The sequence below is a fragment of the Streptosporangium sp. NPDC000509 genome (genome assembly GCF_042898365.1).
Lineage (GTDB): Bacteria > Actinomycetota > Actinomycetes > Streptosporangiales > Streptosporangiaceae > Streptosporangium.
Genome location: NZ_JBIAYX010000012.1, coordinates 226553 through 284223, shown reverse-complemented (window position 1 = coordinate 284223; position 57671 = coordinate 226553). Strand labels below are relative to the sequence as shown.

The 57671-nt window shown below is 67.8% G+C and carries 46 protein-coding genes (2 of these 46 running past the window's edge); 6 read left to right on the top strand and 40 right to left on the bottom strand.

The annotated features are described in order from the left end of the window. The 17 genes from ACFY3D_RS23465 to ACFY3D_RS23385 all read right to left on the bottom strand — a co-directional run. On the bottom strand, nt 1-2218 hold the 5' portion of the coding sequence (locus tag ACFY3D_RS23465; protein WP_389982437.1) for a putative baseplate assembly protein. It extends 1340 nt beyond the left edge of the window; 2218 of the gene's 3558 nt are visible here — the first part of the coding sequence; it begins with the start codon at nt 2216-2218; the stop codon falls past the left edge of the window. 2 nt (nt 2219-2220) lie between these two features. Beyond that, a complete protein-coding gene (locus ACFY3D_RS23460) occupies nt 2221-2613 on the bottom strand; it encodes a GPW/gp25 family protein (protein ID WP_389982434.1) in 393 nt (130 codons plus the stop codon). Nucleotides 2614-2617: 4 nt separating this feature from the next. Continuing rightward, nucleotides 2618-3007, bottom strand: coding sequence for a PAAR domain-containing protein (locus ACFY3D_RS23455; RefSeq protein WP_389982431.1), 390 nt, complete (start codon nt 3005-3007; stop codon nt 2618-2620). Nucleotides 3008-3023: 16 nt separating this feature from the next. Next, nucleotides 3024-3662, bottom strand: coding sequence for a phage baseplate assembly protein V (locus ACFY3D_RS23450; RefSeq protein ID WP_389982427.1), 639 nt, complete (start codon nt 3660-3662; stop codon nt 3024-3026). After that, nucleotides 3662-4717, bottom strand: coding sequence for a phage late control D family protein (locus ACFY3D_RS23445; RefSeq protein WP_389982424.1), 1056 nt, complete (start codon nt 4715-4717; stop codon nt 3662-3664). The genes ACFY3D_RS23450 and ACFY3D_RS23445 overlap by 1 nt, the downstream gene beginning before the upstream one ends. Then, nucleotides 4714-5478 (bottom strand): hypothetical protein, encoded by a 765-nt coding sequence (locus tag ACFY3D_RS23440; protein ID WP_389982421.1) that lies wholly within the window; start codon nt 5476-5478, stop codon nt 4714-4716. The genes ACFY3D_RS23445 and ACFY3D_RS23440 overlap by 4 nt, the downstream gene beginning before the upstream one ends. Beyond that, complete coding sequence (locus ACFY3D_RS23435; RefSeq protein WP_389982418.1) at nt 5475-6566, bottom strand: hypothetical protein; 1092 nt, start codon at nt 6564-6566, stop codon at nt 5475-5477. Before ACFY3D_RS23435 ends, ACFY3D_RS23440 begins: the two co-directional genes overlap by 4 nt. A 15-nt stretch (nt 6567-6581) precedes the next feature. Next, complete coding sequence (locus ACFY3D_RS23430; RefSeq protein ID WP_389982415.1) at nt 6582-7130, bottom strand: phage tail protein; 549 nt, start codon at nt 7128-7130, stop codon at nt 6582-6584. Beyond that, nucleotides 7127-7276 (bottom strand): DUF6760 family protein, encoded by a 150-nt coding sequence (locus ACFY3D_RS23425; RefSeq protein WP_389982528.1) that lies wholly within the window; start codon nt 7274-7276, stop codon nt 7127-7129. The genes ACFY3D_RS23430 and ACFY3D_RS23425 overlap by 4 nt, the downstream gene beginning before the upstream one ends. A 20-nt stretch (nt 7277-7296) precedes the next feature. Then, the gene (locus ACFY3D_RS23420; protein WP_389982412.1) at nt 7297-7683 is read right to left on the bottom strand and encodes a hypothetical protein; all 387 of its coding nucleotides are present in this window, start codon (nt 7681-7683) and stop codon (nt 7297-7299) included. Next, the gene (locus ACFY3D_RS23415) at nt 7674-8114 is read right to left on the bottom strand and encodes a phage tail protein (RefSeq protein WP_389982409.1); all 441 of its coding nucleotides are present in this window, start codon (nt 8112-8114) and stop codon (nt 7674-7676) included. The genes ACFY3D_RS23420 and ACFY3D_RS23415 overlap by 10 nt, the downstream gene beginning before the upstream one ends. Nucleotides 8115-8135: 21 nt before the next feature. Continuing rightward, a complete protein-coding gene (locus tag ACFY3D_RS23410; RefSeq protein ID WP_389982406.1) occupies nt 8136-9305 on the bottom strand; it encodes a phage tail sheath family protein in 1170 nt (389 codons plus the stop codon). 6 nt (nt 9306-9311) lie between these two features. Further along, the gene (locus tag ACFY3D_RS23405) at nt 9312-10532 is read right to left on the bottom strand and encodes a phage tail sheath family protein (RefSeq protein ID WP_389982403.1); all 1221 of its coding nucleotides are present in this window, start codon (nt 10530-10532) and stop codon (nt 9312-9314) included. 4 nt (nt 10533-10536) lie between these two features. After that, a complete protein-coding gene (locus ACFY3D_RS23400; RefSeq protein WP_389982400.1) occupies nt 10537-11142 on the bottom strand; it encodes a DUF4255 domain-containing protein in 606 nt (201 codons plus the stop codon). Nucleotides 11143-11472: 330 nt separating this feature from the next. After that, the gene (locus ACFY3D_RS23395) at nt 11473-13590 is read right to left on the bottom strand and encodes an ATP-binding protein (RefSeq protein ID WP_389982397.1); all 2118 of its coding nucleotides are present in this window, start codon (nt 13588-13590) and stop codon (nt 11473-11475) included. A gap of 9 nt (nt 13591-13599) precedes the next feature. Beyond that, nucleotides 13600-14553: a BTAD domain-containing putative transcriptional regulator gene (locus tag ACFY3D_RS23390; RefSeq protein WP_389982393.1), complete on the bottom strand. Its 954-nt coding sequence runs from the start codon at nt 14551-14553 to the stop codon at nt 13600-13602. A gap of 547 nt (nt 14554-15100) precedes the next feature. Beyond that, nucleotides 15101-15892, bottom strand: coding sequence for a TetR/AcrR family transcriptional regulator (locus ACFY3D_RS23385; RefSeq protein ID WP_389982389.1), 792 nt, complete (start codon nt 15890-15892; stop codon nt 15101-15103). Nucleotides 15893-15968: 76 nt separating this feature from the next. On the opposite strand from ACFY3D_RS23385, the gene ACFY3D_RS23380 reads away from it, so the two are divergent. Further along, nucleotides 15969-18323, top strand: coding sequence for an ATP-binding cassette domain-containing protein (locus tag ACFY3D_RS23380; RefSeq protein WP_389982525.1), 2355 nt, complete (start codon nt 15969-15971; stop codon nt 18321-18323). A gap of 19 nt (nt 18324-18342) precedes the next feature. Here the strand turns inward: ACFY3D_RS23380 and ACFY3D_RS23375 are convergent, their stop codons facing one another. The 5 genes from ACFY3D_RS23375 to ACFY3D_RS23355 form a co-directional block, all read right to left on the bottom strand. Further along, a complete protein-coding gene (locus tag ACFY3D_RS23375) occupies nt 18343-19755 on the bottom strand; it encodes a carboxymuconolactone decarboxylase family protein (protein ID WP_389982386.1) in 1413 nt (470 codons plus the stop codon). A gap of 168 nt (nt 19756-19923) precedes the next feature. Next, complete coding sequence (locus ACFY3D_RS23370) at nt 19924-31245, bottom strand: SDR family NAD(P)-dependent oxidoreductase (protein WP_389982383.1); 11322 nt, start codon at nt 31243-31245, stop codon at nt 19924-19926. 433 nt (nt 31246-31678) lie between these two features. Beyond that, nucleotides 31679-32110, bottom strand: coding sequence for a DUF397 domain-containing protein (locus ACFY3D_RS23365; protein WP_389982379.1), 432 nt, complete (start codon nt 32108-32110; stop codon nt 31679-31681). Between the two features lie 158 nt (nt 32111-32268). Then, a complete protein-coding gene (locus ACFY3D_RS23360) occupies nt 32269-32493 on the bottom strand; it encodes a DUF397 domain-containing protein (protein WP_389982376.1) in 225 nt (74 codons plus the stop codon). Further along, on the bottom strand, nt 32475-33311 hold the full coding sequence (locus ACFY3D_RS23355; protein ID WP_389982373.1) for a Scr1 family TA system antitoxin-like transcriptional regulator: 837 nt from the start codon (nt 33309-33311) through the stop codon (nt 32475-32477). The genes ACFY3D_RS23360 and ACFY3D_RS23355 overlap by 19 nt, the downstream gene beginning before the upstream one ends. Before the next feature lie 444 nt (nt 33312-33755). Between ACFY3D_RS23355 and ACFY3D_RS23350 the strand changes: the two genes are divergently transcribed. After that, on the top strand, nt 33756-34241 hold the full coding sequence (locus ACFY3D_RS23350) for an ATP-binding protein (protein WP_389982370.1): 486 nt from the start codon (nt 33756-33758) through the stop codon (nt 34239-34241). A 170-nt stretch (nt 34242-34411) separates the two neighbouring features. On the opposite strand, the gene ACFY3D_RS23345 is transcribed toward ACFY3D_RS23350, so the two are convergent. Next, entirely contained in the window at nt 34412-35782 is a 1371-nt protein-coding gene (locus ACFY3D_RS23345) for a PHB depolymerase family esterase (protein WP_389982522.1), read from the bottom strand. A gap of 953 nt (nt 35783-36735) precedes the next feature. Here ACFY3D_RS23345 and ACFY3D_RS23340 point away from each other — a divergent pair. Then, a complete protein-coding gene (locus ACFY3D_RS23340; RefSeq protein WP_389982367.1) occupies nt 36736-38622 on the top strand; it encodes a ricin-type beta-trefoil lectin domain protein in 1887 nt (628 codons plus the stop codon). A gap of 793 nt (nt 38623-39415) precedes the next feature. Here the strand turns inward: ACFY3D_RS23340 and ACFY3D_RS23335 are convergent. From ACFY3D_RS23335 to ACFY3D_RS23315, 5 genes are all read right to left on the bottom strand, one after another. Beyond that, entirely contained in the window at nt 39416-39634 is a 219-nt protein-coding gene (locus ACFY3D_RS23335; RefSeq protein WP_389982364.1) for a DUF397 domain-containing protein, read from the bottom strand. Between the two features lie 336 nt (nt 39635-39970). Beyond that, nucleotides 39971-40354, bottom strand: coding sequence for a Scr1 family TA system antitoxin-like transcriptional regulator (locus ACFY3D_RS23330; RefSeq protein WP_389982361.1), 384 nt, complete (start codon nt 40352-40354; stop codon nt 39971-39973). A gap of 33 nt (nt 40355-40387) precedes the next feature. Next, complete coding sequence (locus tag ACFY3D_RS23325) at nt 40388-40834, bottom strand: helix-turn-helix domain-containing protein (RefSeq protein WP_389982358.1); 447 nt, start codon at nt 40832-40834, stop codon at nt 40388-40390. A gap of 9 nt (nt 40835-40843) precedes the next feature. Further along, on the bottom strand, nt 40844-41308 hold the full coding sequence (locus tag ACFY3D_RS23320) for a DUF6879 family protein (RefSeq protein ID WP_389982355.1): 465 nt from the start codon (nt 41306-41308) through the stop codon (nt 40844-40846). 28 nt (nt 41309-41336) lie between these two features. Continuing rightward, complete coding sequence (locus ACFY3D_RS23315) at nt 41337-41732, bottom strand: hypothetical protein (RefSeq protein WP_389982352.1); 396 nt, start codon at nt 41730-41732, stop codon at nt 41337-41339. A 344-nt stretch (nt 41733-42076) separates the two neighbouring features. On the opposite strand from ACFY3D_RS23315, the gene ACFY3D_RS23310 reads away from it, so the two are divergent. Continuing rightward, a complete protein-coding gene (locus tag ACFY3D_RS23310; protein ID WP_389982349.1) occupies nt 42077-42838 on the top strand; it encodes a Mut7-C RNAse domain-containing protein in 762 nt (253 codons plus the stop codon). Nucleotides 42839-43110: 272 nt separating this feature from the next. On the opposite strand, the gene ACFY3D_RS23305 is transcribed toward ACFY3D_RS23310, so the two are convergent. The 4 genes from ACFY3D_RS23305 to ACFY3D_RS23290 form a co-directional block, all read right to left on the bottom strand. Further along, the gene (locus tag ACFY3D_RS23305; RefSeq protein ID WP_389982346.1) at nt 43111-44472 is read right to left on the bottom strand and encodes a family 16 glycosylhydrolase; all 1362 of its coding nucleotides are present in this window, start codon (nt 44470-44472) and stop codon (nt 43111-43113) included. Between the two features lie 380 nt (nt 44473-44852). Then, the gene (aspS, locus tag ACFY3D_RS23300; protein ID WP_389982343.1) at nt 44853-46157 is read right to left on the bottom strand and encodes an aspartate--tRNA(Asn) ligase; all 1305 of its coding nucleotides are present in this window, start codon (nt 46155-46157) and stop codon (nt 44853-44855) included. A 333-nt stretch (nt 46158-46490) separates the two neighbouring features. Continuing rightward, a complete protein-coding gene (locus ACFY3D_RS23295) occupies nt 46491-47648 on the bottom strand; it encodes an acyltransferase (protein WP_389982340.1) in 1158 nt (385 codons plus the stop codon). Beyond that, a complete protein-coding gene (locus tag ACFY3D_RS23290) occupies nt 47645-48292 on the bottom strand; it encodes a TetR/AcrR family transcriptional regulator (RefSeq protein WP_389982337.1) in 648 nt (215 codons plus the stop codon). Before ACFY3D_RS23290 ends, ACFY3D_RS23295 begins: the two co-directional genes overlap by 4 nt. Nucleotides 48293-48562: 270 nt before the next feature. On the opposite strand from ACFY3D_RS23290, the gene ACFY3D_RS23285 reads away from it, so the two are divergent. Both ACFY3D_RS23285 and ACFY3D_RS23280 read left to right on the top strand, forming a co-directional pair. Next, on the top strand, nt 48563-48742 hold the full coding sequence (locus tag ACFY3D_RS23285; RefSeq protein WP_389982334.1) for a hypothetical protein: 180 nt from the start codon (nt 48563-48565) through the stop codon (nt 48740-48742). Beyond that, nucleotides 48743-49354 (top strand): TetR/AcrR family transcriptional regulator, encoded by a 612-nt coding sequence (locus ACFY3D_RS23280; RefSeq protein ID WP_389982331.1) that lies wholly within the window; start codon nt 48743-48745, stop codon nt 49352-49354. 42 nt (nt 49355-49396) lie between these two features. On the opposite strand, the gene efeB is transcribed toward ACFY3D_RS23280, so the two are convergent. From efeB to ACFY3D_RS23240, 8 genes are all read right to left on the bottom strand, one after another. After that, nucleotides 49397-50650, bottom strand: coding sequence for an iron uptake transporter deferrochelatase/peroxidase subunit (gene efeB / locus ACFY3D_RS23275; protein WP_389982328.1), 1254 nt, complete (start codon nt 50648-50650; stop codon nt 49397-49399). A 29-nt stretch (nt 50651-50679) separates the two neighbouring features. Further along, the gene (efeO, locus tag ACFY3D_RS23270; protein ID WP_389982325.1) at nt 50680-51825 is read right to left on the bottom strand and encodes an iron uptake system protein EfeO; all 1146 of its coding nucleotides are present in this window, start codon (nt 51823-51825) and stop codon (nt 50680-50682) included. 21 nt (nt 51826-51846) lie between these two features. Next, nucleotides 51847-52698, bottom strand: a complete 852-nt coding sequence (gene efeU, locus ACFY3D_RS23265; RefSeq protein WP_389982322.1) for an iron uptake transporter permease EfeU — start codon at nt 52696-52698, stop codon at nt 51847-51849. Between the two features lie 182 nt (nt 52699-52880). After that, a complete protein-coding gene (locus tag ACFY3D_RS23260) occupies nt 52881-53525 on the bottom strand; it encodes a TetR/AcrR family transcriptional regulator (RefSeq protein ID WP_389982319.1) in 645 nt (214 codons plus the stop codon). Beyond that, nucleotides 53515-54300, bottom strand: coding sequence for an SDR family NAD(P)-dependent oxidoreductase (locus ACFY3D_RS23255; RefSeq protein WP_389982316.1), 786 nt, complete (start codon nt 54298-54300; stop codon nt 53515-53517). Before ACFY3D_RS23255 ends, ACFY3D_RS23260 begins: the two co-directional genes overlap by 11 nt. A 218-nt stretch (nt 54301-54518) precedes the next feature. Continuing rightward, nucleotides 54519-55385 (bottom strand): sulfotransferase family protein, encoded by an 867-nt coding sequence (locus tag ACFY3D_RS23250; protein WP_389982313.1) that lies wholly within the window; start codon nt 55383-55385, stop codon nt 54519-54521. Nucleotides 55386-55485: 100 nt separating this feature from the next. Next, nucleotides 55486-56640 carry an alkaline phosphatase PhoX gene (locus ACFY3D_RS23245; protein ID WP_389982309.1) on the bottom strand — a complete coding sequence of 385 codons (1155 nt, stop codon included), beginning with the start codon at nt 56638-56640 and terminating at the stop codon, nt 55486-55488. A gap of 209 nt (nt 56641-56849) precedes the next feature. Beyond that, a protein-coding gene (locus ACFY3D_RS23240) for an AraC family transcriptional regulator (RefSeq protein ID WP_389982306.1) crosses the window boundary here: on the bottom strand, nt 56850-57671 show its 3' portion. 21 nt of this gene lie beyond the right edge of the window; the window shows 822 of its 843 coding nt (coding positions 22-843); the start codon falls outside the window, past its right edge; its stop codon occupies nt 56850-56852.

Genomic DNA, 57671 nt, shown 5'->3' with positions numbered 1-57671 from the left:
AGGAACGCGGGGCGAGGTCCGCCGGGCCGACGAAGGTCACCAGGTCGCGGCGGCTGAGTCCCTGGGTCTTGTCCACCACGTCCAGTGGCCGCCAGCCGGCCGGGCCGGCGTACTCCCAGGTGAGTTGTACGGCCGAGGAAGGGGCGGCCCTGGCCAGTTGGTCGGCCCCCACCTGTTCGGGAAGCGGCGGTTCCACTTCGAGGAACAGTGTCACGGGTCGCTGACTGAACGGCTGGTCGAACCCCAGGTAGAGGGCGGGCTCGGTGTCCGCCGTACGTGCGAAAGGAGTCGACAGTGGGCCCGCTCCGGCAGACCCGGCCCCGGCGGAAGCGGTGAGGTCGGCGTACCTGAAGTCGTTATAGCTCATACCGGCCGTGACAGGGGCGGGCTGCTGCGACGCGGCCGCCGCGGTGATCGTCAGGGTCTTGACGACCGGAGGCGCGAAGGTCTCGGGCTGGTATGTGTACGTGTTGCCGGTCTGCTGGTAACCGGCGGGCCTGCCGTATCCGCCGCTGACCAGCCTGGCGCGCAGCCAGTATCCCCGTCGGCCGTTGACCGTGGTGGGCTCGGCGGGATCTGGCAGGGTAAGGCTCACCTTGCCGTTGCTCGTGAACGTGTGGTTCGCGGCCGCCACGTGGTGCCACCGGCTGCCGTCCGAGACCTCCCAGACGATCTTGGGATTGCCGTCGGTCCGAACCGGCGGCGGCACCTGGGTGCTCGCACCACCCGGCGGGTTGGTCAGCGTCACGTCGAGGGTGATGACCGCGCCTGGCTTGGCCAGCGCGTCCGGGCACGCGACGTAGAACGTGTCGTTGAACTGCGGCTGCCGGCCGAACGGGTGGAAGTCCTTGCTGAGGTCGATGCCGGTGGCGTTGCCGAACGCGGCCTCGGGCGGCACCGAGGGCGCGGGCGCGCCCGGCTGGACGGTGGCGGTGATGCCGCCGAGCCGGGGCGGCGGCCAGTCGTATCCGACCGTCAGCGCCTCGATCTGAGGTGGGGTCGTGTACTGCCCGCTGGTGACCTCGACGCGCAGCCAGCGCCCGGTGCGGTTGTAGTAGAGGCCGCGTGGCCACGACATGGGCACGTGGAAGCTGATCTCGCCGTTCTGGGTGAGGGCCCGGGTGCCGTCGCGGAGGTCGAAGTCGATGCTGCCCGTCTGCTCCGCAGCGGTACTGGACGTCCCCAGCTCCCGCCACTTGCCGTTCTCCTGATAGGACCAGGTGAGTTTCAGGTCCTTCCCTCCTCGCCCCGGCTGTGACAGGCGGACCCGTACGCTCACCTGGCCGCCTTTGGCGGCAAATGCCTCGTTCGCGCTCAGGTAGAACCGCTGGGGCGTGTCTGCGGGAAACGGGGACAGCGGGAGCGCGAGGTCCTGCGGCTTCTTGGCGCCGACCGCGGCCGATTCGGGAACCAGACCGCTCCGGCGCGGGGGGAGCGGCAGATCGAGCTGCGCCCGCAGCCAGCCCGCAGTGATCCCGTTGACCGTGGAGGGAGTCACCGCGGGCAGGGCGGGCAGCGTCACCCGCCAGGCGCCGTTCGCGACCTCGGCGCTGCTGGTGACCGGGTGCCAGGCCGTACCGTCCCAGTACGCCCAGCTGATGGGCCACTTCAGCCATTGCCAGGTATCCGGCGAAGTGAGAGCGAGCACGACCTTCTTGGGGCCTGGCTGGGCGAGCAGCGGATCACATGCCAGGTAGAGCTGGTGGGGCGAGGCCTGCTCGCCGGCGAAGACGGCGAACGGCTGGTCGGCCGCGCCCGTCGCCTGGGCGGACCGGTCGCTGTATTTGTCGTGCTCGGTGTCGCTCACGTAGGCGGCCTGTAGCTGTGTCCGAGTGACGACCAGCAGTTGCTCGGTTTCGAAGACCACGTCGTCCTGTTCCCCGGGCAGCGGAGGCGCCGCGGCCAGCACGCCGGCCGGGACCACCGCGTCCACTGGGCTGCCTGTCGCCAGGCGGAACGTCAGCGGCACCCGGGCGGCCCGCGGCGGCTGCGGTGCGGCACCGATGAGGTTCAGGAATGCGAGGTAGTTCTTGTCCGGCGCGCGGTTGAGCCGCTCTATCACCAACTCGGCGAAGCGGCCGAAGACGCCGATCAGCGCCTTGCCCGGGTCCGGCGCCCCGTCGGGCGGGGGCTTCCAGCCGCTGAGCTGCCCGGCCAGCTTCTGGGTCTGGTCGACGATGTCGGCGTAGGTCCGCTTGTCGATGTCAGGCGCCTGCACAGCTACTCCAGGAAGAACGGGTAGACCAGGTTGAAGCGGCTGTTGGTCGCGCTCACCTGGTAGTTGATCTCAATGACGAGAACGTTGGGTCGAGTCGGGTCGCGGGCGGCGTAAACGTCGAGGACGTCGATGCGCGGCTCCCAGGTGGCCAGCGCCTCGCGGACCGCGCGGGTCACCGCGGTGGCCATGGCCGCGTTGTTGACGCCGAAGACCAGGTCCCGCAGGCCGCAGCCGAAGTCGGGCCGCATCACGCGCTCGCCCGGCGAGGTCGACAGGATCATCCAGATGGACTGGCGGATGGAGGCATCGCCGTCCGGCGTCGGCTCGATCCGGCCGCTTTTGTCGACGCCGATGGGGAAGTCCCAGCCCAGGCCAAGGAAATCGGTGCCCGCCATCGCATCAGCCGATCAGCACGGTGCCGGTGGCGATCACGGTGCCGGTCGGCAGGTCGGCGGGATCGTTGCAGGTGAGTACCTTGTCGCCGTTACGTGCCGCGGGCTTGCCGTTGATCATCACCGTCGGGCTGCCCACCTGGACCATGCCCTTGTTCGACGGCGGCCGTTGGAAGCCGGTGCCGGGAGCGGTCGGTACGTGCGGCGGGGTGTTGTCCGCGGTGCTGCCCACCGTCGCGGCCGGCCGACCCGAGATCTTGACATCAGAGCTCAGCCCGCCGCTGAGCACCCCGGTGAAGGGATGCGGCAACAACAGAACGGGCCCCGGGGGCGTCTGAACGAAGTGGTTGTCCACGGCCGTCACCTGGTCGCCCTGCTTGGCTGCTGGCTGTCCCATCGAAAGCGTCCCCGTCCTAGTTGATGTTCACTTGGCTGCCCTTGAGGTTCAGCTGGCCTGACGCGGTGACGTCGGCCTTCTGGCCGGCCTCGATCTTGACCGTGGAGGTGGAGGTGATCTCCACGCCATTGCCGCTCAGCTTCAGCTTCCCGCCGCTGGACTGGATGGTCACGTCGCCTGCGGCGGTGATCGTGATGCTGTTGTCCTTGGTGCAGATGACGATCTTGTTCTTGGTGCTGCCGTCGATGATCTCGATCTTCGCGTCGCCGTCGGCGTCGGAAAGGCGGATCACGTTCCCGCTGCGTGACCTGATCGTGCGCAGGTCGTTCTTGCCGTCGCTGTTGGACTCCGGCGGCTTGTCCTGGCCGTTCCACAGCCCGCCCAGCACGTAGGGAGTGTCCGGGTTGCCGTGCTCGAAGGCGACCAGCACCTCGTCGTCGACTTCTGGCAGAAAATAGACGCCCCGGCCGGAGCCCGCCATCGGGGCCACCACCCGGGCCCAGTCGGTCTCGACCTGATCGCCCATCCAGGGCAGGCTCGCCTTGACCCGCCCGAGGCCGTCGGGGTCCTTGTTGTTCGTCACAATGCCGATGACCACGCCGAAGAAGCGCTCGTCGGTGCCGGGCGGCATGGTCAGTGCCGAATACGCGTCCATCAGGCGGCGTTCCTTTTCACGGTGAAGGAAGTCTGGTAGCCCTGCGCGAGGGTCATCGTGTGGGTGACCGAGGTGACGTAGTAGTGGCCGCTGAACGTCCGGCCGGCCCCGGTGATGTCCACCACCGTGCCGGCCCGCAGTCGAGGCTGCCCGAAGGCGACCACGTCGCCCTCCACGTACGTCAGGGACATGGCGTTGAACTGGCCCTGGGCAATGGGGCCTGCTTCGGCGAGGTCCCGGGTGGGCTGGCCGAGAATAGCCAGGCTGGAGGCTCCGAACGCCCGGCGCGCGGTCGCGGAGCCTGATGGCGAGGCCGACTGCTCGGTGGCGACGACCGCCTTCTTCTCCTTGACGTTCCAGCTGCGGACGGCCACCTCGCCGGCCTGGGCCAGCGAGCTCAGGCGTGGGCTGAACTCCGTGATGCCCTGGCCGAGTGACAGCGTGGTCGCGGGCTGGGCCCCGGACTGCGGCGGCCGGAAGTACAGGACCTTGTCCCTGACGTACATCTCGTACCCGATCAGGCTCGCCCGCCGAAGCAGGAATTCCCAGTCGGACTGATTGCTCTGGATGACATAGCTGTGCGTGACCTTCGTGTCCTCGACCTGGGCGCGCAGCCCGGCCTCACGGGCGACCTGGCCGGCGATGGCGCTGTCCTTCATCTGGGCGAAAGTGCGGGTCTTGCGGCCCCGCGCCAGCCGGTGGCGGTGGTCGTAGCCGCGGACCATCAGCACGGGCGGTGACTCGGTGGTGAAGACGGGTTCGAGGCTGGTGATCTCGGCCAGCATCACCTTGTGCAGGTCGCCGACGTATCCGAGCCAGATCTCAACCTGGTTGCCCACGGCGAAGAGCGGGGAGTCCGACCAGGAGACCCGCAACAGCTTGTCGTCCCAGTTGTACAGTTCCAGCGTGAACATGCTGAGGGCCTCCAGGTCCTCCTGGACCGTGACCGAGCGCAGGTCCGACTGAGCCGCCGCGGGCAAGGCCGAGCCGTTGACGCGGACGCTGAGGTCGGGCAGGCCGCCGCGCTGCGCGGCGGCTCTCCTTTCGGCCCTCATGGCTGCAGCTTGGGGATGGTCAGCCTCATCCCCGGCCGCAGGTTGCGCGGGTTGACGATGCCGTTGGCGGTCGCGATGGGCCGCCACAGGGCCGGATCGCCGTACTCGTCGGCGGCCAGGCTCTGCAGCGTGTCGTGGCGCCGCACCCGGCGCGTCTTGACGACGTCGGCGGAATGCAGTTCCGTGGCGTGGGCCCGCGTGCCGACTTCGGCGAATTCGCAGGTCAGAGTGGCCCGCACCGGCGTCCCGTCGTCCAGGAACATCGTGAACCGCTGCTGCAGGGTGGTCAGCACGCCGGTGAAGATGTCGAAGACGCCCCAGCGCAGTTCGCATATCGGCGGGCGGTGCAGTTCGGCGTCGACCTTGGCCAGCCGGGCGATCTGATCGGTGTGCTGCCGCACGTCGGTCGCCTCGCGCCCGGAGATCAGGCTGGCCGGAAGGAACGTGGCCGCGGCACGCGCTGCGGCCAACCCGCTCGACCGGGATTCGTAGGTGTCGAAGAACAACTCGATGGAGAACCGCTCCGCTTCCACCGAGCGGAATTCCTGCTCCACAGATGCCGTGCTCTGGCCGACCGTCTCCTGTTGCTCCCACTTCGCGGACCTGGTCAGGCTGATCTCGCTGGGATTGAACAGGGCCTCGATGGAGCCCTGCCGCGGCGCACCGCCCTGCTCGTAGTAGATGGTGAGCTTGTGCAACTCGCCCCCGCCGCCGCCCAGGCCGAGGATCTCCGACACCACCTTGGCCTTGTTAACGCTCATCGCCTCATCCCTCTGCGCTCCCTTTCGATGGCCATCTGGTGCGTGAGCCTGCGCTGCACGGTGCTGACGATGCGGTTCAGGTCGATCGGGGGCGGTGCCGGGCGCACCGGCTCCCGCTGTCCGGCACGGTGACCGGAGGGCTCCACCGGCTTCACCGGCTCCGCTGGCTTATCCGGCGACGTCCGGGGCGGGACGCGCGCCGCACCGGCCGGGTCCACGGTCCGGCCCGGGGCCGGCACGGTGGGGTCGGCCGCGGGTGGCGCGGGACGCTGGGGCATGGCGGGCCGCTGCGGTACGGCCGGGCCGGGCCGCCAGGCGCCCTGCGGGGAGACCCGTTCCCGCACCACTGGCACGGGCGGACGTGCGGGTCCACTGGTACCGCCGGCCTGCTCCGGGGAGGGCCGGGGCCAGGCGAGCGTCGGGGGGGCCTTGCCGTCGGCTCCGGCGCGGACGACTGGGCGGCGGGTCTCGCCGGCCGTCGGGGCCGATGGGGCCCTCGGGTCCGGCCCGGTGCCCCGCGGCATCGCAGCCGGTCCGGGGACCGGCCGGGCCGGGATCAGGACCGGGCGCGGTGCGCCTGGACGGGCGGCGCCGGCGGCCGGCCGGGCTTCGGCCCGGGGCGTCAGGGTCCCGGTGGCCGTGGTTGAGGCCGTGGTTGGGGCCGGGGTGCTTCCGGCGGACGGGAGCGGGGAGACCAGCCCGGCGGGGTCGGCTGGTGCCTGGGCTGCACGCCGCGCCGGGGACGGCAGGCTGGACGGCTGGTCGTTGGGCCGCACGGGCCTGGTGCGGACCGATGGCCGGGGGGCCGCCGGTGGCGTGGCGACCCCCGGAACGGCACCGGGGGCGGCGGTTGCCGGCCTCGCGATCACGATGGGCGGTCCGCTCGGCTCAATGTCCGTGCCGTGGCCGCGGCGCAGCAGCAGTTCGGCCAGCGGCGGTTCGCCCGCCATGCGCCGGTGTCGGGCGAGCAGGGCCCGGACCTGGCCGTGCCGGACGCAGCCGGGTTGTTCCACCCGCCGCCAGAGCCGGGTGAGCAGGGCACCGTCCGGGGACGGGGCCTGATCCTCCGTCGGCGTCGGTTGTGCCATCGGCTTCTCCACTCCTTACCGCCCGGTCATCCCCGCGATGCCGGTCGCCTGAGCGCCCGCCTGGCCCAGCAGGGGCTTGGTCAGCCCTTGATGGGCGAGTTCCAGCGACTCGACCCCCACCGCGTCGCTGGAAGCGTTGAAGGTGGGACCGGACCAGTGCACGGGCAGGGCGTTGCGGAAGTTCCACCACATCACCGGGACCTGCCTGGGGTCGAGCAGCATGATCGTGCCGTTCTTACGCTGGATCGAGCCCTGGGTCGTGTCGTAGTACCAGTTCCACAGAGTGCTCATCGACGTCAGGCCGTGGCTGAGCACCAGGTTGGAGTGGCTGGTGCGGCCGGGGAGCTTATGGACGAAGCCGTTGACCCCGCCTTCGCGGTACTCCTCGACCTCGACCTGGCTTTCCAGGCCGCTTACCTCGGTGAACCCGCCGACGAGCAGTCCCTCGATCTCCACGGCGAAGTTGAAGGTCTGATACGGCTGCAGCGGTTGCGCGCCCGGCACCCAGTTTCCGACCACCGACGGCAGCCAGCTCAGTCCCAGCGGGACACCCGTCGACGTCATCGCCACATACCTCCCGTTTCGCTGAGTCGTTCGTTGATCCGGGCCGCCTCCGCCACCCACCGCCGGCGCTCCTGGTGGTCAAGCCGCATGACCTCCTGGTAGGACCAGTGGAAGTGAAAAGCCAAGTACGCTACCTCCTCGTGCAGCCGGTCGGAGGGGTAGCGCGCTATTCCCCCGAACCGGCCACCTCCACGTCGAACTCGCCGTCGCAGTGCGGGCAGGCCACCTGGAGCCTGGTGTGCCCGTTCTGGTTGACGCGCAGGTAGAAGTCCTGAAGGTAGGCGAGGTCGGCGGCGTACAGGTTCTCGATCGCCCTGGTGTTGATGTGATCGACGGTGCCGAGCCTGGTGATCACGCGGGCCAGCAAGATGATCACCAGGTAGCCTGGGTTGGCGCGTACCCGCGGATCCTTGAGCGGCTCGACCTCGTCGAACGCCGTGGCCAGGCGCATCGCGCCGTCCCGGTGCACGGTGCCATCAGGACCGGCCAGGCCGAGGGGCAGGGTGAAAGAGAACTCGGTCTGATGCGCGGTCGGCGTGACGGTCAGCTCCACTTATCGACCTCGACCCGCTCGCAGGCCAGGACGAGCTGTTCGATGGCCAGGTCGTCGGCGGTCGCGTTGAGGCTCGGCCCGGTCCACTGACGTGGCCAGCAGTCGAACAGGTTCCAGGTGATCTTGGCGTTGCCCTTGTTGTCCAGGAGCGTGATCGAGATGTCGTGTCGCTCGACGTTGCCCTTCATCGCCTTCTCGCGCCAGTCCCACAGCTTTCTGTCGGACGTGATGCCGCGGCTGAGCGTGATGTCGGAGTGGGTGACGAGTCCGGGCAGCTTGCGGACGCTCAGGTTCTTGTCCGTGCCTTCCCGGTATTCCTCCGCGTTCTGGCTGTTCTCCAGCCCAGAGCACTCGCGGAAGCCGGCCCGGGTAATGCCGTCCAGTTCGACAGAGAAGTTGTAGCCGCTATAGGGATCGAGTCGGTTGGCCATGTCGGACCTCCTGATGCGGTCTTATACGGTTGCTGAAGCTGACTGGATGCTGACGCCGCTGGTGCCGTGGATGATGCGGACGACGACGAACTCGGCCGGCGCGGCCAGGGCCACGCCGATGTTGGTCACCACCATCCCCGCCTCGATCACGTCAGGTGGGTTGGTCTCGCTGTCGCACTTGACGAAGAAGGCTTCCTCCGGGGTGTGGCCCTTGAGCGCGCCGTTCCGGAACAGGCCGTCCAGGTAGGCGGTCAGTTCGCGCATGATGCGCACCCACAGCCTGACGCCGTTGGGCTCATAGGTCAGCTCGGTGAGGAACCGCTCCAGCCAGCGGCCCATGGTCAGGAAGACCCGCCGGGCGCCGATGGACTGCCAGCCGGGCTCGCCGCTCAACGTGCGCGCCCCCCAGACCCGGATGCCTCGGCCGGGCATCACGCGAAGAGAGTTCACCCCTTTGGCGTAGAGTCCGCCGATCACGTCGTCGGTCAGGGCGGCCCGCAGGTCCAGCACCCCCTCGACGGCCTCGTTGGCCGGGGCCTTGTGCACGCCGACCTGCTGGTCGCTGCGGGCGTAGATCCCTGCCACGTGTCCGCAGGGCGGCAGGTAGAGCGGGGTCCCGTCCTCACCGGGAGCCCACAGCCAGGGGTGGTAGAGCGCGCCGTCCCGGCTGTCCAGCGCGGCACGTTGCCTTTCGACGGTGCCCGTGTCAGACGTCGGCACCGCGTCGAGGATGGCGAACCGGCCGCCGGTGCGTCGGCAGTCGGCGAGCACCTCGGCCTGCAGGGCGGTCACGGCCTCGACGTCCGGCGTGCCGGTCAGGCCGGCCGGGGCCATGATGTCCGGGGCGCAGACCAGGTCCACGGCGTCGACATCATGCAGCGCCGTCAGGCCACCGCGAAGGGCGGTCAGTGGGGTGGCCCTCTTGTCGAGGGGGACCACGTAGCACAGCAGGCCGCCGTTCTCGAAGAAACCGCGCACGGCGTGGCCCAGGAAGCCGTCATTCCGCGGAACGCCGAACCGCGTCTTGAACTGCGGCCACAGCGTCAGTGGGTACGGCGCGCCGGGCTTTCCGTCGCCGGTGTAGCCGAGGAAGGCGGGCACCCCGGTGAGCAGGCTCGGCGCGGGTGGCGGGAAGACGTCCTGCGGGTAGACCCCGGGCGCCTGGTAACCGGTGATCGGCGGCACGGCCATGGTCGGCTACTGCCCCGGTCCGGCCCACTGGCTCAGCCGGAAGACGACGAACTCGGCAGGGCGCGCCACGGCCACGCCGATCTCGGTCACCACCTCGCCACGCGCGCGCACGTCCGGCGGATTGGTGGTCTCGTCGCAGCGGACGTAGAACGCCTGCTCCGGAGTCGCGCCCACGAGCGCGCCGGCGGTCCACTCGCCGTTGAGGAACGCGGTCACGTTGCGGCGGATCTTCGACCAGAGGTCCGGCGCGTTCGGCTCGAAAACCGCCCACTGCGTCCCCTCGTCGATGGACTCGCGGAGGAAGTTGACCAGCCGCCGCACGTTGACGTAGGCCCACTCGGGATCGCCCGCCGGGTCCGAGGCCAGCGTGCGCGCGCCATACACCTTGATCGTGCCGTTGAACGACCTGATGCAGTTCACGCCGGCCAGGTTCAGCGGGCCCTGGGCAATCTTGCTGACCTGGTACTTCACGTCGAGCGCGCCCAGGATGACCTCGTTGGCGGGCGCCTTGTGCACCCCGCGCTGGGAGTCGCTGCGGGCGTAGACGCCGGCCACGTGGCCGCTCGGCGGCACCGCGATCCGGCTGCCGGGCGGGCCCAGCGGATCTGCGACCAGGATCCAGGGGAAGTAGAACGCGCCGTAGCCCTTCGGGTTGGCGGCCGGCCGCCAGATACCGGTCGCGTCCGTCGTGATGTTCAGGTTGTTGTTCGCGATGTCGCTGCCGCTGTCCAGGATGGCGAACCGATCTTCGAGCTTCTGGCAGTGCGCGATCAGGGCCTGCTGCGCCGTGTTCAGCTCGTTGGCCGGCACATCGGGCGGCAGCGGCGCGGCGACGACGGCGACTTCGTCGATGCCCTCGAGCTTCGCCAGCGCCTGGGTCAGGTCGCCGGCGTTGTCGATCCTGATCACCCAGCAGCGGGTGCCCCCGTTGTTGAAGAATCCGAAGACGGCCTGAGCAAGGTACTGGTTGGCTGCCTGGATGTCCCCGAAGCCCTGGGTGAACTCCGTCCAGCCGTTGACCGCCTTCGGGGTGAGCTTCGCCGCCTGGGTGTAGGCCTGGCCGGACGCGTTGGCCGGCATGCCGGCCTTGTTCTTGGGATCCCATGCCTTGGTGATGTCGGCCGAGACGCCGATGAACGCGGCTGTGCTCGTCCCGGTCCCGGCGATGGGCTTGATCGCCGAAGGTACTTCCTCCACGTAGACGCCTGGCCACGCGTATCTCGCCATCTGTTCACTCCTGACTGGTTACGGCCGGGCTTGTTCCCTGAGTAATCCTGGTCACCGTCTTGGTCACGGTCGGGCCGGCCGCGACGGGCTCGGAGACGTTGACGCTGATCGTGACCGCGTAGTTCAGCGTGGCCTTGGGCTTGCCGCCCATGGCCTGCCAGAGTTCGCCCAGGCTCTGCAGGTGGCCCTCGGCGATGATTCTGGCGGGTGGCGGAACCTGCTGCCCCGAGAGCTCACCTCTGAGATAGCTCTCCGGAATCGTGCGGTGGCGAAGCAGCACCTTCAATGCCTCGCCCAGCAAGCGGTGCTCGTCCTGGGAGGGGTCCGGGGCGCTTGGGCTGGGCCAGGCGGTGATCAGGTATGAGCAGGTGACGCGGACCGACGGCGGCGTCCGTTGGAACGTTCCGTCGGACTGCTTGTCCAGCTCCCACTGGGCCGAGCGCAGGCCCTTGTCCTCCCGTACGTCATAGAGGAAGAAGGAGATCGCGGGCAGGCGGACGCCGGACGGCGGAAACTGGTCGTCAGGCGCCGCGAAGCTGACGGCGACGTTCTGCACGGTGAGTTCGTCCCGCAAGACCGCCGCCAGCGTCGCGTCGAGGTCGTGGAGCATGACATCTGTGATAACAGGCCGACGTTCACGCGGCATCTGCCGGCGCGTCAGCGGGGGCGTCTTAAACCAAGCGCTGAATGAACCCGCCGTACGGATGGAAGCCGTCGATGTACGTGATGACCGCTCGTCCGGCCCGGGACCCTGGGAAGAACGCCCGCTGGTATACCGGCTCAGTCTTCGACTTCCCGAATCGGCCACATCGCGGGCGGCCCGCGGGCGTGTGTGTTCCCTCGATCAGGACATACCGACGAGCTCGGTGCACAACTCGGGGACGTACTGCCCGGGTTCTTCGACAGTCACCCTGCCTTCCGAACTGACTCGTCGGGCGGCTCAGTGGTCGCCGAGTTCCCCGGCGGTAAGAACTTTCCCCATCTTCTGGTACTCCCGGCGAGTCGCATGCAACAGGTGCGCCATCGTGACCATGCCGCCGTCCGCGGCGGCGAGGAATGCGCCGGCCAGCGCGATGTTGCGGATGCTGCCACCGGCCACCTCAACCCGCCGGGCCAGGAAGTCCACATCAAGGCCGAGGTCGCGCGGCATGGCCGTGGGCCAGATCTGCTCCCAGATGCGCCGCCGCTCGGCCACGCCGGGCACCGGGAACTCCACGGTGACGTGCAGCCTGCGCACGAACGCCTCGTCCATGTTCTTGAGCAGGTTGGTGGCCAGCACGACCATGCCGTCGTATTCCTCCATCTTCTGCAGCAGGTAGCTGGTCTCGAGGTTGGCGTACCTGTCGTGAGCGTCGCGTACCTGGGTGCGCTTGCCGAACAGCGCGTCCGCCTCATCGAAGAACAAGATGGCGTTGCTGGTCGCGGCCTCGGCGAAGATACGGGCCAGGTTCTTTTCCGTCTCGCCGATGTACTTGCTGACCACGGCGGAAAGGTCGATCTTGTACAGGCTCAGGCCAAGGCTATGGGCCAGAACGTCGGCAGCCATGGTCTTGCCGGTGCCTGGCGAGCCGGCGAACAGGACGTTGAGCCCCTTGCCCATCGCCAGCTTGCCGTCGAAGCCCCACGTGTCGTACACGAGGTTGCGGTGGCGGACCTGGTCATAGATCTCCCGGAGCTGCGCCATCTGGTCGTCGGGCAGCACGATGTCGTCCCAGGTGTAGTGAGGCGTGATCTGAACGGCCAGTTCCGCGAGCCTGCGGTTGGAGTGCAGGCGGCAGGCGGCGTGCAGGTCGGCCAGGGTGACCTGCGTCGCCGCCGAGTCGCGGGCCAGAGCCAGGTTGCGGGCGGTGACCACGGCGTCGTGGATCTGGCCGCCGCTGAGGCGGAACATGCCGGCCAGGTCGGCCAGGTCGGACGGCGGCACGCAGGCGTCGGCCAGCGCCGCTTGCCACAGGCGCAGGCGCTCGCCCGGACCGGGCAACGGGAACGGGATCCGCAGGAACGTGAGCCCCCGCAGGTCACCCGCCGGTTCCCAGGTGGCCGACCCGGACAGGAACTTCGGGCCAGGAACCGCCTCAAGCAACCGGAACAGAGCCGCCAGCCGCGTGTCGTTCTCCTTGACCGACTCGAAGTCCTCCCAGTACAGCAGCGCTTCTTGCAGCCTGGCCTCGCGGCCGATCAGGTGCATCAGCTCGGTGAACTCGTCGGCGTCGCCGGCGGCCAACCGCCTGCCCGCCACGACCAGCAGCGGCCGGTCGAAGGCCGCGGCAGCCGCGGTTCGCCTACCCGCGCCATAGGCCCCCTGGAGATACAGCACGCAGTCCTCGGGTGCCTGTCCGGCGAGCCGGGACAGGGCATCGGGGACCGCCGGTTCCCCCGGGCCGACTGCCGGGGGGACCAGGCTCGTGTACGCCCGCAGCCGGTCATCGACGGAATCATCCCCGAGCAGGTAGCCGGCCACCCGCGGCTCAAGCCGTAAGCCGTTGCCCAGCAGGGAACCAGGCTCGTCGTGCAGGTCCACCAAGCGGGACGCACGCAGCGGGCCCGCCTGGGTAAGGCGCGCCCGTGCGGCCACTTTGCCGGCCAGGTCGGGACAGAAAAGGTTGAGGGCCAGCTCGACCGTCGGCCGACGGCGGGTGACGTCGTCGTGCAGGTAGGCGTAGAGGCGTTCGTAGCCCCGGTCGAGTTCCGGCGCCAGGCAGAGCAGGATGACATCGAGATCGAACTCGGTCAGGCCGAACATCCGGCCCAGCTTGACCAGCCGGAGCGGTATGCCCTGTGCCAGGCTTTCCGTCGCGTGCCTGCCGGCCTCGGCCGCAAGCTGGTCGAGCTTGGCCTGGGCGGCTTCCCGCTGCTCAGGCGGGAGCGGGAAGCCGGCCCAGACCGGTGCCCCAAGGGCCTTGTCAAAGAACTCGTCCGCCTCGGCCTCGGGAATGTAGAACGCAGCCAGGTCCCCCGCCTCGCCACGCGCCTGGCGGGCGCGCCACACCTGGATGCGGAGCAGCAGGTCCAGGCGTTCCAACTCAGCCAGGATGTGCTGAAGCGACGTGGTGTACATCGTTCCAACTCAGCCAGGACGCGCTGGAGTGATGCGGCGTGTATCGAGTTGGCATCCGGCTGATCGCGTCAGCTGTTGTTGAACCTGGCGCTCGAGGTCGGTCAGGCTGGCCTGGATACGGTCGAGGCTCGTCTGCAGCCCGAGAAGCAGATCGCCTGGGTACGCGGCGTCCGTGGCCTGGCGGGGCGGATCCGCCAGGCGGTCACTGCGGAGAAGGTGGTAGAGGGAGACCGTTTCATGCGAGGGCTCGAGATCGAAGTACTTCGCCATAGCCGCGGCGCAGCGCTCGTACTGACGCAGCGCAGTGGTGCGGTCACCCGCCCGGTAGTACATCCGCATCAGATACCGGTGAGTGTATTCCCGTGCCGGATCATAGCGTAGAACGCGCTGACCATACGCGATTCCTTTCGCGTAGCTCCGCTTGGCTTCGTAATGTGACATCAGCTGCTCGAGCATCGCCAGCCAGATTAGTTGAAGTCGGTTGCGTTCAAGTATGCACCAATCCTGGTACCACACCTCGATCAAATCGCCGCCGTAAAGGACGACGGCTGCCTCAAGAGCCTGCGTCTGGCTGTCGGTGAGTTCCTCACCTGGAATATCACGATGAAGGTTATACGTCTGCTCAAACGTCGCCACGTCGAGCCAGTAGGACGCCTGTGGATTCACTCGAATCCAGCCGGGATTCACGATGAACAGCCCTTCGGATCCCTCCCGTGCCGGACCGACCTGGCCAGACAGCGTCGAGCCGAGCCGCCAGACGGCCTGGCGGAGGTATTTCCTTGAAAGGGATTCCGGCGTATCCGGCCATAATACGGCCGCTAGGGCCTCGCGTGTATGACTGCGTTCCCTGTGGAGCAGCAGGTAGCAAAGAAGCTCCAGCGCTTTGGACAAAAGGCCTGGCAGTGGTTGCCCGTCTCGCTGAACAGAAATCTGGCCGAACAGGCGGATGGTAAGCCCTGCCATCAGAAAGCCATCCCATGTTGGTAAACAGCGTTCCTCACCATTCCCCCCAGCAGCGCTAAGCACACCAGTCCGCCCACGCCAAAGCTAAGCGAGCAACTTGCGAGAGTCAAGACGCCATTGGAAGCGATAGTGTCTGACATAAACCAGTGACGCGCGGTGTCTTCACGGCAAATAAGGCCCGCGCCCTTCGTCTTTCGCGGCGAATACGGGCGGGCCTGATCGTTTACCTGAGGAAGTACCTTTGAACTGGGGTGATCGGAATTGCCTAAGGCCTCGTCCGCCCAGCGGACCGCCCCCGGGGCGATTTTCAAAGCCGGGCGGCGACCACCGGGTGTGACGCCATGTGATCAGTGGAAGGGCGCGTAGGGGGTTACGGCCGATCGGCCCGTCCGGTCTTCTTGATCTTGGTGACGGCGTGGATGCCGAACAAGCCGAGGGCCGGATTGCGCAAGGTGGCCATGACCCGGGGGCCGTTGCCGAGATGGGCTTGGTAATCGTCTTCGCGCCAGAGGTGTCTCGGGGCCGGCGCGTGAGGTTCTCGACGCCCTCAGGCTCCGGTTTCGCCCATGGCCGCCTCGATCCCGTCCAGGAGGATGACGAGCCCGGCGGCGAAGGTGTCTCTCCCCTCCTGTTCCAGGTAGGGGACGGTCTCGTCCTGAGCCTGGTAGGCGCCCTCGCCCTCCATCCAGGTCAGCGTGGGGAACCGCTCGGCGAAATCGGGGGCGACCTCCGTCAGCAGGGCCGATCGAGCGTACCACCACTCCTCGTCGGACAGCCCGGTCGCCGCCGGGGCCTGACGCACCTCCGCGACCGTCTGCGCCGCCCCGCGCACGAAGCAGGAGAGCGTCCCCGCGACGCGCCGCAGCGTCCCGGCGTCCAGCCCGGTCTCCCGGAGGATCCGCATCAACTCCTCGATCATGACGTACTCGTTGGGGCCCAGCACGGGGCGCGCCTGCGACACCTGCAGCATCCACGGATGGCGTATGTAGAACTCCCATGCCTCCCGTGCCCAGGAGGTCACGGCCGCCCGCCAGCCCGCCTCCAGGTCGTGGCGGGTGGACAGCTCGGCGAGGGCCCGGTCGTACATCAGGTCGACCAGCTCGCTCTTGCTGGGGACGTAGGTGTAGAGGGCCATCGCCGTGCGGCCGAGCCGCTCGCCCACCGCGCGCATGGAGAGCGCGGCCATCCCCTCGGAGTCGGCGATCGCGACGGCCGTGTCCACGATGAGGTCAACGCTCAGCGCGGGCTTGGGCCCGGGACGCGCCTGGTCCGACCTGGTGGTACGCCACAGCAGCGCCATCGAACGGCGCGCGTCGCCCTGTCCGGCGAAGACGACCACTTGCAACTCCTTACGGCATAAACTAACTTTGCCGGGCTAACTCTTTACACCCTAAGGATATCGCGTGAGAAGGTTCGTGTTCCCACCCGCCACACCGGTCGGATCAGGCGGTCCGCGGCGCCGCCCGGCCGCCGCGGACAGCCACGACGTGATCGAGGTTCGCGGCGCCAGGGAGAACAACCTGGCCGACGTCTCGCTCGACATTCCCAAGCGGCGGCTCACCGTCTTCACCGGGGTCTCCGGCTCCGGGAAGTCCTCCCTCGTCTTCGGCACCATCGCGGCGGAGTCGCAGCGTCTGATCAACGAGACCTACACGGCCTTCGTCCAGTCGTTCATGCCGAGCCTCGGCCGTCCCGACGTCGACGCCCTGCGCAACCTGAGCGCGGCGATCGTCGTCGACCAGGAGCGGATGGGCGCCAACTCCCGCTCCACGGTCGGCACCGCGACCGACGCGCAGACGATGCTGCGGATCGTCTTCAGCCGGATCGGCACCCCTCACGTCGGCACCTCGAGCGCGTTCAGCTTCAACAGCGCCGAGGGCATGTGCCCCGAGTGCGAAGGGCTCGGCCGGGTCTCCGACATCGACGTCTCCCAGCTCGTCGACGTCGACCGCTCGCTCAATGAGGGGGCGATCACCGCCCCCAACTTCACCGTGGACTCGTGGTACTGGCAGGGCCTGGCCCACTCGGGGTTCTTCGACCCCGACGTCAAGCTGAGGGACTACACCCCCACCCAGTGGGAGGACTTCCTCCACAAACCCGCCACCAAAATCAAAATCGGCACGATGAACACCACCTACGAGGGGCTCCTGGTCAAGGTACGGCGGCTCTATCTCGTCAAGGACCGGGAGTCGATGCAGCCCCACATCCGGGCGTTCGTGGACCGGGCCGTGACGTTCACGAGCTGCCGCGCGTGCGGCGGCAGCAGGCTCAACTCCGCCGCGCTCGCCTCGAAGATCGACGGCCGCAACATCGCCGACTGCGCGGCGATGCAGATCAGCGACCTGGCCGAGTTCGTCCGGGGCATCGAGGACACGTCGGTGGGGCCGCTCGTCGCCACCCTGCGCAACACGCTGGAGTCACTGGTCGAGATCGGCCTGGGCTACCTGAGCCTGGACCGCGAGTCGTCCACCCTGTCCGGGGGCGAGGCCCAGCGGGTGAAGATGGTCCGCCACCTCGGCTCCAGCCTGACCGACGTCACCTACGTCTTCGACGAGCCCACGGTCGGGCTGCACCCGCACGACATCGAGCGGATGAACAACCTGCTGCTGCGCCTGCGCGACAAGGGCAACACGGTCCTGGTCGTCGAGCACAAGCCGGAGACGATCGAGATCGCCGACCACGTGGTCGACCTCGGCCCCGGCGCCGGCTCCTCCGGCGGGCGGATCTGCTTCACCGGCGACGTGGCCGGGCTGCGCGCGTCGGACTCCCTCACCGGCCGCCACCTGGACCACCGGGCCCGCCTGCGCGAGAAGGTACGGCAGCCCAGCGGGCAACTGTCGATCACCGGCGCTCGCCTGCACAACCTCAAGGACGTGAACGTCGACATCCCCCTCGGCGTGCTCACCGTGGTCACCGGCGTCGCCGGCTCGGGCAAGAGCTCGCTGATCCACGGCTCGCTCCCCCGCAGGGACGACGTCGCGGTGGTCGACCAGGCCCCGATCCGGGGCTCGCGCCGCAGCAACCCGGCCACCTACAGCGGGCTGCTCGACGCGATCCGCACCGCCTTCGCCAAGGCGAACGGGGTCAAGGCCGCCTTGTTCAGCGCGAACTCCGAGGGGGCCTGCCCCAACTGCAAGGGCATCGGCCTGGTCTACACCGACCTCGCGATGATGGCCGGGGTGGCGTCGGTGTGCGAGCAGTGCGAGGGCAAGCGGTTCACCCCCGAGGTGCTCACCCACAAGCTGCGCGGAAAGGACATCAGCGAGGTGCTCGCGATGTCGGTGGCCGAGGCCCGCGACTTCTTCGCTCCCGGCACGGCCTCTTCCCCTGCGGCCTCGAAGGCGAGCTTCGGCGCGGCGCGGGCCGTCCTCGACCGGCTCGCCGACGTGGGCCTGGGCTACCTCGGCCTGGGCCAGCCGCTCACCACCCTGTCCGGCGGCGAACGACAGCGGCTCAAGCTCGCCATCCGGATGGCGGAGAAGGCCACCACGTACGTGCTGGACGAGCCGACCACCGGCCTGCACCTGGCGGACGTGGACCAGCTCCTCGCCCTGCTGGACCGGCTCGTCGACGACGGCAACACGGTCGTCGTCATCGAGCACCACCAGGCCGTGATGGCCCACGCCGACTGGATCATCGACCTCGGCCCCGGAGCCGGACACGACGGCGGCCGGATCGTCTTCACCGGCACTCCCGCGGACCTGGTCTCCGCGGGGGACTCGCTCACCGCCCGGCACCTGCGTACCTACCTGGGAAAAGGCATCGCGTAGCGACTGAACCCGTCCGGTACTAACCGAGGGCAGCCGCTTCCTTGGCCTCTCCGCCGTGCTGACCCGCTCCAAGAAACCCGTCAAGCTCACCGCGTGAGACATCGTCCAAGGAAGTGGCTCGGCTGTGCCGGGCGGTACGCCAGCCAGAGGGGATGCGGTAAGGGCCCATCCACGGTTCGAGGGAGACGCCCCAGCTGTTGAGCTGGAAGGAGATCTTGTGGTACTCGCCGATCAGGGTGACGAGTTCGATCAGTTCACGCTCGCCGTAGGTTTCCGAAAGGGTTGCCCAGGTGTGGTCGGAGAGCAGTGACTCGGTGTGCAGTTCATCCACAGCGGTCAGCACCGCCCGCTCGTGCCGAGTCCATGGCCCCAGGGAGATGTCCCGGGAAATCAGGTCGATCTCCTCTTGGGTGAGGCCGACGCTGAGGGCGACATGGTGGTGGTGATTCCACTGGTAGATCGCCGAACACGCCCACGCGCCGCGCAAGATCGCCATTTCGCGGTGGCGCGGTGGCAGGACGCCGGTGATCACGCCGCGGGCGATGGGCACGGTCTCCGTGTACAGCTTGGTGTGCCGCACCAGGGTGGTGAGGATGTTCGGCGTGTTCGCACTGTGCAACTCGAAAATCGAGTTCTCCCCTTTGGTGAGACTCAGCGCCTCCAGTGTTTCCTGGTCACGCTCGCCGGGGGCGACGGGGGCGATCCGCGGCTGCCGGCGGATGCCCTCGGCGATTTCGGCGGCGGTGGTCAGAACCCCGGTGACCGTGCGGTCGCTGCTGTCTCCCAGCGAGTCATAGACGCTGGCCAAGGTGATCGCCAGGTTCTCCCGGCAGGCCCACTGGTCCCAGCGGCCGAGCGGCAGTTCGGCCGCGGCTTCCTCGACCGGCATTCCCTTGCGGTAGCGCACTTCCGCCTCGCTGTGCAGGTGCTCGAGATAGTCCCGCAGATCGATGATCCCGGTGATGTCGGTGACCGGCCCGTACCCGGGAACCACCACGGTCGGCCGTAGCGCCGCGAGCTCGACGCAGGCCGCACGCCACTGCTCGATCGAGCCCGACCACGACGCGGGATGCACACCGTTGACGACAGCGGCACCTGTGATCAGCACCGCCTCGTCAGGAAGCCACACGATCGTGTCGGCGGTGCTGTAGGCACGCCCGATGTCATGAACCTCGACAGGTGTGTGGCCGAGTTTGAGGGCGGTCTCCCCCTTGAAGGTTTGATCAGGTGTCAATCGCCGAATCGCGATTCCGTGTGTGCGCTGGGATCTCCCGAGATAGGCGTCAAGTGGAGAACCTCGCTCCACCTCGACGGCGTCGAGCAGAGGGCACCCGGCGAGTGCTGTCGCCGTCTCCACCGAGGTGAGTGTCGTGGCGTAGTCCGGGATGTGCTGCCCGGAGTCGGTGTCGGTGAGCACCACCACCTTCGCCACGCCGTCGCCGTGAACGAGCAACTGTCTTGTGGCGTCCGCGCTGTCGAGAGTGCCGACAAGCATGCCCCCGCTCATGTCACCCCGCACGTACGCCGTGTTGCGAGTGGTTCCGTCATAGGCGATCCAGACGGACTCGCTCAGGTGCTCGTAGTACATGTCCACCCTCTCTCACTGCCTTTTGTTCAACACCGTGCGTTCGAGCCAGTCCGCCACGCGACCACCGGTCTCCACGACGTGCCGCTCAAGCATCGACAGATGGTGGCCGGGGCCGTCGATGACGTCGGTCATCCCGGGCAGCGTCGCTCGCCAAGCGTCGTCGTGCGCGGTGCCCAGCGGCTCAGACGCGCGCACCAGCAGCGACGGCACTCGCGTCGGCCGAGGACGCCACGACGCCAACAGGTCCAGATACCAGGCGGTGGCCGACAACCGGATCCAGTCGAGCCCGTCGACCAGCGATTCCATGGCATACATCGCCGGCCACAGCACGGGCCGCAACGCCTCGGTGGATTTCGCGTCGAACAAGTGGGTGTCCAGCAGGACAACCGCATCGACGGCAAGGCCGCGATCGTCAAGCCAGGCGGCGACCTCGTGGGCGAGCAACCCGCCGGAAGACGTCCCGAGCAGGACAAGCGGGCCCGCCGCGGTGCGGTCCACGACCGCGGTCGCCAGTTGCTCGATCAACGCGGTCCGAGAGCTGGGCAACGGCTCGCCGGCGGTGAACCCGCCGGGCGTGACCACGCTGATATCCCACTGGCCGCCAAGGGCGGTGGCCAGACCATGGTAGGTATGCTCACCGGTGACGGGGACGATGGGCGCGACACAGACCAGCTGACGCCCCGTTCCGCTGTCGCGCAACGGTGTCAGTCGCAGGGCCGGCGGCTCGGCCGACTTTTCCCGCACTTCGGCCACCCCGCGCAGCAGTGCGTCCGCCTGGTCCAGGAAACCAGCGTTGACCGACTGCCGGTGCAGGCTCGCGACAACATCCGGCGGGCTCTGTGGCGCGCTCGGCGCGGTGTCCACCGCGACCCCGCGGACGAAGAGCTCGGCCGCTGAGAGCAGCACCCTGTCCGTCCCGCCCTCGCCGGAACGTAACGTCCCGACCACCACGGCGGTGACCCCCGCCGCGTCCACCGCCTGCTCGATCCCCAGCGTCAGCAACGGATGCGGGCCGACCTCGACGAACGCCCGATAGCGCTCCTCCAGCAACCGCTCGATGGCCGGCGCGAACTCCACCGTCCGCCGCACGTTCTCATACCAGTAACCGGCGTCCAGCTCCGTGCCGTCCAGCCACCGCCCGGTCGCCGTCGACAGCATCGGCACCGCCGCCGCACGCGGCGCCACCTCCGTCAGATCCGCCAACAGCTCGTCCCGGAGCCCGTCGACCTGAGGCGAGTGCGCGGCGAAGTCCGCTCCGGCCAACTGCCAGCGCATCATCCCGTCGGCCGACAACCGCCGCTCCAGCACCCGCATGGCCTCCGGATCACCGGCCACGGTCACCACCCTGGGCCCGTTGACCGCGGCGATCGAGATCCGCTCCAGCAGCCCGGCGTCGGCCAGCATCCCGCGAACCTGCTCCGCCGTAGCCATCACCGACAGCATCGTTCCGCGCCCCGACAGCCGCTCGGCGATCAGACGGCTGCGCAACGCCACCACCCGCGCACCATCGGACAATGACAGCCCTCCCGCCACGACCGCGGCGGCGATCTCCCCCTGGGAATGTCCCACCACCGCGTCCGGGCGCAGCCCCAGCGACTCCCACACCGCCGCCAGCGACACCATCACCGCGAACGAGGTCGGCTGCACCACATCCACCCGATCCAGCGACGGAGCACCCTCCTCCTGCCGGACCACATCCGGCAGCGACCAGTCCACGAACGGCTCCAACGCCGCCGCGCACTCCGCCATCCGGCGCGCGAACACCGGCGACTCCCCCAGCAGCCGCGCCCCCATGCCCGGCCACTGTGCCCCCTGACCGGGGAACACCCACACCACCCGGCCATCCACATCGGCCATGCCCCGCACCACACCCGCCGTCGAGTCGCCGGAGGCGACCGCGGCCAACCCCGCCTGTAACTCCTCGTGATCCCCGCCGACCACCACCGCCCGATGCTCGAACGCCGACCGCGACGTGTCCAGCGAGAACGTCAGGTCGGCCGGCCCCAGCTCGTTCCCCTCCGCTATGTACACCGCCAGGCTGCCCGCCCACGCCCGCAACGCCTCACCCGACCTGCCCGAGATCACGCACGGCATCACACCTGCCACCGGCGCCGCGTCCTCCACGCCCGGCTCGGCCTGCGGCCCCTGGTCGAGCTCGTCCAGATAGCGGGCGAGAGCCGCGGAGGTCGGGTACCGGAACACCGCGCTTGCTTCGATCTTTTTGCCGGTGCGGGCGCGCAGCCTCGCACGCAGGTCGATCAAGGCCAACGAGCCCAGGCCGAGCTGGGTGAAATCATGGTCCGGCGCCACCGTCTGCACGCCAGGCAGGCCGAGGGCCCTGGCCACCTCGGTCCGGACGAGATCCAACGCCGACAGCGGCTCGGTCCGGGCATCGGCTTCGATGGGGCCGGGAGGCATGGTGTGGGCCACCTGTGGCCAGAACCGCTGCCGTTGGAAGGCATATGTGGGCACGGCGCACCGCCCGCCCGGAATCACGGCTGCCCAGTCCACCACGACGCCGCGCACATGGAGTCCTGCCACCGCGTTGACCAAACCGGACAGTGAACCGCAGGTCCCCGGTTCGACAACGACTTCGTCCTGCCCGGACAGCCGGACCCGGTGTTCGGCGACACGGGATTCCCCGGCCTTGGCGGTGACCAGTTCGTAAGCGTCATCGAGCGACAACGCCCCGGCCACGTACGCGGCGGCGACCTCGCCACCCGAATGGCCGCGGACTTCCGCCCTCACTCCCCAGGACTCCAGCAACCTGAACAACGCCACCTCGAACGCGAAACCACTTTCCTCCCCGAACCGGCTGCCGATCTCGGCCAGCGCTGCCGCGAACACCGGGAACCGGGCCAGCTCACGGCCCAGTTCCGCGCACGCGATCGCGCCGGCGAACACGATCGTCGGCACCACCGGCCTCTCGACCACACCACGGACGATCAGCTCATGGTCTTCGCCTCTCGCGAGAGCGGCGAGAGCGTCAAGGCTGCCGTCCAGCACCGCCGCACGGTACTCGAAGTGCGTGCGAGACACAGCGAGCGGCCGAGCCGCACGCGAGTCGGGGGCGGCCGCCAGGAGGCGTTCCGCCTGCGCGCTAAGGGCCTCGGCGGTGCGGCCGGACAGCAACCAAGGCGGCTTCCCCGGGCCAGCCTGATTCCCGGACTGTTCGCCTTCTTCAAGAATGACGTGTGCGTTGGTCCCACTGATCCCGAAGGCGGACACCGCACCGCGTCGTGGACGCCCGTTGGCCGTCCATGGCACCGCATCGGTCGCCAACCTGACCGAACCGGCCGACCAGTCCACATGAGACGAAGGCTGGTCCACATGTAGCGTCCGCGGAAGAATCCCGTGCCGCATCGCCATGACCATCTTGATCACACCCGCCACACCCGCGGCCGCCTGAGTGTGCCCGATGTTCGACTTGATCGAGCCGAGCCACAACGGCCGGTCCCGGTCCTGACCGTAGGTAGCCAGCAACGCGTGGGCCTCGATCGGGTCTCCCAGCCTGGTTCCGGTGCCGTGTGCCTCTGCGACGTCCACATCGGACGCGGACAGGCCGCCGGAGGCCAACGCCTGGCGAATGACACGTTGCTGCGCAACGCCGTTCGGTGCGGTGAGCCCGTTCGAGGCGCCATCCTGGTTGACGGCGCTGCCCTGGAGCACCGCCAACACCTCATGGCCCTTCGCCCGCGCGTCCGACAGTCGCTCGACCACAAGCACGCCGACGCCTTCAGCCCACCCCGTCCCGTCGGCCGCGTCGGCGAAGGCCTTGCAACGCCCGTCGCCGGACAGCCCTCCCAGCAAGGTCAACTCAACGAACCCGTCTGGCGTCGTCATCACGGTGACGCCGCCGACCAGAGCGAGCGAGCACTCCCCGGACCGGAGTGACCCAGCGGCCAGATGCAGGGCGACCAGCGACGAGGAGCACGCGGTGTCCACTGTGAGCGCCGGACCGGTGAAGCCGTACGTGTAGGCGAGCCGCCCGGACGCCACGCTCGCCGCGCTGCCAAGGCCGGCATAGCCCCCGAAGTCGCCTTCGGACTGGGCCAGCAGCGTCGGGTAGTCCTGGCCGTTGGTGCCGATGAACACGCCCACGTCATCACCGCGCAGGGTCGCGGGCACGATGCCGGCTTGTTCCAGTGCCTCCCACGAAGTCTCCAGCAGCAGTCGCTGCTGGGGGTCCATCGCCAGGGCCTCGCTGTGGTTTATCCCGAAGAATCCCGGGTCGAAGTCAGCGGCTCCGGCGAGGAACCCGCCGGATGCGGTGGCACTGCGGCTCACCAAGGTCGTCAGATCCCAGCCGCGGTCCTCAGGGAAAGAGGACAGCACTTCACCCCCATCGGCCAGCAACTGCCACAGTTGCTCAGGAGTGTCGATCCCACCTGGAAAACGGCACGCCATGCCGACAATGGCGACCGGGTCGTCGTGGCCGGCCCTCGCCTGAGGCCGGCTGACGTCCGGAACGGCACCGTCGATCCGCGACCAGAGATGGGTAATCAGCTCATCAGCCGTCGGATGGTCGAAGACCACGGTCGTGGGTAGCGTCAGCCCGATGCGTTTCGCCAGGCCGTTGCGCAACCGTACAGTGGCGAGCGAGTCGAAGCCCAGATCCTTGAAGGTGCGGTCGCCACGGATGTTCACACCGTCCGTGTGACCGAGGACGGCCGCGATCTGGTGGCGTACCAACTCAGCCAAGGCGTCCTTGCTGCGCGGGCGCCGTGATTCGCCGGGCTCGGCCACAGCGGCGAAGCCGGACAGCAGGGGTCCTGAGTGGGTCGTGGTGAAGCGTTGCCAGTCGACGTCGGCGACAGTCACCGTGGTGTCACCCAGCGCCGCGCCCAGTGCGTCGAGTGCGGCTTCCGATTCCATCGGCCGCAACCCGGACCCGCGCATGTGGTCGTCGAGCCCACCTGCCATGCCACCGCCGGCCCACGGGCCCCACGCGATCGACGTCGCCGCGAGGCCGAGAGCTCGCCTGTGCTCAGCGAGCGCGTCCAGACACGCGTTGGCGGCGGCGTAGTTGGCTTGCCCTGCCATACCGACCGTTCCCGCGAGTGACGAGAACAGCACGAAGGTGTCGGCGTCCCGGACCAGGTCGTGCAGGTTGATCGCGGACAACGTCTTGGCACGCAACACCTTCTCAAACCGAGCCGGTGTCATGGCCGCGAGTATGCCGTCGTCCACCACACCCGCGGTGTGGAAGACCGCTCGAATATCTTTCCCGGCAAGAGCTTCGGCCAGGGCGACGCGGTCGGCGGCGTCACAGGCCGTGATGGTGACTCGGACGCCCATCGCGGTGAGTTCGCACCGCAGCTCAGCGGCGCCGGGTGCGTCCAGACCGCGTCTGCTGGTCAGCAACAGGTCGGTGGCCCCGGCTCTGACCAGCCAACGCGCCACCTGACTGCCCAACGCACCGGTACCACCGGTGATGAGCACGGTGCCATCGAAGGTGAGTGCCCTCGCAGGCGCTGCCCCGGCCTCGACAAGCCGGCGGGCACGCGCCCCGTTCGCGCGGATGACGAGCTCGGTTTCCTCGCGTGCCGCAAGGAAGGAAGGAATCGCAGCCAGGGAGTCGGGGTCGAGAACGACGGGCAGGTCGAGCAGGCCACCCCACCGCTCCGGGCTCTCCAAGCCGGCGACCCGCCCCAGTCCCCACACTCCGGCCTGCGCCACATTGCCGTCGAACGCATCCCTCGTGACACACCACAGGGGCGCGTCGATCCCTGCGGCGGCCAGTTCCTTCACAAGCTGTGCCGTCAGCGCAGGACCTTTCGGCACACCCGCCAGCCCTTCATCGGCCAGTGCGAGGAACGACAACACTCCGGTGAAGACCTGCGGCGCAGGCGGTGCGGCGCCGTCGGTCCACACAACAGGCACGTCCAGAGCCTGAGCGACCTGTTCGGTCCACTCATCGCGAGGGCCGACCACCAGCCAGATCCCGGTGAGTTCACCACTCGCGGTGACCGGCCGCCATTCCGTGCGGTAGCGCCAACTCCGAGTGGGCGTACGCTCGCCAGGCCAGAACCACTTGCGCTCAAATGGATAGGTCGGCAGGTCGACATGCCGTGCCGCACCGAGGAACTCGGCGAAGTCCACCTCGACACCGCTGACGTGCAGCGCCCCCAACGCGAACAGCGCGGCGTCCCGCTCCGGACGATCCTTACGTGCCAAGGGCACGATGGTCGCCTCCGGGGAGACAAGGTCTCCGACCAGTGACGACAGCGCGCTGTCCGGGCTCAGCTCCAGGAACCGCAGCACACCGAAATCGTCGGCCAGGCATCCGATGGCGTCGGCGAACCGGACGGTGCCCATCACCTGCCGTGCCCAGTACGACGGCGAGGACAGCTCTTCCCCTGCGAGCTCACCGGTGACCGTCGAGACGATCGAGATCGCCGGTGGATGGTAGGTGAGCGATTCGGCGACCTGGGTGAACTCAGCGATCATGTCCTGCATCAATGGCGAGTGGAATGCGTGGCTGACCCGTAGCCGTCTGGGCCGGTCGAAGCGCGCCGCGATGTCCAGCACCGCCTGCTCGTCACCGGCGAGCACCACCGACTCAGGGCCGTTTACCGCCGCGATCACCACCCGGTCCGTCAGCAACGACGCGACCTCGTCCGGGGATGTCGCCACAGCGACCATCGCGCCACCTTGAGGCAAGCCCTGCATCAGCCGCGCCCGTGCGGTGATCAGCGCACCCGCGTCCACAAGGGACAGGACGCCCGCGAGGTGCGCGGCGGCGATCTCGCCGAAGGAGTGTCCGACCATCAGGTCCGGCCGAACCCGGAACGACTCCAGCAACCGGAACGCCGCGACCTCCCAAGCGAACAAGGCCGGCTGCGCGAACTCCGTGCGCCGTAACAGTTCTTCGTCGTCACCCCACATCACCGACCGCAGTCGCGGATCCAGCACGCTGAGTGCCTCATCGAACGCGGCCGCGAAAATCGGAAAGCGTTCGGCGAGGTCACGCCCCATGCCCAGACGCTGGGAGCCTTGACCCGCGAAAAGGAACGCCGTCCTCGACCGCGCGGGCTCGCCGACGACAAGACCATGGTGCGACCGGCCGTCGGCCAGCGCCGCCAGCGCATCGCCGCCGAGCACCACGGCCCGATGCTCGAATACGGCACGCGAGTTCAGTCCGTATCCGATGTCTCGCGGATCCAGCGCGTCCACCATCGGCAGAAGCCTGTGGGCTTGAAACCTCAGCGCGGTCGGTGTCCGTCCGGAAAGGACCCATGGAACGAGTTCAGCCGATCGCGGCCGGCCCACACTGGCGACAGGTGTCGGCGATTCCAGAACCACATGCGCGTTGGTCCCGCTGATCCCGAACGACGACACACCGGCCCGCATCGGACGACCATTGTCCGGCCACGGTCGGCTGCCGGTCAGCAACTCGACCTGACCACTTCTCCAGTCCACTCTGGACGATGGCTCGTCGATGTGCAGTGTGCGCGGCAGGGTCTGCTGTTGCATCGCCAGCACCATCTTGATCACGCCTGCGACGCCGGCCGCCGCCTGGGCATGGCCGATGACGGATTTCAGTGATCCCAGGAGAAGTGGTGTGCTCCGGTTCTGGCCATAGGTCGCGAGGATGGCTTCGGCTTCGATCGGGTCGCCCAGGCGAGTTCCGGTGCCGTGCGCCTCGACCGCGTCGATGTCCGCGGCGCGTAGGCCGGCATCGTCCAGGGCCTGTTCGATGACCCGCTGCTGTGCGAGACCGTTCGGTGCGGTCAGGCCGTTGGAGGCGCCGTCGGAGTTCACCGCCGAGCCACGCAGAATCGCCAGCACCTGATGGCCGTTGCGGCGGGCGTCCGACAGGCGTTCCAGCACCAGCACGCCGACGCCCTCGGCCCACCCCGTGCCGTCGGCGGCGTCGGCGAACGCCTTGCACCGCCCGTCCGGAGAGAGACCGCCCTGCTTGGCGAACTCCAGGAAGATGCCCGGCGTCGACATCACGGTGACCCCGCCCGCCAGCGCGAGCGAGCACTCCCCCGACCGCAGCCCCTGCGCGGCCAGGTGCAGACCGACCAGCGACGACGAACACGCGGTGTCCACCGTGATCGCGGGCCCCTCCAACCCCAGCGTGTAGGCCACCCGGCCGGACAGCACGCTGAGCGAGGTACCCGTCAGCGTGTAGCCCTCGGCATCGCCGGACGCCTCGTGCATCCGGGCCCCGTAGTCCTGCGCCATCGCGCCGAGATACACGCCGGTGCGGGTGCCATGCAGCGACGAGGGCGAGATCCCGGCCCGCTCCACTGCCTCCCAGGTCACCTCCAGCGCCAGCCGCTGCTGCGGATCCATCGCCAGCGCCTCACGCGGCGAGATCCCGAAGAAGTCGTTGTCGAACCCGGCCGCACCGTCCAGGAACCCGCCTTGCAGTGGCGACGTCGACAACGCGTCGAGATCCCAGCCACGGTCGACCGGGAACGCGGAGATCGCGTCGGCGCCGGAGTCCATCAGACGCCAGAGCGCGGCCGGCGAGTCCACTCCACCCGGCAGACGGCATGCCATTCCCACGATCACCACGGGATCGTCGTCGCCGACTACCGACTCCTGGGTCACCCGGGCCGGCTCCGATCCGTCGGCAAGAGAGTCCAGATAGGCTGTCAACGCCGCCGGAGTCGGATGGTTGTAGATCACCGTGGTGGACGGCGAAAGCCCGGTCGCGGCGACGAGTCTCGCCCGCAGGTCGGCCGCGGTGACCGAGTCGATGCCGAGTTCCTTGAACGTGGCAGTGGGGTCGAGGTCGGTGTGGCCGAGCACGGCGCCGATCTCCGCGGCGACGATTCCGGCCATGTCCACGGCGGCCGGCCGCTCGGCCTTCTCCGGCTCGTCAAGCCAGTACCGCCGGCGCTGGAAGACATAGCCCGGCAACCGAACGCGGCGCGCAGCATCGAACACCGCTTGCCAGTCCACGGTGACGCCGTAGGTGTACGCGGTCGCCAAGGACAACAGGAACCTGTCAAGTCCTCCGTCGTCGCGGCGCAGTGTGCCCACTGCCGAGACATCACCCTCTATCGAGGGCGTCAGCACCGGATGCGGGCTCATCTCCAGGAAGACCTCGTGCCCGGCGGCCTTCAGCGCATCCGTCGCCGCCTCGAACTCAACGGTCTGGCGCAGGTTGCGCACCCAGTAGTCGCCGTCCAGCACTTTGCTGCCGTCTACCGTGGACTGGATGGGAATCCGGGGTTCCTGTGGTCGTATCGGAGCGAGCAGCTCGGCCAGCTCCGCCATGACAGGTTCGACCTGAGCCGTGTGGGAGGCGTAGTCGACGCCGATCAGTTTGATCCTGACACCGGCTTGGGTAAGTTCGTCGACCAGCTGCCGCATCGGACCGGGTTCACCTGCCACGACGACGGAGTTGGGGCCGTTGACCGCCGCGACCGAGATTCCTGGCGGGAGCAACGGTCGCAGCTCGTCGAGGGACATCGCGACCGATGCCATCCTCCCGCGACCGGCAAGCCTCTCACCGATGACCTTGCTGCGCAGGGCGACGACACGCGCACCGTCCGCTATGGACAGTGCGCCGGCCACATTCGCTGCGGCGATCTCGCCCTGGGAGTGACCGACGAGCGCTGCGGGCTCGACACCGTGGGAACGCCAAAGCGCGGCGGCGGAGACCATGAACGCCCACAGCACCGGCTGCACGACGTCCACCCGGGCGAGCGCGGCCTCGTCGCCGAGCACGCGGAACGGATCCCAGGTCACGAACGATTTCAACGCCTTCGCGCAGGCGGTGTACTGCTCGCGGAAGACTGGTGACGTGTCAAGGAGTTCGGTCCCCATACCGACCCATTGCGTCCCTTGCCCAGGGAACACGAAGACCGGTTTCACCTCGGCACGGGCCTTGGCGCTGACCACGTTCGGTCCGGTAAGGGTGTCGAGAGCCCCCAGAAAATCGGCCCGGCTGGTTGCGCTGATCACCGTCCGATATGGGAACGCGGTGCGGGTCGTCGCCAACGAGAAGCCGACATCCGCGAGACTCAGGTCGGGACGGGACAGAAGCTCCGTGTGCAGGACGCGTGCTTGGTCGCGGACCGCGCCCGCCGTCTTGCCCGACATCGGCCACAACAGCGGTGCCTCGACGGGGTTCTCCGGTGCGTCGCCCCCGCGCTCGGCCGCCGAAAGCACGACGTGACAGTTGGTCCCGCCGACTCCGAACGACGAGACACCCGCCACCGCACCGTCTGGCAGCGGGGTGTTCTCCTGGACGACCTGGAGGCGCCAGGCGTCGAAGTCGATCTCTGGGTTGGGTTCGGCGAAGTTCAGGCTGGGCGGAACCACCCGGTGCCGTAGCGAAAGCACGGCCTTCAGGAAACCTGCCAGCCCGGCCGCGCCTTCCAGGTGACCGATGTTCGTCTTGACCGACCCGACCAGCAACGGCGAGTCCCGGCCCGGGGCGAAGACCGCGCCGAGCGCCGCCGCCTCGACCCGGTCGCCGACCGCCGTGCCGGTCCCGTGTAATTCCACGTAGTGCAGATCGCTCGGTGCCACCCCGGCCCGGCGGCAGGTGGCCCGAATCACCGCCTGCTGTGCCTCACCGCGCGGCACCGCGAGCGAGTCACCGCCGCCGTCGTTGTTCAGCGCGGTCCCCCGTATGACGGCGTACGCGTCGTCGCCGTCCTCCCACGGTTTGAGCACGACACAGACGCCACCCTCACCGCGCACGTAACCGTTGGCGCGAGCGTCGAAGGTGAAGCATCGCCCGTCGGCGGACAGCCCACCGAACTCCTCGACGATATTGGTGCTCTCCTCGGCCATGATGAGGTTCACGCCGCCGACCAAGGCGATCTCGCTCTCGCCGCTCTGCAGACTTTCGCACGCGAGGTGCAAGGCGGCCAATGACGAGGACTGTCCGGTGTCGACGGTCAGACTCGGCCCGTTGACGCCCAGGAAGTACGAGAGGCGATTGGCAATGATTCCGCGGCCGATTCCAGTCAGCGAGTGATGGCCGATGCGCCCGGCGCGGTGACTCAGATACGCATAGTCGTCGGCCATCGCACCGACAAAAACGCCGGTCGGCGTTCCTTTGAGGGCACCTGGGACGATCCCGGCGTCTTCGAGCGCCGCCCAGCCGAGTTCGAGCATGATCCGCTGCTGCGGATCGGTGTACCGGGCCTCTCGTGGGGAGAGTCCGAAGAAGGCCGCGTCAAAAGCCGCCTTGTTCGCCAACCGTCCCGCCCACCTCGGCACACCGTCACCGGTCCGTTCGGTGACCGCGTCGACCCCACCGGTCAACAAGTCCCAGAACGCCGCTGGACCGTCGGCCTGAGGCAACCGGCAAGCAACACCTACAACAGCTATATCCGCCGAAGTCGCCAGTTTGCTCACAGGGTTGTCTCCAGGGGCTGGCCTCAGTTCGTGATCCACTTCCCCCGGGATTGTAGGACGGTATATCTAGGGCAATACCTAGTCCTCATTCGGCCCCGAACGCCGACCGGAATTCAACAGACAATTGTTCCATTGGGGCATGATGAGCTTGTTCGCGCAGCTCGGCGCGTGAGGATCTATCGGGATTGGTGAATTCTCCTGGGGCACGCTTCGACCGAAGAATGCCACATCGACCCGGGTTTTCTCAGTACGGCCCAGCGCTGTGCGCCGGCGCCGCACCCGCTCGTGGATCATGGACAAGGATCCGGAGTTCGCTCCAGAAGAACGCGGATCGTCGGCCTCCACGCCGACCCATCCGAAGACAGCGCGGTGATCCGCGTGACGAGATCGTGTTCCGCTGAAACCTCGCCTTTACCTGCGGAGTTTGAGCAGCTCAGGCGAGATGGTCGAATTCGCCATCCCTGGCTCCGGACAACCACGCGTTCCACTCGCCTGGAGTGAACACGAGCGTCTCCTCCGCGGGGGTGAGACGCATCGCTATGTGAGCGTCGACGAACGCGATCGACAGGTGGGTGTCGCCGGGGTTAGGAGTGGACAGCCATTCGGCGGCGGCCAACCCGAGGGCTGCTGCTGCCGGTTTGGGCAGATGGGATGGTGTTTCGGGAAGGTGAGAGGGCAGGTCGTAGGAGCCGTTCCGCGCCTCGGTCACCAGGGATCTCCAGGCATCGGGGGTGCACAGGAGCCTGGGTCCTTCCGGGTTCTTGGAATCGCGGATGGCGACCCCGGACGGCATCGGCTTCATCTGGACACACTGCTGGCCACTGCCGCTGTAGCTGCTGGTGATCCAATTCTGATCATCGGTCATCAGATCGCCTTTCTCACGTCCTTGATCAGCGTCACCGACTCATCGGGGGCGAGGGCTTTCTCACGCGCGACCTCGACGGCCCGGTAATTCTTCAGCACGCGCCCCGTTTTCCGCTCGACGTCTACCCGCAGGCAACCATCGGACGAGACCGACGGATCTCAGATGTCGAACTCGCCGCCCTTGACACCGCCCAGAAACGCCGACCACTCGTCCGGGCCGAAGACGAGCGCAGGGCCTGTCGGATTCTTACTGTCCCTGATCGCGATGAACCCGGGCAGATTACTGGCAACCTCAACGCATTCACCACCATTGTTGCCACTGCGGGAACTTTTCCTCCATACGGCCCTGGCAAGGTCCGCGCCGCTCAGATCCTTGAGTTCCATCGCTCTACTGCTTCCTTGATCTTTTCGAGTGATTCGCCTGGACGATATGCCTCTGTGCTCAGCCTGTCATACCGGTCCAAGATCTGCGTAACGAGATCATTTTCCTCTGAAACCTCGCCTTTACCTGCGGAGTCTACGGAGACAGTGGTTGGCGCATCGGTCAACTCCGCGATGACGAATGCCGACGACAGGCCATCCGTGCAAGCGGTGTCGTAGGGAACGAGTTGCACTGTCACGTGACGACGCTTCGCGACGGCTAGTAGATGGCTGAGCTGTTCGTACATGACTTTCTTATCACCAATTGGGCGATTGAGCACCCACTCATCCAAAAGTACGCGCATCTCAGGCGGATTGTCGCGGTTGAGAATTTCCTGTCGCTGCATGCGACTCGCCACCTGCTCTTCCACCTCTGCCTCGGGGGTCGAGAAGCGGCCGAGGAAGACGGCTCGCGCATAGTCCTCTGTCTGGAGCAGGCCAGGAACCAGGAAAGGCGCCCAGATGCGTAGCACGGTCGCCCCGGGCTCTATCTCTTCCAGCCAGCGAAGGAACCATCCAGGTCCGGAGGACGACTGATGTATTCGCCGATATAGCCGGACAAAATGGTTTTCATCGGAAAGACCGAAGAGGCGGTCGCAGGCCATCGAGAAGTCGAGTTGCGGATTACGACTACCGACCTCGATGTGGCCTACAAGGGATGGCGAGCACCCTATGCGGTCGGACAGCCGTCTTTGCGACCACCCTACCTCCTTGCGGCATCTTGCCAGCTCACGGCCGAAGCGCTTAAGCGGGGAGAGCTGCGAATCGACGTTGCCAGCCATGGCCGCCCCTACCTTCCTGGATGCGTTGCTGACACTTGCTTACACAGTAGCGATACTTCTTACACCGTCCGAGGTTTTCTGTCGCAGAAATGTCCAGCGTCTTTTCATGCAGGAAGCCCGCGACTACCTGCATTCTAGGCATACGCCAGCGAGCCGCCAGGGAATATTTAACTAGAAAACCGACAATTGCCCATCCACGGATGGAGTCGTAGTGACAAACCAAGATCACAGAAGTCTTCGAAAGCGCACAAACAACGATGCATCTGTAAGAAATCGACAGGCTCCCCGGAAGCGCCGCCTGCTTCTGATCAACGGGAGTGGGCTTTGAGTAGCGAAGCGGCACGGCTCTGCGGAAAGCGGTAAGCGCGAAGCCCAAGCCGCCGACAGAGCGTCTGCCGACCTGATCACAGAACTTGCCCCAAATCACACCCTTTAGGAGCGACGATGCTCATCGAGCATGTTCCGGACCCCGGCGAGTACGGCAGAGCCCAGAACCGCTTCCGAATGGTCGCCTGGTGTCTGCCTCCCGGCAACGCGGCCCGCCGTGCCCGGGAGTTGTTCCGCGACCAGCTGGGCAAACAGCTCCCGGCCCCTGACGTGCTCGACGACCTGGAGATCGTCGTCTCCGAACTCGTCACCAACGCCACCCGCTACGCCCCCGCCCCCTACGAACTACGCCTCCTGCACGACCACAATCTGCCCGTCCGCGCCGAGGTCGTCGACGCCGGAGCCGGAACCACCCTCATCGACCATCTCCTACGCCGCCCACCGACCGTCCCAGACCGCATCGACGACCTCGAACTCGGCGGCCGGGGCCTGCGCATCGTCACCGAACTCACCCACGGCCACTGCGGCACCCAATGGACCCGCCTGTGCGGCACCGGCCAACTCGGCACCGCCGTCTGGTTCGACCTCCCCACCCAGCCCTGAACCCCCCAGACCTCCGGGGCAGCCGGGATCGTCCCCCGATCCCCTGACCCCGGAGACGGTCCACGCCTACCACTCCCCCGTACCGGGCGTGGACCACAACGGAGGCCGACGTCCACGGACCCGCTTTCCCTTGGTCCGGGACGTCGGCCTCCCCATCCCTGCCGCGTCGGTCAGATCCGCGTCCACTTCTGGTTGGTGGCACCGGTGCAGCTCCAGATCTGCACCCTGGTGCCGTTGGCGGTGCCGTACCCGGAGACGTCCAGGCACTTGTTCGCTCCGACCGCGGTGATGGTGCCGTCGGCGTTCAGGCGCCACTTCTGGTTGTTCTGCCCGTTGCAGTCCCAGATGATCACCGCGGAGCCGTCGGCGGTCCCGGCGCCGTTGACGTCCAGGCACTTGCCGCCGTAGACCCGCAGCTCACCGGCGGCGGTGGAGGTCCACCGCTGGTTGGGCTGCCCGCTGCAGTCCCAGATGTTCGCCGCGGCACCGTTGGCCTGCGAGGCGCCTGCCACGTCCAGGCACCGCCCCGACCCCACACCCCGCAGAGCACCCGTGCCCCCCGAAGGTGACGGCGACGGGGACGGGGAGACGGACGGTGAGGGGGACGGCGTGGAAGAGCCGCCGCCGTCGAGGCCGAGGAAGGTGATGGCATAGGCGAGCTGGCCGCTCATCGGCAGCTGGTGGCCGACCCCGCTGATGCTGATCCCCTCCACCGTGGCCTGGGCCGAGGTGACGCCGTACCTGGTCCGGGTCCAGTTCGACTGCGGACGGTCGGTGAACGCCGGAGTCTGGCTCAGCCCGTGCAGGTTCGTCCACTGCTTGATCTCTTCACCGAAGTTGTTGTAGTGCAGCGTCGTGTCCGTGCTGCCGTGCCACAGTTGCATCCGTGGGTAGCGCCCGGTGTATCCGGGATACATCGACCGGGCCTGGTCGCCCCACTGCTGCGCCGTCTTGATGATTTGCCCGCCCGAACACTGGCTGTTCCACAGCGATCCGTTCGTGGTCGCGAAACACCCCGCGGGAACTCCGGAGAACGCCGAACCGGCGGCGAACACGTCCGGATACTGGGCGGCCAGCACGTTGGTCATCATCGCCCCCGAGGAGAACCCGCTGACCACGATCCGTTCCGGGTCCACGTTGTAGCGCTGCCGCGCCCAGGTGACCATCGCCATGACACCGGTGGAGTCGCCGCCGCCGTCGCGCCGCAGCGCGGCGGGGGTGGACACGTCAAAGCATTTCTCGCTGCGGGTGACCTCCGGAACCACGATGACGTATCCGTACCTGTCGGCCGCGGTCACGTAGTCGTGCCCGTTGCCGTTGAAGATCGCGCCGGCCGACCCGCCGCAGTAGTGGGTCAGCACCAGCAGTGCGGGCCGTGCCGCGACCCTGTCCGGCACGTAGATGTACATGTTGAGGTTCGTCGGGTTGGTTCCGAAATTCGTCACCCGGGTCAGGGCCGCGGCGGACGCCGACGGTAGCCCGACGAGGACTCCGGCGGAGGCCAGGCACAGGACGACGGCCGCCAGCACCGCTCTGATCATGCGTTTCACTCGTTCGCCTTTCGTTTCCGGTCGACCCGCGCCGGTTGAACCCGCTGCTCCTCACCGGGACACCACGAAGGGACGCATGGCGAAGCGAGGTTGTGGATGTCGACGTGGACCGCCATGATGCGGAGTGCCGCGAAGCGCCTCCACACTGCGCCCATGTGATCCGGCCGCAGAGGTTCCGGAAGGAGCGCGTCCCCGGGGCCTCGCCTCTAATTACGGTCGGAGTCATGAGGCCCGTCAAGACCTTAAGCCTGCTTATTTCACCATTCGCACACCGAGGGTCCGACCATGGTTAGCCGTTTTACCCCTTCAACAGCGGTGATGCCCAGCCTCACAGGTATCCGCGTCGACCATCCTCATATGAACCGTTCAGATATGTCGTACTCATCGGACAGCGTGGGCCCCTGAGGCAACCTCGCGTCGAACCGTGCGGGTTCGAGCGGCCGGGCGCACTTCGGCGTGGAGCGTTCTCCTTCGCGGCCGCACCCCGTGCAGGGCCTCCGCGATGAAACTTTCAGTCATCTGAAGATCGATATGGTTCCGGGTCCGGCTCGCATCCCGATTTCCCGCCGCACCGTATGGCGTGATCATTCTACCGACGGCCGTCGGACCGGCCCCTCTCCCGTGCACCCGTCGGCGGGCCGTCATCGCCGGTCCGTGACAACCTGCGTCATCCCGTGGATTCCGGGCCGGATCATCGAACCGATTCGCCTCAACCACCGAATCCGGGGCCGAGCATGACCTGGCCGACGCTCGACAGAAGTCAGCAGCGCCCGAAACCATGCGTTTACTTCTATAACACACGTTGTTGACATCACTGACAGCGAAATCTAGGCTGCGGTCGAATCGATTCGACTTAGGGACATCCCGGTTTTCGAGCCCCCACCCCCCACGAAGCCGTTCCACTCACATGTGCGCGCAGCACTCACGAGTGAGGAGAGCCGAAGATGAACGTTGGCGACATCGTCCGCCGAGCCCGACTGTGGCGTCTCACGCCATCGCTCCCAGCCCATCCGCCCCGCCCTCACGCGTCTGAGACGCCAGAGGCGGACATCACCCCCGGCAGGCGGCACAGAGGCCGCCGCGCGATCGCCGCCTTTCTCGCCGTCGGCGCCCTCGTCGCGGGCCCCGTCGTGACGTCCGCCACGCCGGCCCAGGCCGCGGACCAGTCCATCGCCGTCGACTTCTCCGCCGGCGGTGGCACTCCGACCTACCGTGCCTCCGGCTGGATCTACGGCATGACCGAGAACGCGTCGGGCCCGCCCAACCAGTACTTCACCGACGTGAAGTTCCGGTACATGCGGGCCGGTGGGGCACAGCTCGACAGCCCGGGTGGCTGGGTGTCGGGCAAGTACGACCGACGGTGGAACGCCACCCGTGCCCAGTTGCTGCGCACCCGGTCACTGGGCGGGGAGTTCATCCTGCTCGTCCACGACCTGTGGGGCGCCGACGGCTACCCGATCTCGCGCTTCCCCGGCGACAACGGCAACTGGACGGACTACGACAACTTCCTCACCCGTCTGATCAACGACGTGCAGGCCACCGGCGCCCCGGTGCAGTGGGACCTGTGGAACGAGCCCAACATCACCCTCTTCTGGAACCGCCCGATCTCCCAGTACCTCGAACTGTGGCGCCGCACCTACCAGCGCATCCGGGCCGCGTTCCCGACGCAGCTCATCGTCGGACCGAGCTGCGCGTGCGTGCCGTCCACCGGCCACGCTTTCTGGAACCAGTACCTCGACTACGTCAAGGCCAACAACGTGGTCCCCGACATCATCAGCTGGCACTCCCTGCCGGGCGACCCGGTGGCCAACGTGGCGGCGGCCGACACCACGTTGAACTCCCGTGGCATCCCGCACCCACGGCCCTACCAGATCAACGAATACGGGGCGTCCAACGAGCAGAACCCAGCCGACGGCTCCTGGTACATCGCGCGCCTGGAGCGAGCCGGCGCCGACGGCCTGCGCGCCAACTGGGCGGGCGGAGGAAACCTGCACAACGACCTCGGCAACCTGCTCGTCCGCAACTCGTCGGGCCAGTACCAGCCGAAGGGCGAATGGTGGGCCTACCGCTTCTACGGCTCGCAGACCGGCCAGATCGTGTCCGTCACCCCCAGCGCCTCGTACGACGCGTTCGCCACCAAGGCGGCGGGGACGGCCAAGATCCTGGTCGGCGGCGGCACCACGACCGGCAACATCGCCGTCAACCTGCGACGCCTGGACGCCACCAGCGGCATCGTGGAGAACAACCAGGTGAGGGTCGTCGCCGAGCGCATCCCCTACAACGGCGGCGGCGCCGTCACGGCCCCGGTCACCGTCCAGAACTCCGTGGTGACCCTGTCCGGCAACGGCACGACGGTCAACCTGCCGCACACCGCCATCGACGACTCCTACACCGTCACGCTGCTGCCCCCCTCCTCCGACCCCGGTCCCGGCCCCGACCCCGGGTCGACGTCGGTGTTGCGCAACGTCAACGCCGGCCGATGCCTGGACGTCCCGAACGCGACCACCACCAACGGCACCCAGCTCCAGCTGTGGGACTGCGGCAACGGCACCAACCAGCGCTGGACCTCCACCTCCGGTAAGCAGCTGCAGGTGTACGGCAACAAGTGCCTGGACGCCTCCGGCCAGGGCACCGCCAACGGCACCCAGGTGATCATCTGGGACTGCAACGGCGGAACCAACCAGCAGTGGAACATCAACGGCGACGGCACCATCACCGGCGTGCAGTCCGGCAAATGCCTGGAGGCGAGCAACTTCGGGACCGGCAACGGAACCAAGGTGCAGCTGTGGTCCTGCACCGGCACGAGCAGCCAGAAATGGACCAGGAGCTGACCCCACCGGCACGTGGGGTGCCTGACTCCATCCTGACCTGGCCGCGCCTGCCATCGCGGCGGGGACGACGGTGAGAGGCCCGGCGGCGAGATCCTTCTCGCCGCCGGGCCCGTTGTTCACGAATCGCTTCGACGAACCGGGAAGCGCGCATGATCGCGGGCCGCCTCCTCTGAGCAGGGTCGGATATCAAGGAAAGTCTCATCCGGTCTCCCCCTGCGACACGTCTCCAGCGCCTGCGCCTGGGCGCGGCTTCACGAGGACGTCATCTCCCGACGGGCGTACGTGAATTCGGTGACGCACCGGCTCACCGACCGGTCGGGCACCGATAGTGGGGAGCGTGAACGTCGCGGCAGCCGACCACGGACGTAAGCCCGAAACGCTCTGCCCTCAGCCAATGCCCCCAGGCCATGCTTCCACAATGCCTCAGCGCGTCCCGAGCATCCTTGAGCCGCCCCTCGGTGTCCCCCAAACGCCGCTCTTGGTCGGGGTAGGCAAAAAGCGGCTCAAGCTGGCGCAATTGTTCTTCCAGCCAGGCGAGCACCGTTTCGAGGCCCCGGTTGTTTTGATGTGGGTCGGCGGCTTAAGGAGCCAATCACACATACGGAAGGGCGGTAGCGGGGAATTACGGAAATCGTCCGTAGGCGTGGGCGGGAGCGGCGGCCTGCGAACCCCGTCCGCTTTATCGAGAGAAGCGGCCTGGCCAACCCACTGGTAAGAATGGTAATGCCCCGACATCTCATCCCCACTAAGAGCGACAGCCCCCGCGCGTAGACACGCGGGGGCCTTTTTCGTTTTACAGCGTATCCACGCCGGCGGCGAAGCCGACCAGTTCTTCATGCGTGAATCGCAGCATGCCCGCTGCAGGGTTCTTGCTGTCTCTCAGTGCGAAAATTCCTGGCTGTCCCGGAATATCCGCTATCTCCACACAGCTTTCCTGTTCTTCCTCCTGCTGATTCCCCCCACAGAGACGACGGAACGAGACCCCGGTCATATCCACGGTATAAATGTCCATGTACGTACACCTCCCTTCACAGCAATGAAGCGATCTTGGATTCCCTGAGGGGCAGGATGGCGAGCCACAGGCACAGATGCTGCGCCGGGGAAGACACCTGCCACCAACTCATTGCCATCTGGCATGAACAGCCCGCCCTCTGGACCAGAACTGGACATGTCCAGCCCCAGAGGATGGCGAGCTCACTACGAGCCCTGCAGTAGAGGTGATGACACATGGGTTCTGGGACGCATAACGTCCCGACACACACCGCCGTCACCCTCTGCTCAAATGCCATTACTCAGAGAGTAGAAGGGTGTGTTTTCAAAGCTCAACGAGGTTGCCCGACATTGCCCCCTAGAGCGGCAAAGCCTCCTGAGCCGCAGTTATGAGGTTGCGGGCCCCGTGGCCGTACACCGCCACCGAAGCGAGTGCCGCGAATTCCTTGGAGTACATGGCGATCTCCTTCGGCTGAGTGATCTTCAGGTAACCGGACAGCAGTTCGATCGACACCTGTTCGTCGCCAAAGATGACAAATCCCTCAATTGGGCGAACATATTCCCGGTCGACGGTCAGCGGGATCACGCCTATGGACACAGAGGGAAATTTCATGATCTCCATTAGGTGAGCGAGTTGTTCGGCGTGTTCCACCGTGCTGGTAAGCCGGTAACACAGAACGGCTTCTTCGGGAATGAATACAAACTTACGATTTCCTTGTCGAAGTACTCGCTGACGATCCATTCGTTCGACAACGGCAGCCGCAACATCGTCGATTTAAACACCTTGACGTATGCGAACTTGCTCCAAAGACGTAGTGGTAAATCCGGCAGTCTGAATCAGACCAGGGAGGGTCCTGGACTGGTAGGCCCGAATGAGAGAAGTGCGATCGTAGATCGGCCGAACCGAGAGTTGCGCCTGGCGAAGACCCGCACGGTTCAGTCGCTGATACGTAACCCACGTTCCTGCCATCGATTGCTGCTCGGCAAGCAGTTCGTCGGTGCGCTGCGGCGGAACCCCGCATACCTGACACCAGGCGCGAACGTCGTCAGCGGATGCGGGTCGAGTGCCATGCTCAATCTTGCTGACCTTTGTGTTGCCATGCCAGCCGGCGCGGGCGGCCAACTCTTTGGCCGACAGCCCGGCTTGAAGGCGGATCTCGCGAAGTTGGTTGGCAAGGGCCTGGCGGGCATGCTGAGCGCTGGAAGAAGACGAGGACGGCACGAGCGCTGATCAGGTGGTCGTCGGAGAGTACGCTTCGTGATCGATCCCAAGGTCCCACACCGTCTCGAACGCCATCGCGCAGAGACCGACAACAGCAGGGTCCTCGCTGAACTGGTGTCCCGTCACTTCGCCGTCACCACTGAAGAGAGAAAACCTCACCAAGCGGTCATCGAACACCCAGAACGGGTTACCCGGTAGTGCGAGTGTGGAAGCCAGAGCGCGAGGTAGCCAACGAACCAATTCACCTGCAGCGATGTTGTGACCTGCTGTCATGCTGTGTTCCCAGCGGATGTAGTCGCTCGCCGGCTCGGAAACAATCCGAGCCCGACGAATGATCACACCACGTGCCACCGCACTGCTGATCAATCCGCGAAACGCGATCCCACCTGGCGTCTCCGGTTGTGGTAGGCCTTTCTTCCAAGCCAGATAACGCGGATCGGTGGTGATGTGCTGATCGTGCATTTCAAGATGCACCGCTGAACTGGTGCAGTCGGCCAGCAGTTCAGCGAAGGTCGGCTTCTTCGAGTCTCGTCCGAACGTCTTCAGCAGGCCTGGGGTGGGTATCCGGTGCGAAGCGTCGCTTCCCGCGCTCGTAGCTGCCACGGGCCGCCTCCATGATGATCGCCGCCATGACGGCGGGGAGTCGTACTACCGACTCTGAGTCCTTGATTCTGCTGTCAGAGTTGATCCACGCCAGGATGTCCTTATCGGTGACTGTATCGCCCTGGAAGTAGAAGTCTCCCGTCTCGGGATCAACGAATACCGCTGGGCAATCATCATCGGGGTTGCCTGGATCAACGCCTACGAAATCTAGCCGCACGATGTGCTCCCATCTGGCGGACTGCCTGATGTCGTCCCTGCACTTGGTGAGCTTCGACGCCGGCCACAGAGCAGTCAAGCGCTTCAGGAAAGTTAAGCCATCGCGAGGCCATCATGGGTGCCGATAATACCCCGGAACGGACATCAGCTCGAGAAGCTGAATGCCCTCTAACGCCTTTAAAATGAGACTATCAAGCATATTTGATCAGGTTAGACAAGATATGCTCCCAAAGATGACGTTATATGGATAACGTCGGGCTTCAACGCTTACCACCGGTTTCCGGCGGCTTCTCTCCTGGCGAAGCACCCACTCCAGTCGTACGGACAAGGGCCCGACGCCGCCCTGATACCCGTGCCGAGCGGTCCCGCAAGCCATCGTTTAATACGTGTCGAGGCTCCTGGGGCGGATGGCATGCTGAGGGGGTGAGCGAATCCGACGTCCACCTGCGTATCGTCCCCGAGTTGCTGCTGTTCCTGCCCGCGCGACGGCGACGCGAGTGGCAGCGGGTGACGCCGGACGGGACGTCGACGCTGGGCCATGTCGTGGAGTCGATCGGCGTCCCGCTGCCCGAGGTGGGGCCGCTGATCGTCGAGGGCGCGGAGGTCGACACGTCCTATCAGCCCGTCGCCGGTGACGTGGTCCACGTTCACGCCGTGCCCCGCCCTCAGCGGGTGCCGCTCGAACCCGGCCGGCACGCGCCCCGGTTCCTGCTCGACGTCCACCTGGGCACTCTCGCGCGACGGCTCCGACTGCTGGGCGTGGACGCGACCTACCACAACGACATGGACGATCCCTCCCTCGTCGCCGAGGCGAACAGGGAACGCCGCGTGCTGCTCACCCAGGATCACGGCCTGCTGTGCCGCCGGGCGCTCTGGCTCGGCGCCTACGTACGAGGCACCAAGGCGAACGACCAGCTTCGCGACCTGCTGGAACGGTTCGCGCCGCCGCTGCGGCCATGGACCCGCTGCACGGCCTGCAACGGGGAGTTGGCCCCCGTCGAAAAAAGCGAGATCGACCGCCTGCTGGAGACCGGGACGAGGCGCTCCTACGACGTCTACGGCCGATGCTCGGAGTGCGGGCAGATCTACTGGCGTGGCGCGCACAGCGAGCATCTGGAGGAGATCGTACAGTCGGCTCTGCGCATGACCCGCCAGGAGTCACAGGTCGGCGGGGAGACGCGCTGAGGCAGGCCGGGCACGGCTTGCCCGGTTTTCGCCGGTCTCCGTCAGCGGGATGTCACGGCGGAGCATGAGAGCTTTCCGGTCACACTGCGGGATGTCGCGGCGCGGCATGAGGGCCTTCGGGTCGCCGCGCTGCGGATCTCGCCGATCCGCACCGGCCCCGAAGGCCCTCACCCCACTGCAGCCGCCCCGCACCGGACCGGTGCGGGGACGGTCGGTCTGGCGCCGCCAGACGCGGCGCCGCCGGTCAGCCGTCCCAGCACGGGACGGTCGGTCTAGCGCTGCCAGACGCGCACGTAGTCGACCTTGAAGTCGGCCGGGAAGGTGGTCGAGGCGTCCGGGTCGCCCAGCCAGCCGCCGACCTGGAAGTTGATCCGCAGGTGGAACTTGCGCTTGTAGCTCGCGTCGGAGCCGAAGGTCTCCTTCAGCCAGGCGGGCGTGTTGCCCTCCCGGCGCCAGATCTCCTTGCCGTCGATGTACCAGCGGATCACCCCGGGCTCCCACTCGGTGGTGTAGGTGTGGAAGCCGTCGCCCGGGTAACCGCTCGGGAAGGTGTAGCGGAAGTCGCTCTTGGTGGGCGTGTAGTCACGGAAGATCGCGGCGGTCGCGGCCTTGTAGTACTTGGCACCGCCGGGAAGCTCAGTGACGTCGATCTCGCCGTTGCCCCCGTCGTCCGGCCTCATCCAGAAGGCGGGCCACAGGCCCGTGGAATTGGTCGGCCCGTTCGGCGACTTCGCGCGCACCTCGAAGCGGCCGTAGGCGAACGACGCCTTGCCCTTCGTGTCGAGGTAGGCGGTCGTGTAGTGACGGGTCGTGCCGGCGCACTTCCAGTCTTCCTTGAGTGCCCGCACCGTCAGGTTGCCATCGCGTACGAACTGGTTCTCCGGCCTGCTGGTGATGCAGGCGCGGTCGTAGTCCACGGAGCTGTCCTTGGGGTTCCACTTCTTGGTGTCGAGCGCGGTGCCGTCGAACTCGTCGGACCAGACGAGCTTCCACCCGGGCGGGTTCGTGGAGGTCGCCGTCGGTGTGGCGGTCGGCTTCACGGTCGGTGTGGCCGTGGGCGTGACGGTCGGTTTCACCGTCGGCGTTGCCGTGGGCTTCGCGGTCGGCGTGGGAGTGGCCGTGCCGCCCGTGGTGTAGGTGACGACGAGGCGCGGCCGGATCGCCGCGTTGGAGTTGTCGGCGGAGGCCCAGTAGGTGCGGGTGTTCCTGGTCGACTGGCGGACGGCGAAGGTCACCGCGCCGTTGCCCGTGACGGCCGAGGAGACGTCCCAGGCGTTGTAGCCCTTGGTGACCGCGCTGGAGGAGTCCAGCGCGGAGCCGAGCGTCGGCCTGCTCTCCCAGGTTCCGGCGGCCGAGGCGCCGCCGCTCGCCTTGTGGGCGGTGGTCGTGGTCGCGGCGAAGGCGTTCCAGGAGTACAGCTCCAGGCGGGCCTTCACGTTGGTGGCTCCGGCGGGAAGGCCGGCGACCGTGAAGGCGACGACCGCCTGCCGCTCTCCGGCGGAGTTCCCCTCGCAGGACTGCGGGCAGGTCGCGAGCGTCGTCTTGGCGCTGCCGTTACCGTCCTGGGACACCTGCGAGTAGGAGGTGTCGGCCGACGGCTTGATCGTGACGCTCGGCGCCGCCGCCGAGGCCACGCCACCTCCCCAGATCGTGACGAAGGCACAGGTCGCGGTGAACGCCGCGACGAGGTGCCTTCTCGGGAGTCGCGAGCCTCTCGGCCGCGAATCTCCCGATCGTGAATCTGTCATCTTCTTCCCCCATTGATGTCATCGAACCGCTGCTGCAAGCGGTCCATGATCATGTGAACGGGATGAAGATAACAGCGAAAATCAGGGTCTGTCGTTTTTTGAAAATTTGGACGGTTCCATTCTGATACTGCCGTTCACCAGCGTCTTTGACGGAAATCTCACCCTGTCGGTCAGCTCTCCTTCGCCGCGCAGGAGTGACGAACCGCCGGTAGGTGCGGGTGGCCGACCGGCCACCCGCACCTACGCCACGACGGAGAGCGAGTCGTTTACGGGGCGAGCCGGTGCAGGTCCCGGGGGAAGAGCGTGACCTGGCGGATGTTCTGCACGTCGAGCAGGCGTGCCATGAACCTCTCCAGCCCGAAGGCGAAGCCACCGTGCGGTGGCATACCGGAGCGCATCGCGTCGAGATATCCCGAGTACGCCGACAGGTCGCTCTCACCACGCGCGGTCAGCGTTCGCACGTAGTCGTCGTGGCGGTGCATCCGCTGGCCGCCGCTGACCAGCTCCAGGCCACGGAATATCAGGTCGAACGCGCGTGAGTGGCCGGGCCGCGCCGGGTCCGGATGGGTGTAGAAGGCACGATGCGCGGTCGGGTACCCCTCGACGAACACGAAGTCCGAGCCGTGCTCGCGCGAGGCCCACTCCCCGATCCAGCGCTCGTGCGCCGGTGCGAGGTCGGGCTCGGCGGTGATGTCCTCGCCGGTCGCCTTGCCGATCATCTCAAGGACGTCGGAGAAGTGCACCACCACGGGGCTCTCCGGCAGTACGGGCATGGTGACGTCGAGAAGCTCGAGCGAGGGACCGGCCGCCGCCCGGATACCGGCCAGCATGCCCGCGACCGTCGCGTGACACGCGGCGATGACGTCGCGGTGGTCCTCGACGAAGCCCATCTCGGCGTCGAGGGACGTGTACGACGCCAGGTGGCGGGCGGTGTCGCTCGGCTCGGCGCGGAAGACCGGTCCGACCTCGTAGACCCGCTCGAAGACGCCGACCATGATCTGCTTGTAGAGCTGGGGCGACTGCGCCAGGTAGGCCGGGCGGCCGAAGTAGTCGAGCCGGAAGACGTTGGCGCCGCTCTCGGTCGCCGCGCCCACGATCTTCGGGGTGTGGATCTCGACGAACGACATGGCTTCGAGCGCCGTACGGAAGCCGCCGACCGCGGCCGCGCCGATGCGGTGGACGGCGGCGAGCTTCGGGTGGCGCAGGGCGACCGGCGCGTGGTCGAGCATCGTCGGCAGGCTCGCGCGCAGGTCGGGCCGATAGAGGTCGAACGGGACCGGTTGCGCGGGGTCGGTCAGTGCCTCGATCACCGGCGAGGTGATCTCGACTCCGCCCGGCGCGGACCGCTCGGCGGTGACCGTGCCGACGACGGAGATCGTCGTCTCCTCCGGCAGGGCCTCCAACTGGGCGCGGACGGTTTCCTCCGACACCACGACCTGGGTCAGGCCCGTGGCGTCGCGCAGGATCAGGAAGGCGACCGACTTCAGGAGCCGGCGGCGGTGAATCCAGCCCGCGACGTGTACGGTCTCACCGACGTGCGCGGACAGCTGGGTGGACAGGATGCGTTGCATGGTGGTGACCTCCTTGAGTTCGCAACGCGTCCCCTGAGAGGCGTGGGCGAGCGGGATCCTCGCGGTACCACCACACCTTCGCCACGCCGCCGGTTGGTGCGGCGCGGCCTCGGCAAACCCTTGACGTGGGCGATTCGGCGGGACTCTACTGGGCCCGGAGGCCGTTCTTCCCCGCAGCTCGGGAGGGTCTTCGCGCCCCGGCCGGAGTCCGCCTTCGCAGCTGCCGGCGGCTCTCTCCGACTCCGGTGATCGAGGCTCTACTTGTCTCCGTCATCGCTGTTGATCGCCACCTTATCCGGCCTCCTCCGCACCTGCCCAGCTCATTTACCCGGTTCAGAGCACCTTGCGCGCACCGGGCAGGGCGCGGACCAGGTACGCCGTCGCCCAGCAGAGCGGCAGCGCGAGCGCGGTGAGCAACGCGGCCTTCGCGACCGCGGGCGCCTGCACGTCGCGAAGGGCGTAACCCAGGGCGACGAGCACCACCGGATGGATCACGTAGACGGCGTAGGCGTGCGCCGACAGGAACCGGCGGCGGCGTCCCTGGTGGCCGAACCGCTCCCGGAACAACACCAGCAGGCCGAGGATGACACCGACGGCGAGCACCGACTCGCAGGTTGCCGCTATCAGGGACGCCGGGGTGCCGTGGCCCAGGATCCCCTCTCCCGCGAAGATCAGGCAGAGGACGAGCACGACCGCGGCGACGGCCGCGACGGCGAACCCGACCCGGCCGGCCGTTCTGGAGAGACCCTCCAGCCAGCCGCGCCTGGCCGCGACCAGCCCGACGACGAACAGTGCCACGTACTGCGGCAGGTAGGCGGGTGAGGGCAACCCCAGCACGGAGATGCCCATCGGCACCACGATGCGCCACAGGTAGGTGACGAGGGCCAGCCCGACGGTGAACCCGACGATCGCGACGGCGCCGGGCGCCCGCCCCGCGGCCGGGGCCGGTTCGGATGCGCGCCGGTCCTCGCCGGTGAGGTGCCGCCAGAGGACGTAGAGCACGCTGAACACCAGCAGCACCTCGACGAACCACATCGGCCCGGATGTGAACGAGCTCAGGTAGAACTCCCAGTAGGGCAGCTCACTCCCCCGCTGGACGGCGGCGTCCCTCTCGGCGGTGTACCGGCCGACGGTCACCAGGGGGCGGAGCACCAGCAGCCAGAGCAGCAGCGGGACTCCCAGGCGCAGCAGCCGCTCCTTCAGGAATCGCCGGGTCCCCCTGCGGTCGCGGGAGCCCGGCACGAAGAGCCCCGAGACGAGGAAGAAGGCGCCCATGAAGAACGCCTGGTTGAGCACGAGCAGGATGTCCAGCAGCGTTGCCGAGGAGTCGGCCGGGGGTTCGATGTAGTACCAGCGCGGCACGTTGCTGTAGGCGATCACGGAGTGGTGGACCACCACGAGTGCCATCAGGGCGGTGCGCAGGTTGTCGACGTAAAGGAGCCGCGGGCGGGTGCCGGACGGCGTGGCCGGCCGGTTGACGGACTGTGTCATCGATTCGACGTCTCTCCGCGAGGTTCGGCCCGAGCGGCGTGCTCGAACAGGTCTGCCAGTTCTTCGGCGTGCGCTTCCAGGTCGTGGCCGGGGTGGGCCACCCAGTAGGCGAACATGTCGTCGATCGCGGCCTGCACGGTGACGGACATCACGCGGGGGTCGAAGGAGCGGAACTCGCCGCTTTCCTGGCCGCGACGGAACAACGCCTCCCGTGCTTCGTAGATCGGTTCGTTGAAGGCGATGCCGTAGCGCGGCTTGCCGTCGGGGGTGCGGAGATTGTTGAAGATCTCTCCGAGGGCGAGCAACTGGGCGCGGTGGCCCCGCATGTACTCGGCGACGGCGCGGATGCTCGCCCGCAGCTCGCCGGCCACCGTGGTCTCCTCGTTCGTCCGCGGCAGGACGAAATCGGCGATCTCGTGGTAGACCCGCTCGACGATCTGCTCCATCACCTCGGTCTTGCCGGCGAAGTGGTAGGAGATCACGCCCTTGCTGATCCCGGCGCGCTCGGCGATGCGCGCCAGCGAGGTGTTGGCGTAGCCCAGCTCGGTGAAGGTCTCGATGGCGCTGTCGACGATCTGCTTGCGGCGGGCCTCCTCGATGAACGACGACCGTTTCTGGCCACTTGGATTTTTTTCTGGCCGCATGGTCAAAAAATAGTGCGAACGGCCAGAGGCCGCAACCCGGCGGGCGTGGGAACTCAGGGACAGGACGCGTCCGGGTAGATAGCAACATCGTGTTGCTATAGTTCGCGACATGTCGTCGCCAAATTCTCGGCAAAATTGGCTGCCTCTCCTCGTTCTCGCGGTCGGTGTGTCGATGATCGTCATCGATGCGACGATCGTGAACGTCGCCGTTCCGGCGTTAATCGACGACCTAGAACTCACGGTCACCGATGTGGAGAGGCGACCCGCAGGGTGCCGGTCATCACCGGGCTGATCCTGCTGGCCGGGCTCGGCTTCACGTTCCTGCTCCCGCGTACCGCCGCTCCCACCCGGGGCCGTGATGGCGCGGACGGGGAAGAAGACGGGGAGAATGACCGTGACGGAGCGGGGACGCCCGAGCCGGACGGCGGAGGGCGCCGACAGGAGGTGTAGATGCCAAGGATCAGCGCGGCGACCGTCGCCGACCACCGAGCCAATCAGCATGCCGCCCTACTGGAGGCGGCGCGCGAGGTCCTGGCCGCACGAGGTGTGCACGCGCTCACCCCGGCGGCGGTGGGTGCCCGGATCGGCCTGGCCCGATCGAGTGTCTACCGTTATTTCTCCTCCACCGCCGACATCCTCGCCCAGCTCACCGAGGAGGCCTTCCCCCGCTGGGCCGACCGGCTGCGCGCCACCGTGGCGGCCCCCTCGCCCGGCGGATCGGCCACCCCACTCGACGAGCGGCTTCTGGCGTACGGCAGGGTCGCGCTCGAGTTCGTCGGCAGTACCGACTACGCGCTGGTCCCGGCGGCGCAGACGCTCGGACTGCCGGCCGAGTGCCTGACGCGACTGGAGGAGTTGCACGCGTCGCTCATCGAACCGCTCTGCGAGGTGCTCCGTGAGGCGGGATACGACCACCCCGCCCTGCGGGCCGAACTCGCCTGGGGCGTCCTGCGCGCGGGCACCCGACGCCTCGCCTCGGAATTCTCCGGCGAGGCCGGCGCGAAGGACACGACCGAGATCATCGAGATCACCCTCGACATGTTCTGCCGGACCCTGCGCTGACCTTCCGCTTCACCGGGTGCGCCCCAGCCCTGGCCTCGGTGGTCAGGCGAACAGGGCGCGGCCCCAGTAGTCGCCCGCGTCGCGCACGCCCGGTGGGCAGGCGAACAGGCCGCTGGAGACGTGCTTGATGTACTCGTTGAGGGAGTCCTTGCCCGCCAGGGAGCGCTGCACGGCGACGAACTGCCGGTGCGGGTCGCGCTGGTAGGCGATGAAGAACAGCCCGGCGTCCAGCCGGCCCAGCCCGTCGGAGCCGTCCACGTAGTTGTAGCCGCGGCGCAGGAGGCGGGCACCGCCGTTGTGGGACGGGTGCGCGAGCCGCACGTGCGCGTCGTCGAGGATGAGCGGCTTACCGTCGGCGCCCTTCGCCTCGAAGTCGATCGCGTCGAACTCGTTCTTCCCGCCCAGTGGGGCGCCCTCGCCCTTGTCCCGGCCGAAGATCTGCTCCTGCTCGGCCAGCGGCGCCCGGTCCCAGGTCTCAATCATCATCCGGATCTTGCGGGTCACCAGGTAGCTGCCCCCGGTCATCCAGTCGGCGCCGTCGCCGGGGCCCACCCACAGCTGCTCCTTCAGCAGCTGCACGTCCTCCAGCTTGAGATTGGCCGTGCCGTCCTTGAACCCCATCAGGTTGCGCGGCGTCGCCTGCGCGCGCGAGGTCGACGAGGTGCGGCCGAAGCCGAGCTGGGACCAGCGCACCGAGACCCGGCCGAAGCCGATCCGCGCCAGGTTGCGGATGGCGTGCACCGCCACCTGCGGGTCGTGCGCGCACGCCTGCACGCACAGGTCGCCGCCGGAGATCTCCGGCAGCAACGCGTCACCGGGCAGGTGCGGCAGGTCGGCGAGCGCGGTCGGCCTGCGAGAGGCGAGCCCGAACCTGTCGTCGAACAGCGACCCGCCGAAGCCGACGGTGAGCGTCAGCCCGGAGGCGGGCAGGCCGAGCGCCTCGCCGGTGTCGTCGGGCGGCGCCTCGGGCTGGCCGCCGATCGCGCCGAACGTGCCCGCCTCCTGGCCCTGCGTCATCCGCGCCGCCGCGGCGGTCCACTCCTGCAGCAGCTCGGCCAGTTCCGCCTTCTTGTCGGTCGTCACGTCGAAGGAGACGAAGTGCAGCCGGTCCTGTGCCGGGGTGACGATGCCCGCCTGGTGCTCACCGTAGAAGGGGACGGCGTCGGAGACGGCGGCGACCGTGGTGGGCGCGGGCTCGCCGCCGATCCCGCGTACCGCGACCACACCCGCGCCGGCGACCGCCACGCCGGCCGCCCCCATGCCGAGCAGTTTCCTGCGGCTGATCCGCTCGCTCACCGAACCCCTCCTCTCATCTGGGACGGTCGTTACTTCGCCACCACTGCGGCGATCTTGCTGATCGGTTCGGCGAGCGCGTTGATCGCGTCCGACAGCTTTTTGAGGTCGTCCTTGGACAGCTCGGTGTGCAGCTTCCAGCCGTCGCCCTTGCGGTGCGCGCCGAGCGCCGCCTCGGCCCCGGCGAACTTCTCGTCCAGCGTCTTCACCAGTTCCGGGGCGCGCTCCTCCAGGACGGGGCGGAGCGCCTGGACCGCGGCCTTGGAACCCTGCAGGTTGGCGTCGAAGTCCCACAGGTCGGTGTGCGAGTAGCGGTCCTCCTCGCCGGTGATCTTTCCGGAGGCCACCTCGTCGAGCAGGCCCTTGGCGCCGTTGGCGAGCAGCACCGGCGACAGCTCGGCGGAGTTGGACTGCTCCACGATGGTCTTGATGTCGGCCATCAGCTTGTCGGCGATCGGGCCGTCCTTGCTGACGTCCTTCTTGACCCACAGGTCCTTCTCGATCCGGTGGAAGCCGGTCCACTCCTCCCCCTCGGCCACGTCGTTCTCCCGGGCGTCGATGGCCGGGTCGAGATCCCCGAAGATCTCCGCGACCGGTTCGATCCGCTCCCAGTAGGTGCGGGAGACCGGGAAGAGCGCCTTGGACTTCTCGATGTCCTCGGCCTTGACCGCGTCGACGAACTCCTGCGTCTTGACCAGCAGAGTGTCGCTCTGCGACTTGATGTAGCGCTTGTAGCTCGCGGTCGCCCCGGCGAGCTGGGCGTCGTCGCTGAGCGGCTTGTGCTCGCCGGTGACCTTGAGCGGGCCGCGGACGCCCTTGCCGACCATGCCCGGCTTGCAGGCGGTCTCGTAGCTGCCGGTCGGCAGCTCGACGATCACCTCGCGGGTGAGGCCCGGCACGATGTTCTCCACCTCGCCCATGACCCGGTCGCCGGGGGCGTACACATAGAACTCGGTCACCTTGGTGCCACCGTTGGTGATCGCGAACGTCGAGGTGCCCGCGGCCACCTCGGTGACCGCGACCTTGCACTCGGTGTCGGTGGCGGCCACCGCGATGGGGCCGCCCTTCGCCGGTGCGGCGGAGGTGCCCGCGCCCGGGGCTGCGGTGGGCTCGGCGGAGCAGGCCACGAGACCGGCGAGGGCGAGGACACCCGCGGCGACGGCAAGGGAAGTACGCATGATCGTCCTGTTCGGGAAGTCTCAGCCCGCGGGCTGCGGGTCGGTGGAGGGAGTGACGGTCGACGGGGTCGGGCGGTCACGCCGCGGCCGCAGGAAGAGGATGAGCGTGGGCACCGCGTAGGCGGCCCAGGCCACCGTCTCCAGCACGCTCGGCTGCGGGGTGATGTTGAACATCCCGGACAGCAGGGCGCCGTACCAGGAGTCGGCGGGCAGCGCGGCGCTGATGTCGAAGGCGTAGGTGGACAGGCCCGGCAGGACACCGGCCTCCTGCAGGTCGTGCACGCCGTACTTGAGAATGCCGGCGGCGACCAGGATCAGCAGCAGGCCCGTCCAGGTGAAGAATTTGGACAGGTTGATCCGCATCGCGCTTCGGTAGACGGCCCAGCCCAGCGCGACCGCGGTGAGCAGGCCGAGGCTGATCCCGATCAGCGGAACGGCGGTGGCGGTCGCTCCCTGCACGGAGGCGAAGAACAGCAGCGCGGTCTCCAGGCCCTCACGTGCCACGGCGAGGAAGGCCATCACGACCACCGCGACCGCGCCGACCTCCAGGGCTTCGCTCAGCCTGGCGCGCAGGTCGCCGGAGATCGTCCGGGCGGCACCCCGCATCCAGAAGATCATCCAGGTGACGAACACGGTGGCGAGCAGCGAGGTGACCGCCTCGAACAACTCCTGCTGCCGGTATTCCAGATGGGCGACGGTGAAGGTGAGCAGCGCGCCGAACGCGACCGACAGGACGAGGGCGGCGCCGACCCCGGCCCACACGAGGGGCAGCCGGTCGCGCCGGTCGCTCTTGACGAGGAGCGCGACGAGCACGGAGACGACGAGCGTGGCCTCCAAGCCCTCGCGCAATCCGATGAGGTAACTGGCGAACACCGTCACTCCATAGATGGGAAGCCTTACCTAAATTAGGGCAGGGCAACCTTACTCTTCGCAAGGAGGTGATTCCCACCGGGGGCCACAAGACATGAACGAAATGGCGATATCGCGGTATGTGCGCGGTCAAGCACTCATACCGGCTCAGCACGTTCCAGGTGCGGCGGGTGAGCCACCCTCTCCTATCCCGGCGCCGGAGCCCGCAGGGATCGCCAGATCCGCTCGGGAAGCAGCCGGGACGCCTCGTCCAGGTCGATGCCGGGGGCCCCGGCCAGCCAGCGGCGGGCCGTCTCCGCGACCGGGCCGATGACCAGCATCTCGATCAGCTCGTCGGGCAGTCCCACGACCAGCCCCGCCTCGACGTACGGTCGCAGCCAGCCCTGGATCCCGGTCAGTCTGGGCGCCTTCTCCGCCGCGATCGAACCCGTGTGCGCGGTCAGGAAGTCGGCGTAGGCGGAGGCGTGGACGAATCGCGCGGCGGCCCGGTGTTCGCGGGTGAAATCGAGATATCCGGTGACCACGGCCCGGATACCGGCGGCGGCCCGTGCCTCGGTGCCCTCGCCTGGGCCTCCCGCCCGCTCCGGCGGCACCGCGTCGAGCGCGGCGATGAGGGCGTCGAGCAGGTCGGCCAGGCAGCGTGCGTACAGGGCCGCCGCCAGCCCGTCGAAGCTGCCGAAGTGGTGGTAGAGGCTTCCGACGCTGACACCGCTCGTGGCGGTCACCGCCGTCATGGTGAAGCCGTCGACGCCCTTCTCCGTGTAGAGGTCCAGCGCCGCCGCCAGCAGCCGCTCCCGGGTCTCCTCGCCGCGACGCTGTCTAGGCGACACCGGTCAGCTCCGCCGCCTGTGCCCACAGTCTCTTCGCCTGTGCGGGATCGGCGGCCACCGGGGCGAGAGGCAGCTCGCGGTCGACGTCGAAGTACCGTCCGGTGCCGGCCTGGTCGAGCGCGAGCCGTACGACCGGTGCCGCGCCGTCGGCCGGCGCCTTCCACAGCCGCTTCGCGACCTTCAGCAGCGCCCCCGCGAGACCGCTCCGGTCACCGAGCCCGGTCCTGATCACTCCGGGATGGACGGCGTCGATCGTGATGTCCCGCGGCCTCCAGCGCTCGGCCCACAGCGGCATCAGCGTCAGGTTGCAGAGCTTGGTGGTGGCGTAGGTCCGCAGCGGGGAGAAGTCCGCACCGGTCGGGGTGCGCGCGAGATCGACCCGGCCCGTGCCGTACAGGCCTGCGGTGACCTGGACGACTCTGCTCAGGCGATCCTCCAGCAGATGGTTGAGCAGGAAGGGCGCCAGATGGTTGACGGCGAAGGACTCCTCGAATCCGTCCTCGGTGAGCCGCCGCGCCGCCGGCCAGATCCCGGCGTTGTGGACCAGCACGTCGAGCCTCGGGCAGGTTCCGGCCAGTGCCTCGGCGACGGCCCGGACCCCCTTGCACGTCGAGAGGTCTCCGGTGACCAGGTCGGCGCCGAGCCGGGCGGCCTCGCCCGCCGCCGCGGGATTCCTGGCCACGAGCACCACCCGGTGATCACGACGGGTGAACTCCTCGGCCGTGGCCAAACCGATCCCGCGGTTGCCACCGGTGATGACGACGGTAGGTCTCATAGCGAAATCGTAGTCGATTCTAGAGAGACTCTCTAGAATCGACTGACCGCCGATCAGGGAACCCGCCGAGAAGGGAAGAGGCGCGGTTTTCGCGCGGGAAGAGCCGATGCCTTCTACCGGAAGAACACCGCCTACCGGAGAAGAGCACCGGCTACCGGAAGAGCACCGCACCTCTTCGTGTCGCCCCGCTCACCGAGGGCTCGTCAGGATCGGCCCGGTCAGAGATATCCCCACTCGGCGCAGATCTCCCGGAGCTCCTCCGGGACCTCGTCTCGGGCGGGCAACGGCCGGCCGGGCTGGACCCTGCCGGTTCTGATCTTGTCGCGCCAGTCTCCGATGCCCTTCACGAACTCTCCGTGCTCGTGGTCTCCGTAACGGACCATGCCCGGCTCGTAGTCGATCCCGAGGTGGGCGCAGACTCCGCGCATCTCCTTCTCGGGGTCGGCGACGACTCTCTCGTAGGTCAGGGTGAGCCCGTCGAGCCGCCGCCGCGCCTCGGTGAGGTAGCGCATGTACCGCAGGGTGTGCTGGATCGCCTCCTCCCAGGGGCGTTCCAGCGGATCGGCCTCGTGCCACGACAGGGCGATCGAGGCGGGATGGCGCATCAGGAAGATGTAGCGCGCGTCCGGCCAGCAGGTCGCGAGGCGACGATGGGCGAAGACGTTGCTGGGCGTCTTGTCGACGATGATCTGCTTGCCGCTTCCGGTCAGCTCACGGTGGAGCATGCGATCCCACAGCAGGTGCTCGATGTCACTGGTGGAGAAGCCGAGCGTCTCCATCGCCTGCCGCAGCGGATCGGTGGTCAGCGTGACCGCCAGCCGCCGCACGTGCAGCTCGTGCGGCGCGTGGATCCGGGAATGGCTGTTGAGCATGACCCGCAGCAGGGTGGAGCCCGACCTCACCGGCGACAGCACGAACACCGGCTCGCGCACCAGCCGGTCGAGCTTGGGATCGGCCGGCGGCCGGGGGACGTCGGCGGGGGGTTGTGGCGCTGGAGGCGGCGGCGCGACTTCCCGCCGCACCCTGCTGACGCTGTAGCCCGTCATCCCTTCAAGAGCCGTGTTGACCCTGGTCTTCCATCCCATGGTCGAGCACCGTAGTGACCCCAGGCATCCGGAAAGTTAACGTGACCTGTGTGTTCACCGTGCTGGGTGGTGCGGCCGGCACCGCACCACCCAGCCGTCCTCAGGTGCGGAACGGACCGGTCACGCAGTAGGTGATCCCCCCGGAGGAGGAACCCGACGTGCCGCGCTGGGAGGAGAAGTACAGGCGATTGCCCGCGGGGGTGAAGGCCGGACCGGTGATTTCCGAGGATCCCTGACCGTTGACGCGCAGGAACGGGGAGACGGTGTCGTTGGGAGTGATCAGGCAGATCTCCATGTTGCCGCCGTCCTCGGCGACGTAGAGGTCACCGAAGGTCGAGCCGGTGATGTTGTCCACGCCGGTCAGCGGCGCGGTGCCGGGGCTGACGAGGTTGTCGTCGTAGGCGAGTTCGTAGGTACCGGCGGCGACGTTGACCTGCCAGACCCTGTTGTCGCCCTTGGTGGTGAACCACACGGTGTCGTCCGCGTAGTGGCATCCTTCGCCGCCGTTGAAGGACTTCGATCCGGAGACCTGGCTGCGGGTCACGGTCGGGGAACCATCGGGATCGGGAACGTTCGCCCAGGTGAAGGAGCCCGAGGTGGCCGAGCCCGCGCACAGCACCTGCAGCGTGCCTGAGGACAGGTCACCCCAGACGGAGGGGACGAAGCGGTAGAACCGCCCGTTGCTCTCGTCCTCGGTGAGGTAGACGACCTTGCGGACCGGGTCGGCGGCGGCCGCCTCGTGTTTGAAGCGGCCCATGGCGGGACGCTGTGTCGCCGCGCCGCCGAAGGGACGGGTCTCGTAGACGTAGCCGCGGTCGACCTCCTCACATGACAGCCAGGTGTTCCACGGTGTCGCGCCGCCCGCGCAGTTCTGCCGGGTGCCCGACAGGATCGAGGCGGCCGAGACGGCGTTGCCCGCCGCGTCGAAGCGGATCGCCGAGGCGCCGCCGCCGGGGTTGATCTCCGAGTTGGACACGTAGATCCAGCCGCTGCCGTCGGCGAAGCAGGCACCACCGTCGGGAGCGCTGTGCCAGGTGTAGGAGGTGCCGGGTACCACCTGGCCGGATCGGGCGACCACCCGGCTGGTGAACCCGGCGGGAAGCTGAATGCCGTTGGCGTCGGCGGCCAGCAGGGGACCGTAGGGGCCCGTGGCGTTCTGGGCCGGGGCCGCGAGGGCTCCCTGCCAGAGGCTTCCGGTGAAGGCCAGGGTGCTCGTGCCGAGCACCGAGGCACGAAGGAATGTGCGGCGTTCCATCGACGAACCTCCAGGACGAGGATCAGCAGAACAACTTCCCGAGTGATCTCGACGGTAGGGGCACCGGTGAACGGCTACCCGTGAACCTGGTTAATGACGCATGGCCGACATATGCCGTTTAAAAGGGAAAGAGCGCAATATTCCCATGCAACTCACTCGTCTCGTTGGACCCTAGGCCTGCCGGACGAACCCGCCGCCGGCCCGGTGGTTCACCCTCGGCAAGCGGCACGACGGTAGACGCCCGGGGTGATGCCGTAGCAGCGGACGAACCAGCGGGTCAGGTGGCTCTGGTCGGCGAAGCCGGTCTCGGCCGCGACGTCCGCGATCGGCAGGCCCCGAGACAGCAGCCCGCGAGCCGCGCGCAGGCGGACCTGCCGCTGGTACTCGCTCGGCGCCATCCCGTACGCCGCATGAAAGGCCCGATAGAGGGTGAACCTGCTGGATCCGGACAGGGCGGCGAGGGAGTCGGCGGTGTGGTCGGTCCGGTAGTCGTCCTCGAGCAGTTCCGCCGCGCGCCTCGCGAGGCCCGCCGTGCCCCGGCCTCCCGCCCGGAACCTCGGGCCCCTCGTGACGGGACCGCTGAGGGCCGCGCGGCGGACCAGGGCGGGGATGACCGCGTCCAGCAGCTCGTCCGCGACCAGGGCCGGGGCTCCGCCGAGGATCGCTGTGTGCAGACGGCCCAGCCCTCCTACGAGCACCGGGTCGTGGACGACCGGCTCTGCGAACAGCGGCAGCCCGACCGCGCGGTCCGCGACCCCGGCCAGCGCGGCGGAGACGAGCTCGGGGCCGATGTGCACGATCCGGTAGGTGAAACCCAGCTCGTCGGCCGCCCAGCCGTCGTGCGGGTCGTCCGGGTTGAACGCCATCACCATCCCCGGCGTGCTCGTGTGGCCCGCCCCCCGGCAGGTGAACGCCTGCCGGCCGTCGTCGGTGATCCCGAAGGAGTAGGTCTCGTGGCTGTGCCGGTGGTAGGTGTGCCGCTCGAAGTGGGCGTGCATCGCCTCCAGCCCCGGCAGGGGAGAGCGCCAGTA

What these genes read in the sequence shown, in the direction of transcription:
- efeO (WP_389982325.1), bottom strand. Translation starts at nt 51,825, where the DNA reads ATGCGTACTTCCCTTGCCGTCGCCGCGGGTGTCCTCGCCCTCGCCGGT.
- aspS (WP_389982343.1), bottom strand. Translation starts at nt 46,157, where the DNA reads ATGCAACGCATCCTGTCCACCCAGCTGTCCGCGCACGTCGGTGAGACC.
- ACFY3D_RS23440 (WP_389982421.1), bottom strand. Translation starts at nt 5,478, where the DNA reads ATGAGCGTTAACAAGGCCAAGGTGGTGTCGGAGATCCTCGGCCTGGGC.
- ACFY3D_RS23345 (WP_389982522.1), bottom strand. Translation starts at nt 35,782, where the DNA reads ATGATCAGAGCGGTGCTGGCGGCCGTCGTCCTGTGCCTGGCCTCCGCC.
- ACFY3D_RS23255 (WP_389982316.1), bottom strand. Translation starts at nt 54,300, where the DNA reads ATGAGACCTACCGTCGTCATCACCGGTGGCAACCGCGGGATCGGTTTG.
- ACFY3D_RS23330 (WP_389982361.1), bottom strand. Translation starts at nt 40,354, where the DNA reads ATGGATCGTCAGCGAGTACTTCGACAAGGAAATCGTAAGTTTGTATTC.
- ACFY3D_RS23340 (WP_389982367.1), top strand. Translation starts at nt 36,736, where the DNA reads ATGAACGTTGGCGACATCGTCCGCCGAGCCCGACTGTGGCGTCTCACG.
- ACFY3D_RS23245 (WP_389982309.1), bottom strand. Translation starts at nt 56,640, where the DNA reads ATGGAACGCCGCACATTCCTTCGTGCCTCGGTGCTCGGCACGAGCACC.
- ACFY3D_RS23250 (WP_389982313.1), bottom strand. Translation starts at nt 55,385, where the DNA reads ATGGGATGGAAGACCAGGGTCAACACGGCTCTTGAAGGGATGACGGGC.
- ACFY3D_RS23410 (WP_389982406.1), bottom strand. Translation starts at nt 9,305, where the DNA reads ATGGCCGTGCCGCCGATCACCGGTTACCAGGCGCCCGGGGTCTACCCG.
- ACFY3D_RS23460 (WP_389982434.1), bottom strand. Translation starts at nt 2,613, where the DNA reads ATGGCGGGCACCGATTTCCTTGGCCTGGGCTGGGACTTCCCCATCGGC.
- ACFY3D_RS23295 (WP_389982340.1), bottom strand. Translation starts at nt 47,648, where the DNA reads ATGACACAGTCCGTCAACCGGCCGGCCACGCCGTCCGGCACCCGCCCG.
- ACFY3D_RS23455 (WP_389982431.1), bottom strand. Translation starts at nt 3,007, where the DNA reads ATGGGACAGCCAGCAGCCAAGCAGGGCGACCAGGTGACGGCCGTGGAC.
- ACFY3D_RS23405 (WP_389982403.1), bottom strand. Translation starts at nt 10,532, where the DNA reads ATGGCGAGATACGCGTGGCCAGGCGTCTACGTGGAGGAAGTACCTTCG.
- ACFY3D_RS23415 (WP_389982409.1), bottom strand. Translation starts at nt 8,114, where the DNA reads ATGGCCAACCGACTCGATCCCTATAGCGGCTACAACTTCTCTGTCGAA.
- ACFY3D_RS23355 (WP_389982373.1), bottom strand. Translation starts at nt 33,311, where the DNA reads ATGGCTGGCAACGTCGATTCGCAGCTCTCCCCGCTTAAGCGCTTCGGC.
- ACFY3D_RS23445 (WP_389982424.1), bottom strand. Translation starts at nt 4,717, where the DNA reads ATGAGGGCCGAAAGGAGAGCCGCCGCGCAGCGCGGCGGCCTGCCCGAC.
- ACFY3D_RS23290 (WP_389982337.1), bottom strand. Translation starts at nt 48,292, where the DNA reads ATGCGGCCAGAAAAAAATCCAAGTGGCCAGAAACGGTCGTCGTTCATC.
- ACFY3D_RS23360 (WP_389982376.1), bottom strand. Translation starts at nt 32,493, where the DNA reads ATGGAACTCAAGGATCTGAGCGGCGCGGACCTTGCCAGGGCCGTATGG.
- ACFY3D_RS23395 (WP_389982397.1), bottom strand. Translation starts at nt 13,590, where the DNA reads ATGTACACCACGTCGCTTCAGCACATCCTGGCTGAGTTGGAACGCCTG.
- ACFY3D_RS23450 (WP_389982427.1), bottom strand. Translation starts at nt 3,662, where the DNA reads ATGGACGCGTATTCGGCACTGACCATGCCGCCCGGCACCGACGAGCGC.
- ACFY3D_RS23280 (WP_389982331.1), top strand. Translation starts at nt 48,743, where the DNA reads ATGCCAAGGATCAGCGCGGCGACCGTCGCCGACCACCGAGCCAATCAG.
- ACFY3D_RS23390 (WP_389982393.1), bottom strand. Translation starts at nt 14,553, where the DNA reads ATGGCAGGGCTTACCATCCGCCTGTTCGGCCAGATTTCTGTTCAGCGA.
- ACFY3D_RS23365 (WP_389982379.1), bottom strand. Translation starts at nt 32,110, where the DNA reads ATGACCGATGATCAGAATTGGATCACCAGCAGCTACAGCGGCAGTGGC.
- ACFY3D_RS23350 (WP_389982370.1), top strand. Translation starts at nt 33,756, where the DNA reads ATGCTCATCGAGCATGTTCCGGACCCCGGCGAGTACGGCAGAGCCCAG.
- ACFY3D_RS23435 (WP_389982418.1), bottom strand. Translation starts at nt 6,566, where the DNA reads ATGGCACAACCGACGCCGACGGAGGATCAGGCCCCGTCCCCGGACGGT.
- ACFY3D_RS23430 (WP_389982415.1), bottom strand. Translation starts at nt 7,130, where the DNA reads ATGACGTCGACGGGTGTCCCGCTGGGACTGAGCTGGCTGCCGTCGGTG.
- ACFY3D_RS23335 (WP_389982364.1), bottom strand. Translation starts at nt 39,634, where the DNA reads ATGGACATTTATACCGTGGATATGACCGGGGTCTCGTTCCGTCGTCTC.
- ACFY3D_RS23400 (WP_389982400.1), bottom strand. Translation starts at nt 11,142, where the DNA reads ATGCTCCACGACCTCGACGCGACGCTGGCGGCGGTCTTGCGGGACGAA.